Source organism: Thermoanaerobacterium sp. R66, assembly GCF_028895185.1.
Taxonomy (GTDB): Bacteria; Bacillota; Thermoanaerobacteria; order Thermoanaerobacterales; family Thermoanaerobacteraceae; genus Thermoanaerobacterium.
In genome coordinates this window covers 2,442,501-2,500,171 of the sequence record NZ_JAEUWW010000001.1, presented here as the reverse complement: position 1 = coordinate 2,500,171, position 57,671 = coordinate 2,442,501, and the positions used below count along the sequence as shown (strand labels likewise).

The following is a 57,671-nucleotide window of genomic DNA, read 5'->3' as shown; positions in this document are numbered from 1 at the left end:
TTCTCTCTTTAATGTATAATTTCATGGCTTCTCTTATAAATTCACTGCGGTTTCTATTTTCCATAGCTGCAAGTACATCAACTTCCTCCAGTAAGCTTTCCGGCAAACTGACGAGTATTCTTTTTGTCTCGCCCACAATTATGACCTCCTAACACACTTATATAATTTATTATATACTGCTATATATATTAATGTCAATCTTTATTATTTTTATACATAATATTTAACATTTTAAATAATTTTCTACTTTTGTTATCTCTCCATTAAATATATATATTCTTGGTACCCGTCTGGATATTCCACAATATACTTCATAAGAAATAGTTTTTAATTTATTTGCAATTTCATCAGCGCTTATGAATTTGCCATCTGCTTCTCCCATAATAGTAGCAATATCTCCTTCCTTAACATCTTCAATCTCTGTCACATCAACCATACATTGATCCATGCATATTTTACCAACTATAGGAGCATATTTGCCATTTATTATGACATTGTGATTATTTGATAAAAGCCTATTTAAGCCATCTGCATACCCTATAGGCAAAGTAGCTATGCGGCTTTTTCTGTTTGTCCTATACGTTCTGTTGTAGCTTATATATTCTCCTTCACCCACATCTTTAACATAGACGACTTTCGATCTTAATGATATAGTGGGACGTAAATCAATTTTTTTATTGACTTCAGTTGAAGGAAAACTTCCATAAAGTATAATCCCCGGTCTTACCATGTCAAGGTGTGTTTCAGGCATGTCTAATATTGCAGCACTGTTTGCTATGTGCCTAATAGGAATGTATATACCAGACATTTTAAGCCTTTCTATAAGACTTAAAAAAATTTCAAGCTGCCTTAACGTGTACTCCTTGTCTTTTTCGTCTGATGACGAAAAATGGCTAAATATGCCTTCAATGTTGATTCCAGCAAGATTTGACATGGATAAAATCTCCTCATAAGCTTTATTCATGTCATTGTAGCCGATGCGACCCATCCCTGTATCTATCTTAACATGAATCTTAGCATCTTTGCCAAGCTTTTGAGCCACCTTTGCTACCTCTTTTACGTAACTTAGCTCAAATGCTGTCTGAGTAATATCGTGCTTTACAATCACATCAGCAAACTTTGCTGGAGTATATCCTAAAATAAGTATTGGCTTTGATATACCCTGCTCTCTTAGTTCCAGAGCCTCGTCTATTGTTGCAACAGCCAGATAATCTACACCACAATTTATCAATTCCTTCGACACTTCATACGAACCATGCCCATAGGCATTCGCCTTGACTACTGCCATTATGCCAGCATTTTTATCAGTGATTTTTCTTATCTCTTTGTAGTTGTGAATTATATTATCCAAATTAACTTCTGCCCATGTTGGTCTATACAAATTAAGCATAATTACCTCCAAATCAAATTAAAGAATTTAAAATCATCAGTGCTTCGTCAGAACTTATTTTTTCATTAATCATCAAATCAACAATGAGACCATTTCTATCTAAAATATATCTATTCCCTCTTTTATAATAAATAGTATTTCCAATGCGCCCTTTATCAAAGCCTTTCCCATCAAAAGCGCTAACACTTTCAACAATTTTTATTATATCATTACCGTTTAAATATGTTAAATTAATTGAATTATTATTTGACAAATCTACACTTATATTTTCAAGAGTATACCCTTTAGGAATGTATCCAGGAAATACTGGGTTTATGCCTGAGTATTTATATACATCTTTTATATCTACAGACATGTTAATATCAGTGCGGAAGTACCTGCTGAATGTAGAAATATCTTTTTCGGCAAAAAGGCCATCATCTAACTCTGGATTATACACGAAATTTGCGTACTTCATCTCAGCAAAAACCTTCCCATTTATGTCATAAATCTTCATAGATACCGGTTTATAATCTTTTTTCGAAAATTCAACCGATTCACTGTACATAAAAGTATTCCCGTTTAAAATAGGAACATCGATTTGGTAAAATTCGCCGTCTTCACTTTCTTTTATCTCGCCGGCTTTTTTAAAATTATCTATAAATGATGAAAACATGGAATATGCAGGTATGTTTTCGCTATCATCCTCTATAAATGTCTGATTTATTTTTGAAAAATACACGTAACTCCTATTGCCGTCGTACACGATGACTTTATCAGGTTTATTAGACTCATCGTATATTTCCATGCGGTACTTTCCATTTTTATAAAACTGCTTCATGGTATATCTCTTTATATTTTTATTATTATTAAGCTGAACTTCAACATCTGAAGTATAACTTTTTAAACTTTGAATTGTTTTTTTTACATTTGAAGGCACATCTAAGTGAGACTTTTTTATGCATCCTGACAAAAAAATAGTCAATATAAGCAATAGCACAAACAAAAGTCTCCTCAATCACATCACCTCTTTACATTTTCATTGCATATGGAATATATTCAAGTATGTTTGTCGCAGTAAGTCCGTATTCTCCATACTTTTCTGAAGCCATATCACCTGCTTTTCCATGGTAGTAAACTCCGTAAATGGCCGCTTTTACCCCTTTTAATCCCTGAACCAAAAATGACGATATCATGCCGGTCAAGACATCTCCAGAGCCTGCCGTAGCCATACCCGGATTCCCTGTACAATTAATATATATGCCTTCAGTATCGTTTCCTATTACTGTTCTTGAACTTTTAAGAACAAGTGTCGCTTTATACTTTGAAATGAACTTTTCAACAGTTGCGTATATATTATTATTTATATCATCAACAGAAACTCCTAATAATCTCGACATCTCGCCCATATGTGGTGTCAAAATTACATCTTTGCCGATTATCATATCCACTGAATCAGATATAGCATTCAATGCATCAGCATCAAGAACTAATGGTTTTTCAAGCTTTAATATGACTTCTTTTACAAACTCTTTTACATTGGAGCTATTTGTAAGCCCAGGTCCTATCGCCACAGCATCGACAGTATTCGCCAACTCTAACACTTCGCCAACTGAACCTAAATAAAATGCTCCATCTTTGTCATCCAATCCATACGTTATGATTTCTTTCAAACTGCTTTGCATAATTCCTTGTATAGCCTTTGGCACAGCTAATTTAACTATGCCACATCCTGTCTTTATTGCGCTCATAGCGCACAAAGCTGCTGCACCAGTCATGTCTTTTGAACCAGCTACAATCAAAAGCTTGCCATAATCTCCTTTATGGGTATTCTTATATCTTTTAGGCAATACAACATCGTCCTGTGAAATCATATTGTATCTGCACTTAATATTGTCGACTAAATTATTCGGTATGCCTATGTCGGCCACAACCACTTTCCCAGCATAATCTACACCCGGATATACAGCAATCCCCTTTTTCATAAACTGCATAGTTACCGTAGCATTTGCTTTTACCGCACAGCCTTCTACCTTACCATTGTCACCATTTATTCCTGATGGTATATCGACAGATATGACGTATTTGCCAGATCCATTCACAATGTCTATGATGTCTTTGCTTATACCTGACACTTCTCTGTCGAGACCTGTTCCATATAGCGCATCTATGACTAAATCAGATTCTTTGATGCTCTTTTCAAGAAATTTTAGTTGCTCTTTTTGAAGGATTTCTGCCACGTAAATCCCCATATTGATTATTATGTCGAGGTTTTTCTTTGCATCACCAGAAATCAATCCTATACTTGATACTACAAAGACCTTCACATCAAAACCTCTGTTGAAAAGGTATCTTGCAGCAACAAAGCCATCTCCGCCATTATTTCCTTTACCGCACATAATCACCACATTATTTCTATTGCAACTAATCAGGTATTCTGCTGCATGTTCTGCCACAACGCGGCCGGCATTTTCCATAAGGCACACAGATGGTATTCCAAGAGAATTTATGGCTATAGATTCTATTTCTCTCATTTCTCCATTTGATACGATCTTCATAAACATCATCTCCGTTATCGTTCTATTAATGTTATTATAAACTTAAAACTGCAATAAAAAAAGAAGGCTTTAAGCCCTCATATTGCAATTTTGCATTCTTTTGCGTATTCATCGTAATCATCTATGTATTGATAATATAAATCATCCATTATGTCTGACAAATGCAGCGGTGACAAGTCATCGATGCAAAATCTCTTTGCCATATCTTCCACTTTGTCTTTGTATGGACTTACATGAACTACTACATCACCAAGCTCTTCCTTCACTATACCCTTCTCAGTTATCTGCTCCGCAATTTCGATTCCATACGACGGCACATCAACATTTTCGCCGCCATTAAATACTTTTACCTCTGATTTTACTACAGCGTATTTCCTCACTATCATCTTGTCACCATAGTTTATTGTCGATACGTACTCGCTTACTCTTTTGTAATACATAATTTTACCCCCTTAATTCGTTCTAAGCTTTGAATTTTTATCAAAAATTTACTATTAAAGTAAAAATTCTATTATAATATTCTATTTATCCCTCAAAAATCCTTCTTTTTTTTAGAATATTTTTTATCGACAGAAAATGATATAATATTCCATGTGTAAACATTTAACGCCATGCAAATAGCCGATTACATGGTTTTGCATCATAAAACCAGGTTTGTTTTTATTGAATAAGGACGAATTATGTCGAAAATTTTTTTTGCAAAAAAATAAAAAAATAAAGGGATTTTGAAATCCCATCAGCAAGTTCTCAAATGATCGATAAATTGTCTGGCGGTTCTTGGTGACATGCCATTATGCCAAGAGCTCCATCTCATCGATTCTCTTATCAATGTATCTCTGTCTAAATCAATATGATATTTTTGAGCTAAAGATTCGACTATCTTTAAATATTCTTCTTTGCCAGGTGATTGGAAAGTAACAGTTATTCCGAACCTATCTGCCAATGAAAGTTTTTCTTGCTTTGTATCTAATGAATGAATTTCACTTTGCACATTATCAGTTAAATACTCTTTTATCATGTGCCTTCTATTTGAAGTAGCATATATTAAAACATTGGTAGGAAGCTTCTCTATACCGCCTTCAAGTGTTGATTTTAGAATTTTATATTCAGTCTCATTTTCTTCAAACGATAAATCATCCAAAAACAGAATAAACCTAAGGCCTCTTTTGCTTATGACACTTATAATTTTGTTTAAATCCAAAAGATCTTGGCGACTTACCTCAATAAGCCTAAGACCTCTTTTATAGTACATATTCAATACAGCCTTTACAGTTGAGGATTTGCCAGTTCCTCTATCTCCATAAAGCAAAATGTTTGAGGCTGGCAAACCTCTCAGAAACCTATCTGTGTTATCTATGACGATTCTATGCTCATCTTCATATCCTACCAAATCTTCAAATTCAATAGGATCGGGATTTTCTACACCAACAATCTTCCCATCAAGCCATCTAAATGCTCTATACACGCCATATATGCCACAGCCATTTTCTCTATAGTATTTTGCTACATCATCAGCGTTATTGCAGTCTACCAAATATTGTCTATGCCTTTCAGATGATTCTAAAAGATGTTCCCACGAAATCACATTAAATTTCAAACACTTTCTAAGGCAATCCGCAAAATCCACTTCCGAAAATCTTTTTAAGTATTCAAGCTCTCTTTTTGCAGCCATCTTCAATGTTTCATCAATGGAATCTTGTTCAAATTTCTCAGTTAACATGCTAAATATGTTTTCATCAACTCTTGCTAATTCATCTATTTTCGATTTCCAAACCTCAGAATACACATTATTTTCCACAGCATAATTCGATAAATCCGAAAATAAATCGCTGTACAGCTCATAGACTTTGCCTTCATCCACTTTTTCACTGACAAGTAAATTTAAAATTTTTATGGCTTTGTCTACTGTAGCATCTTTCATTATATTTTTGTATATAATGATATTCTTTAAATCTTCTGTCAACTTAGATATATGCTCTTTGGTCACAACAATTATCCCCCTTATCCTTACACTATTTTAACGTACACTTTTCTATGCCTTGGACCATCAAATTCACAGAAGTATACGCCTTGCCATGTACCTAACTGTATATCCCCATTTTCTATCATCAAATTAATGCTTGTCCCTACCAAGACAGATTTTATGTGAGCATCTGAATTGCCTTCTAAGTGCTTAAATCTCATTTGAGGAATGATTTCATTAAGACCTCTCAATATGTCCTCTTTCACATCGGGATCAGCATTTTCGTTTATCGTCACACCTGCAGTAGTGTGTGGCACATGGATGAAGCAAATGCCATCTTTTATGTTGCTCGCTTTTACGATTTTTCTCACTTCATCAGTTATATCGATAATAGCCTCTCTTGCGGGCGTATCAATTCTAATAACTTCCATAGAACCACCTGCCTTCCGAATTATTTTATAAAATTATAACAAATTTATTTATGAAAATAAAATTCATCCTATAAACTTACAGAAATCTCCCAAAGAATATATTATAAGCCTATGCAACGCTCGCGTACATGCAATGTACAAAAGATTTCTGTCGTATTCGGTTTTGTAATTTTCACTTGATGCATTAAAGACAAACGCAACGTCGAATTCTATACCTTTAGCCTCATAAGGCGTAATTATGTTTACACCTTCTATCACTTCGTCGTCTTTTGAGTTCAAAAGTTTCACATTGATAAAATTCTTCATTGTGCCGTAGACTTTATTCGCTTCATCTTTTGTCTTTGCAATGACGCCAATCGTCTTATACCCATCTGCAAAAAGTTCCGAAGCATTATTTGCTATATTTATGCATATTTCTTCAAAACTATATTTGCGGACCAATTGCGGTTTATCGCCATGCCTTTCAAATGGCATTATTTTCGGAGGATGTTTAAGCAATCCAATAGAAAATTCATTTATCTCATAAGTAGATCTGTAACTATTTTCTATGAAAAACTTTTTTATTTTCCTTTTGGCAAAAACTTCATCAATAAGATCGTAAAAAGCCTCATTTATTCCTCTGTCAAGTGTTTGGTTCACATCTCCCAATACAGTGAATTTAGCATCATAAAACATCAAATTAAATATTTTATAAAAAATCTGTGAATAGTCTTGTGCTTCATCTATCACAACGTGTTTTATTTTTTTGCGAGACTTAAATCCCTCCACCTTGTACTTCAAATATAATAACGGCCCGATATCTTCGTAATATACTTTTCCATCATCTATGTTTTTACAAGTCAATTCAGCTATCTTAAAAAAATTTTCAGATAAATCTATGTTTAGTCCGTATGAAAGCCTTTTAAACAAATCTTTATCAGAAAACAGCAATCTATAAATATCTAAGAAATTGACATCTGTGAAACTATTTACTTGTTTTTTAATCCTCCTCATTTCTTTTATGGACAAAAGACGGCTGTATGCCTTTATCTCAAATTCATGGCCCTTACGATCTTCAACAAACCTCTCAATTTTGGAAAGCCTTCCTTTTCTAAGATAATGGATTTTATCAAATATCTTCATCTCTATTCTTTCAAGTCTTTTTTTCATTGGTCGGTTCATCTTGTCATTTAAAAATTCATTCTTTAAATCATGCCTGCTGTACACTACTTTGCCATCGTAATACACATCTTTAAACTCTATCACATTCCTCTCATAATATGATAAAAGTCTGTCTAAAACCGCAATAAATTCCGAAGAATTTTTAAGCCTTGCAGAATCCAACATGACTTTGTCTTCACACGACGAAAGCCTTTCTACATAATCGGACCTTTCCTCAACATGTACTACATCTCCTATGGCATTTTTTACAAAGTCCTCAAAGATAATTTCATTTACATTTTCTTCACCTAATTCTGGCAGCACATTTTTTATGTATTGACTAAAAATTTTATTGGGCGAAATTATGAGTATGTCATCTTTCTTTAAATTTTTATCTCTTTCAAAATAAAGCAAATAGGCTATCCTATGCAGTGCTATGGATGTCTTCCCACTTCCTGCAACACCTTGAACTACTAAAACATCTCCATCTACATCTCTTATTATCTTATCTTGTTCTTTTTGAATAGTTTCAACAATTGTCCTCATCTTTGCTGTAGAATTACGCCCTAAGGCTTCTCTCAAAATTTCGTCATCTATTACTATATTGCAGTCAAAGTAATATTTTAACTTCTTATCTTCAATCTTGTACTGCCGCTTTAGCACTACATCTCCTTCTATAATTCCGTCTGGAGCTTCGTAAAAGGCTCTGCCCTTTTCAAACCTGTAAAACACACTTGATATAGGCGCTCTCCAATCGTATACGATAATATCGAATGTATTCGGATCTCTCAAAGTTTTAAGCCCTATATATATTTTTTCCAATAAATCTGAACCGCTTTCTATAAAATCAAATCTACCGAAATAAGGAGAACTAGCCATTTTATTCAATGATTTAAGATTTCTTAAAATCTCATTGTAGTACACAATATGTCTTTTAAGCTCATTTATATATGGATTCACCTCTACTAATCTATCAAAATTGTCAGGTGTATTAGGCGCATATTGCAAAACATCTTCTCTCAACTGCTTTATATTTGTGCCCTCTATCATGAGCATTTGTTTCAATCTGTATATTTCATTCTCGATAAAACCGATAGTCCTATTAAGGTATTCAAACTCCAATTGATAATCATTGGTTCGCATTTTACCACTCCCTTTTAAGACTTCGATTATTAATGTTAATGTTGATATATTTTCTGTGGATATTGTGGATAAGTTTGTTAATAACTGAAATTCAATTGTTGTCAATGTGAATTACATGTTAGCATATAAAATATCTTTCCTTAATGATTGATGTTTAAAATCTTGTACAAAAAGTATATAGACATTGCATTTGTAAATACCGCCAAGGGTACTAAAACCTTGAAGCTTATGTGCTTTGTCTTATGGTGAAATATGTACATACCACAAAAAACGCCTATACCTCCCAACAAAAATGACAAAAGAAAAAGAGTTCTTTCTTTAATCCTCCACTTTCCATGAGTGGCTTTGTACTTGTCTACACCCATAGTGGCAAACGTAATGATATTCCACACAAAGATAATTAACCAAAATACTTTCACAATATTCATCCGCCTTTTTTTAAGTTTAATTTTATTTTAAAACAAAACTACAAAAAAATAAAATGAATAAAAATTTTATTCCTATCAAAATACTGTGATTTAAATCACAGTATTTTGATGTAGTCTTTTGTATACTGGAAATAGAAAAAGGAGGATGTATATCATGGAAAATAGAGTTGATAAACTAGCTGACGTACTTAAAAGGCTTAACAATAGCGAAGATCCTGAGACGGTAAAAAGCGAAGCAAGAGAATTGATAGAAGACCTTACTGCCGAAGAATTATCTTTAGCAGAGCAAAAATTAGTTGATGAAGGAATGCAAGCAGAAGAGTTAAGAGGGCTTTGTTCGGTTCACATGGAGATGCTGGAAGGACAGTTAAACGGATTGAAAGAGTCTTTGCCTGACGATCACGTGTTGCAAACACTTATATTAGAACACGATGAAATACTAAAGCTACTTGACAAATTAGAGCTTTTAAACATAAAGATACAGAAAATGTCGTCACCACAGGAAGACAGAGCCTTGTTATCAGATTTAAAAGAAACTGCAGAAGGCATTTTAAGCGCCGAAAAGCACCACAAAAGAGAAGAAGACGTATTGTTCCCTGAACTGGAAAAACTGGGTATAACAGGTCCAACAAGGATAATGCGTCTTGAGCATGACGAGATACGATTGAGAAAAAGAAGTTTGGTAGAGCTTGCAAGCAACATCGACTACATCGATTTTGCAGATTTTAAAGACAGAGTGAAAGAACTATCAAGCTACATCGTATTCAACATGAGAGATCATATCTTTAAAGAAAATTACATCCTATATCCCACGGCCTATGAGGCAATTGAAGATGATAAACTATGGGCTGACATGAAAAATAGATGCGATGAAATAGGATACTGCCCATTTACACCATTAAAGTAATTTACAAGGTGGCATTACCACGCCACCTTGTTTTTTTATTGCTTTTCTGCATATAACCTATCGTCTTTCAATATGTGCTTTTCAATCCAATCCACCAAAAAGTTTAAAATATCTTTTATGTACTCGTCTTGATTTTGATCTATCTTATCTAAATCTATGTTGTTAATCTTCTCTTTAAAGTCATCGTGCAGCACTTTATGTGAAAGCAACTTTTTAAAGCCTATGCTTTTCATGTAGCCTTCTTCATAGTCAAAATGGTAAATCGTATAGTCCTTCAACTCTTTTATTATGTCTACAATGTGATCGTATTTATCAATGGCAAATTCATTCTTCAATAAATCGTACGCTTCATTTGCAATATCAAAAAGTCGCTTATGCTGCTTGTCTATCTCGTCAATGCCAAGCCTAAAATCTTCTTTCCAAGTTATCATTCAATCTCCTCCCCATAATTTTTTTATAATTTTAACATATATACGATTTGCGAACAATATCTCATAAAAAATTTTTCAGTAGTCTTAAAATCAAAAAAATTGTATAATAGATACGGTGTAAATATTATTTGGGGTGATCATATGAAATACAAAATGGTTGTAGCAGACGCAGATGGGACTTTGTTAGACGACAAAAAAAAGATCTCTGAAGTCACGAAAAATAGTGTAAAAAAGTTTCGCAATATGGGAGGTATTTTCACATTGGCAACAGGTAGAGGCATCATATCAGCGACTCCATACATAAAAGAACTTGATATTGATGTGCCTGTCATACTTTTTAACGGATGTGTAATATACGATCACATAAATAAAAAAATACTGCATGAAAATTATCTCTCTGACGATTTATACAAGCTTATAGCGAAAAAATGGCAAGAAGGAAAATACGATGTAGACATTCTTGTATACAGTATAGACGGCATATACATAAATAAGATATCCGATTTCATCAAATCATACATGGAAACAGAGCACGTAAAATGCGATTTAATCGAAGATCTCCGCAAACTTGATAAAATTATAAAGGTGCTTTTCAGAGGAAATAGGGACACATCTTTAGAGCTTGTAGACGAAATAAGGCAATCATCAAACGAGCCTTTTACGTGCGTACAGTCAGACGAATATTTTATAGAAATTCTCCCTTATGGCACTACAAAAGGATCCGCACTCATAAAATTATGTGATATTCTCAACGTAGACATTAATCAGGTTGTAGCAATAGGCGATCAAGACAATGACAAAGAAATGATAATCAAAGCAGGATTTGGCGTTGCCATGGGAAACGCTGATGACGCCATAAAAAGAAACGCCAACTATGTAGCAAAATCCAATTTAGAAGATGGTGTCAGCGATGTAATAGAAAAAATCATACGCGATGAGTTTTAAAAAAGCCGGTAATCCCGGCTTTTTTAATGACTGACCTGGAAGTCATATACCATCTTCGATATTTCCCTTATTACAGTATAGGCATCCGAATTATCAGATCCATCTACATTGTTGCCCATGATGGTCAAAATATACGGTTTTTGCGTATAAAAAACAATAGCTGTATCATTTACTACATTTGATAGATTTCCAATTTTATGAGCAACAGTTATATTGCTTGGCAAAGGATATGAGATCCTATCGTTATAAATAGTATTTTCAAGATAACTTAGAAGCTCTCCTGCCGTGCTGCTGTGCGCATTTGCATAATTTAATATATCCTCCATGTAGATGCTTAAATCCCTTGGAGATGTGACATTATCTGAATATGGCACAACATAAGCACCTAAACTTTCTATGAAATTCAAATAATTGTCATATCCTACAACTCTCATCAACATATTTGATGCTATATTGTCGCTTTCTTCTATAGATTTTTTTGAAAGTTCCCTAATTGTATAATAAGTTCCAACAGGATCATATTGTATAGAGCCAGACCCGCCTTCATAATCTTGTGATATATACTGTACTTCCATATTTGGATCTAATTTCCCTTCGGTTATAAGTGTATACACATAAAAATTTAGAGGAACTTTATATGTGCTGGCGGCAATAAAGGATCCATAACCATTTATATCAAAAGTCTCGCCAGAGTTTAAGTCTATGAAGTATACTCCGTAATTTCCCGTATGCTGGCTAAGCAGTGTCTCAATATTTTCTTTAAGTTCCTGATAATTAGAAGCATTGTCAAGCTGTTGCGGTACTGTCACTGGCGGATGTGGTATAAGCAGCTTCTCGCCAACATATAAAGATGCGTTGTCACTCAATCCGTTTTCATCCAGAATATCTTGAACAGATGTCCCGTATTTCTTCGCTATAAAATAGATATTGTCATTTGGTTGTACATAATAGACAACTGGATTTTCCCACGAAGCATTTTGAATAGCATTGTAAGTATTAGGTCCTACAATCCCGTCTGCAACCAAGTTTTCTGCTTTTTGAAAATCTAATACTCCATTTAATGTGTTATTGCCAAAAACACCATCAATAGCACCCGTGCTAAATCCAATGCTATTTAATATGCTTTGTAGCTCCGATACATCAGTACCGTAAGTCCCTGTGCATAAAAGCCTTGAGCCAAATTGAAATTGTGGAAGTCCGCTATCACCGTATGATATGACAGGCACAAAGACCATGCTCAACATTAATAGATATAAAAATAACATTTTAATCTTGCGCAAACTGCATTCCCCCTTTCCGGTATATTATATAATATATATATTTATATGTCATTAGTATATACGAACCTTGATTTCCATAATATATCATTAATAAAAACTTTATCGCTTGAAAATCAAAAGCCTCAGATACATATTCCAAACATATATCTAAGGCTTTTTAATATCATACATTGTCGTTTAATAAAACCATGTGTACATGGTCTTCCCATTTACCATTAATTTTCAGATACTTATATGCTATTCCTTCATTGTAAAATCCCAATTTTTCGACTACTTTTAATGATGGCTTATTCCTCGGCATGATGTTTGCCTCAATTCTGTGCAGCTTAAAATCGTCAAAAATTATATCAATTCCTCTTTTAACCGCTTCAGTCATATAACCATTATTGATTTCATCTTTGTCTAATTTGTACCCCAAATGACATGATAAGAATGCGCCTTTTACGATGTTGTTAAAACATACTGTACCGATTATTTTTCTGTCATCATTCTTTTTAAATATCCACATTCTAAGCAAATCATTATTTTCGATGCCTGTCAATTCCTTTTCCAGATTTTCCTGCTGATACTCCTTTGTGTAAAACTTCTCATCTCTTAAAGGTTCCCACTTCTGTAAAAAAGTCCTATTTCTCAAATAGTAGTCTAATACTAATTCTGCATACGTTTTATCCAGTACTTTTAATATTAATCTTTCCGTTTCGTAGACTTTTTGCATGCATAACTCCTCCCTTCTTTTTTATTATTTTTTGCTTAAATTCATTTCAAACTCAATCTCATGTTTAATTGGTATGCCATAATTGCCTAATAATGGTATAGACGGCTTTAATTTTCTCGCAGCATCCACAGCATTGAGATGTATTTTCACCATATCAAATCCACGTTTTTGGTAAAAACGAATTGCATTTATATTATCATTTGTCGTAACCAATTTTATTTTTGTACATTTTTTATTGATTGCCTCTTGGATGATTTTATTTAAAAGAGCAGTTCCAATACCCTGATTTTCCTTCAAACTGTCTAAAGACACGATTTCACATTCACTATCCTTAATTCTATATGTCACTAACCCAATAATTTCATCTTTTTCATGTGCAATAAAGCCTTCTAATTTTGTCATATCGACTATTTCACCACCTACAACCATTTCAGTTGAAAACCAGCGAGATCTTATAAAATGATTTACGCGTTGACGATCATCAATCGATATTGGTTTAATGTGCATATTCATTACACCCTTTCTGTGCTCTATTAATCATTTTGTATATTTATTTCAATTAATCCTCTATAAAATTAAATCTACACTTCTAATATCATTACATCATAAGCAAATTCAATTTCTTTGTATTCTTTTATAATTCTAAATAATCGTCATATGACTTTTATTGGGTGTTGCATTTAATATTGCAATTTAAGATCAAAAATGTCTTTTTTGAAATTCATGAAACACCACCCTAATTTAATTTTATCCAATGTACCCTCCTATCCTTTCTAAATCCTGCTTTTAATGCCAGGTTCATAGACTTTACATTATCTTCTTCAATATGTACAAATGGAAATTCGCCAAGTTCCAGAAGCCTCTTTATCATTGCAACAGTTACATCCATGCCATATCCTTTCCTTCTGTAATCTTCCAATACATTCAAAAAACCTATTGCTCCATCATCATGTGTAATTGCCCACGCCACCAGCTTTTCATTTTCATAAATGCCAAGACCAATGCCATTTTTTATCCTATCTTCAATATATTCAATTGATATATACTCTTTATACTTGGAATTCTCGAATATATATGGAGCATCTGCAATTGATAAGTCAACAACATGTGATTTTACGGTCGGCAGTGGTACATTAGAATCATAGACTAATTTCATACTGGTAAGTTGAGACTTTATTTTCCTGTTTTTCACAATATATGAGAGCATCCAGTCCTCAATGACTGCAAAACATTTATCCTCCTCATCCAACCCCTCAATAAGTTGAAAGAACTCATCATAGGATTTGCTGCTAATATAAACCCAATCTTCATCGCTTATTCCTCTAACAAGTACTGAATCTCCAACTGATTCAATGTTATAAATAGGATAATTTCTAATAAAGTTGATGATATTAATGTTCCTTGTTTTGTCTTTTTCAAGCAGTTTTAATACCTTGCCACTTAAAAAATCTAATACCTTTCTTAGAAGTATCGGCTGTACATCCGCATAAGTAAGATTATCAGGCATCATTTTAAAAAAGCTTACTTCGCATATCTCGCTATCTGGCAAAGGCCCCATTTCATTTACTTTTGCATAAAGCAATCTCCCAGATGTAGTTATCTCATCTATGGTAACAGAGTAATCACATATGGGCTCAATTTTGTATTTTAACGCCCCTGTTTCCTCAAACAGCTCCCTTGAAGCAGTTACATTAATATCTTCATTCTTTTCTCTGTGACCGCCAGGCACTTCCCATGTATTTTTGTCCTCATGCCTTACAAATATCCATTTTCCTTTATAAGTAGCAAATATAACAGCAAAATTAAACTGACTATTGCTTAATCCACCTATCCTGTAAAACTTTATCTCCATAGTTATACCCCAATCTCATTTACTTTTCTTAAAATTTTTATATAGACCCTTAAATAAAATTGATACCTATATTTTCACTTTTAACACAATTTCTTGAGTCAATTTTCACAAAATTTTTTCGCGTAAATTTAATTATGGAATTAGTTTGAATTGATTTTTTCATCTATATCATTATACTTAAAATGATTATCACTGAACAAAAATTTACCTTTATTTACTGCCTTGCCTTTCCTGTCAAATGCTCAATATTAATTTTAATGACTTTTGCCTTAATACCACTCTTTCGTATGTATTCCATCCCTTTCTCCATAAACTCGCCAGAGTATTTTTGAATTAGCGCAACCAATGCATCCTCCTTTTCCTTATCATATACTTCCACCGCACGTCCAAACACTATTACACTCTCATACCTATAACTAAACTTATCAGGTATTGGTTCAGTATTGCCAACCACACAAAAAGAAACTTTATTGTTATGAACAATATTGTCCAACTTGCTTCCTTCAGCAGCACAATGAAAATAAATGTTTCCTTCATGGTATATGTAGTTTAGAGGAACTCCATAGGCATATCCATTTTCACATACTGTAGATAACACTCCATATTGTCCTTTTCTTAACAGTTCAATAGCCTGTTCGTCATCAATAGATCTATCTTTTCTTCTCATTTCCTTAAACATTTTCTGCTTTCCCCCATAATTAAATAGTATTCTTTTATCATTATACACTAAACTTTATTATAAAAAATTTAAATAAAAAAATTAAAGAGAATGAAATTATAGCTTATTTTTTACATTCTCTTTGAAAAATAATTTGAAAAGAAGATAACCAATGCAAGTTCTATTAAAAGTAGTGAAGCAACCATGATTAAAACCATTTTATTAACATTCATAAATCCTAATGCCATAACCAAAACTAAAATCACATAATTCATAATTTTGCTTGTCATATAACCAACCTTTTCTCTGATTCTTGTATTGCGTTCATCATTTACCTCTATCTCTATCAATCTCTTTATTCTTTCTTCTTCCGTTGCTGATATTGTAAAAGAACGCAACAAATTGCCAACCCCAAACACCAATATTACAGAACCTAAGCCAATACATAAACCTGAAACCATTTTTAACTCTTCTTTTGTAAATACAAAACCTCCTAAAAATAATAGTACCAATCCTACTACCGCGGTAGATAAATACGACAATTTTCTATCCATTATTCTTCCTCCTCATAAATAAAAATATCTTCAATCTGCATATCAAAATATCGGGCTATCCTAAATGCCAATATGATTGAAGGATTATATCGCCCATTCTCAAGAGAACTTATCGTCTGTCTTGACACTTTTAACGCTTCTGCAAGTTCTTCTTGTTTAATGCCACGCTGTCTTCGTATTTCTTCCAGCCTGTTTTTCACAAATTATCACTTCCTTTTATGGAAAGTTCACTTTACATTTTTATTTTATCGCTTCATTTGCCGAATGTCAAGCTGACTTTACATCCTTAAATAAAAAATAACTTCTTGATGTTTTATTCCCATGTACAAACAAAAAAGCAGTCCCATCGTATTTCTCACGATTTCCCTGCTCTTTAAAAACTTATTGACGAAGACAATATTCCCAACTAAAACGCATCACAAATTTTAATTTAATCATCAAAGCTTTTTGCCAAATCAGCCAAGGTTTTGTCATTTACTCTATACACAGTCCACTCATCCATTGGAACTGCCCCTAACCGTTTATAAAATTTAATAGATGGTTCATTCCAATCAAGGCAGCTCCATTCAAGTCTGCCACAATTTCTTTCTACAGCAAGCTTTGCCAAAAATGACAGCATTATTTTACCAAGTCCTTTACCTCTCATCTCAGGCTTTATATACAGATCTTCTAAGTATATCCCCGGCCGCCCTAAAAAAGTGGAAAAATTATAAAAGAATAATGCAAATCCTACAGGTTTATCCTCATACTCACCGATAATAACTTCTGCGACTTTACGGTCAAACAATGATTCTTTCAATAATTTCTCCGTCGCCACAACCTCATGCAACATATTTTCATATTCAGCCAGCTCTTTGATAAAGCTTAAAACTAATGCCACATCTTTTTTCCTCGCAAATCTTAATTTAAACTTTTCAAGCTTTGTATCGATTAATTCACTCATTCTTTAGGCCCTCCTACAGCATAGTATTGTCAAAAGTTTTGTCACTAAATTCGACTCATACCCTTGATTTTTATTCAACAGATATCGTTTTTTGCTTCAACTTTCCTGCTTTTTCATTGCAGGAGTTTTTAACGATATCATCTAGATTTTCATGCTTAATATTTCTCCAGGCAATCCATCCATTTCGCATATCATATGTGTGGTAAATCCATTCTTAATTAATATTTTCCTGGAAGCAATGTTATTGGGGTCTATAATCGCTATAATTTTATTTATTTGCTTACTTTCCTTTGCTTTATCAATTAATAACTTAGCAATTTCACTACCAATCCCTTTACCCCAATAATCAGGCAATAACATATAACCAAGTTCTGCTTCTGTAGAACTCCGTTCTTTTACTTTTAGCAAAGCAGACCCAATAAATTTATTAGTTGAAATTTCCATTACTTTAAAATTGCCAAATAAATTATGCAATTTATTATTACTCAAAACTGAATTATACCTTTTTACTGCTTCATCTAAAGAAATAGCCCTTCCCGTAATCATAGCCATTACTCTTTCATTACTAACCAACTTAAAATATTTATCAAAATCCATAGATGTAAATTTTTCTAAATATATTCCTTTATTCATAAACTCACCCCTATTTTATTTGTAATAATTATTTGAGAAAATCGCGCAATTAATCTTTTAATTAAAGTATATTGCTTCATTTCCATCAAACTCAGCTATATCTCCATGCCATGAACATTTATAAACATACTTATCCTGTTCAAATAAAGAAGGTCCTCTAAATGGGTTTTCAACAAGCACTGCCTTTAACGCACTTTTCAAGCATTTGCTGAATCCTGACGGGATTTCGTCAACAAGCATCTTCCCGTAGTAATTCATCCCCCATATGGGCTTCTGGTTTTCAAATACCACTTCTTCATCAATAAAATCATCACTTCCAAAGTAAGAGTCTATGTACAGTAAATTACCTTCACCATAATGTAAATCCTTTGAGTTCGGTCTCGAAGATACAGAAATAGCCCCATCTCCAGCATATGTATTCTTTTTTGCTCTGACCAGAAATCCTTTCAAAGCCAATTCTGTACAGTTCAATATACCACCCTTCCTATTTATTCTCGCTCTATTTCTTTACTCTTTTTATAATCACTGTAATAATACTCAATGCTGCTAAAACTATAAATATTATAAGTAAGCTCCAGATTAATTGTTAATTACACAGAAAAACCATAAATAATCTAATATTTAATGGCATTGCATTAATTTTTTTATAACTTAATTATGATACGCTTTTGTTAAATCCAAACTTCTTGTTTTTACCTCAAAAATACATGTTAATCATATTATACCATATGTCAACGATTTAACCATGTTTAATCATAACCTAGAACATTCATCTATCTTATGTTAAAATATTTTTAAAAAAAGTATCGAAAGACAAGGTGGGAATATAATAAATGAATATTGAGATTAAAAAAGCTACAATTGAAGAAAAATCTATACTCCGAAATTTATTGGAATTATACCAATATGACTTTAGCGAATTTGACGGTAGTGATATTAATGAGCACGGATTATTCGGGTATAAATATCTGGATCACTACTGGACTGAAAATAACCGTTATCCTTTCATAATAAGAGTTAATGGCAAATTGGCTGGCTTTGTCCTTGTAAGGGATCTTATAAACACCGATAATACTATTACTCACTGCATTTCGGAGTTTTTTATTATGAGAAAATACAGAAGACAAGGAATCGGCAAAACAGTTGCTCAAAAAGTTTTTGATATGTTTCCAGGCTATTGGAGTGTAGCCCAAATTGAACAAAACATTCCTGCACAAAACTTCTGGAGAAAAGTCATCTCTGAATACACAAAAGGCAATTATCGTGAAATTTATCAAAATGATGATAATTGGGTAGGCCCTATACAATTGTTTATATCAAAAGGTGCACCTATTATAAACAACAATTTTAATTGCGCGAATAATGATAAAATCGATTAAGGTCAACAAAAAAATCATGGCACCAGCAAGAGTTTTTACCACATTTCCGCCATGATTTTTTACTAACTCCATTTTTATCACATATACCCGTCATCGTATGCTTATTATATATCTTCATCAATCATTTTTTAAATCTTATAAAAGTCTTATTGTTAAAACTACCATACTATTTTATTTCAACTCTCGCTGTTTCTAACCACTTATCTAATGCACTTTTGCTAAATATATAATCATTACCTATTTTGATATATGGTATACCTGAATCTTTTTCGTTAACAATGTCTAATAATTTACTTTCCTCAATTCCTAAATATGAAGATGCTGTAGATAAGTCATAAGTATTTCTTGTGTAAGCAACATTAGCATTGTTATTGTACATATTATTTACGATATTACTTAATCCTTGAGACATATCAGACAAACCAGTACCAACATAATCTCCATTGCTTCTCATTCCATTTGCAATGATAACAGCACTTATAATAATAGATATTGACAAGCAAATAATAGAAAATGGCAATGCCTTATCTTTTAACATGGTATAATCACTCTCCCTTTTATAGTTCAATATAACATTATTATACATTAAATAAATTTATTAACACAAATTATATTAAAATAAACTTCATCTACACAGCCCTCAACACCTTATACTTTATTCCTGATAAAAAGTAAACCCCGCAGTAAGACAAATGTTACCCTATGTCCACTGCGAGGTTTTGGAATAAACTTTATTATCATGGAGAAAATTTATTTTTATTCAACTGTCACGCTCTTTGCGAGATTTCTTGGTTTGTCGACATCACAGCCTTTTTCTACTGCCATGTAGTATGCTAAAAGCTGCAGCGGTATTACCGTTATTATTGGTGCGACTTCTTCCATAGTCTTTGGTATATAAAGGACTTTTTCGACTATGCCCTCTAATTGGTTGTTGCCTTCCATCGCAAAAGCAAGGACGTATCCGCCTCTCGTTGTAACTTCTCTTATATTGCTTAACATCTTTTCAAAAAGGTGTTCTTGAGTTGCTAACGCTATGACTAATGTGCCATCTTCAATAAGAGCCAATGTGCCATGCTTCAACTCGCCTGCCGCATAAGCTTCTGAGTGTATATATGATATTTCTTTTAGCTTTAGTGATCCTTCCATTGCGACAGCATAGTCAAGACCTCTTCCTAAATAGAAGACATCTTTTGAATTAAAATGATTTGACGCAAATTCTTGAAGCTCATCTTTATAATCCAGTATGTGTTTTGCTTTATCTGGTAGCTGCTTTAATTCATCGCATATAGCTTTAGCGTATTCTTTATCTATTGTTCCTTTTTTGAGTGCTAAATCCAATGCGATCAGATACAATGCTACAAGCTGTGTCGTATAAGCTTTTGTAGACGCAACGGCAATTTCAGGTCCCGCCCAAGTGTATATGACATCATCAGCTTCTCTTGATATGGAGCTACCTACAACATTTGTAATTGCTATAACTCTTGAGCCATTTCTTTTGGCTTCTTTTAAAGCAGCAATAGTATCTGCAGTTTCACCTGATTGACTGACTACTATAGTCAATGTCTTTTCGTTTATAATAGGTTCTCTGTACCTGAATTCTGATGCTATGTCGACTTCTACTGGTATCCTGGCAAACTTTTCAATCACATATTTACCTACTACACCAGCATGGTATGCCGTTCCACAAGCGACTATGAATATCTTATCGATTTTATCTATTTCATCTTTTGTTATATTTACCTTATCCAAAACTATTTCGTTGTCGTTGACTATACGTCCTCTTAATGTGTCTTTTATAGCGTTTGGCTGTTCGTGGATTTCTTTCAACATGAAATGCTCATAGCCGCCTTTTTCTGCTGATTCTACATCCCATTTTACCTCAAACACAGATTTTTCAACATCTTTTCCAAATGCATCTATGACTTTGATGCTGTCCTTTTTTATTATCGCAATTTCTTTATCATCAAGGAAGTAAACTTTTCTGGTGTATTTCAGTATTGCTGGTATATCTGATGCAATATAATTTTCTCCATCGCCAAGTCCTACGATAAGTGGAGCGTCTTTCTTGGCTGCCACAATCATGTCTGGATGATCCTTTGACAACACTCCAAGTGCATACGAACCATCAATCCTGTCAAGAACTTTCATGACAGCTTCCACAATATCTCCATTGTAATAGTACTCGAGAAGATTTGCCACCACTTCTGTATCTGTTTCTGACTTAAATGTGTAACCTTCTTCTATAAGTCTCTTTTTAAGCGGCAGATAATTCTCGATTATGCCATTGTGAACGACAGCTATTATACCCGATTGTGACAGGTGTGGATGTGAATTTATATCAGATGGTTCTCCATGTGTTGCCCATCTGGTATGGCCAATTCCAATAGAACCAAAAAGATTCTCTTTTTTCAACGATTCTTCAAGCTGGCTTATTCTACCTTTTGCCTTTTTTATATTTATATTGCCATCATTTATCACAGCTATTCCTGCTGAGTCATATCCTCTGTACTCCAACTTTTTAAGTCCTTCTACTAATATTGGTGTCGCCTGTTCATCACCAATATATCCAACAATTCCACACATAGTAAATGTCTCCTCTCAGTATTTTTATTAAGTTACCCTGCTCAAACCGCTCTATGCCAATGGTCACCCATGGTTTTCCCGGTTTTTTATCGACCGCAGGAAGCCGCAGGGCATCCGCCGATAACTCGATTAACCCTGTCCTCGTCAACTTAGAGTTTCCCCTAAGTCCAGGCGCTTTTATTCAGTTGTGTGTTTCATGGGCATTCCCCCTTTCAAAGTATTTAATAATATTAATAAGGAAGTAATAATACCTCCTTTATTAATCATGCATTATCCTAACTTCTTTTCAATCAAATTTGCCAATTCTCTGGCCATTGATTCTATCTTCTCTTGATCTTTGCCTTCTACCATCACTCTTACTAATGGTTCTGTCCCTGAAGGTCTTATAAGGACTCGACCTTCTCCTTTCATCTCTTCTTCAAGTTTTTCTATCTCTCTTGCTATGTCTTCATCGTCCATGTATTTATATTTCAGCTCATTTTTTACTTTTGCATTTATCAAAACTTGCGGATATGAAACCATGACATTGGCCAATTGTGACATCTTTTTGCCGCTTTTAACGAGCAATTCAGCCACTTTTAAAGCGGTTATCTCGCCATCGCCTGTTGTGTTGTGATCGAGGAAAATTATGTGTCCCGACTGTTCACCGCCTATTGAGTATCCATTTTTCACCATTTCCTCTAAGACATATCTATCTCCAACTTTTGTCTTTACCACATCTATGCCATTTTGCTTTAATGCTATGTCTAATCCTATATTGCTCATAACCGTGACGACAACTGTGTTTTTATTTAGTTTCCCTGTATTTTTAAGATGTATACCACACATAGCCATTATGTGGTCTCCGTCTACAACATCGCCATTTTCATCAACTGCAATAAGCCTGTCTGCATCGCCATCGAAAGCAAACCCTACATCAGCACCCGTTCCAGCTACAATCTCCTGAAGCACTTTCGGATTTGTAGATCCACATTTGACATTTATTTTTTCTCCGTTTGGATGTGAACCGTATAATATCACGTCTGCCCCTAATTCGTGAAAAAGTATAGGTGCAACTGTGCTGCTTGCTCCATACGCACAATCTAAAACCACTCTAAGTCCCTTTAAATCACAATCTATAGTAGATTTCAAAAATTCAATGTAATCCCTCTGTGCGCTCTCACTTTCCACTACATTTCCAACATCCAATCCTGTAGGTGTTGGCAACTGGCTTTTTTCATTTGTTATCTTCTCTATTTTGTCTTCTACTTCATCAGGAAGCTTATATCCATCTTTATTAAAAAATTTGATGCCATTGTATTCAACAGGATTATGTGACGCTGAAATGACGACACCAGCATCTAATTTATAATGTCTTGTCAAATATGCAACAGCAGGTGTAGGTATGATACCAGCATCTATGACTTCTGCTCCAACAGACGTAAGTCCTGCCGTCAATGCGCTTTTTAGCATATCTCCAGATACTCTGCTGTCACGCCCTATTAAAATTTTTGGCCTTCTTGAACATTCCGTCAAAACATACGCACCAGCTCTTCCAAGCTCAAACGCAAGTTGTGGCGTAAGATCTTTGTTGGCAATCCCTCTTACACCATCTGTGCCAAATAATCTAGCCATAAAATCCATTCCTTTCAGTATCAAAAAATCATACGATAATATTTTATCACACTAATAGATCCAATGCAATTTACCGTAGGTATGCTTAATTCTATGAATAATTTAGCACAATCCCTCACAGCTATTTTAAATTCCGATTATTTATAAGGCTATTTAATGAATTTAACACTTCATGAGCCATTTTATCCAAGCAATCGCCTTTATCCATCAATACATCTGGGTATATGCTTTTACCTATCGTTACAGAAATCCTTCCTGCATGTGGAAGATACTCTCCCATAGGCAATACAACATCAGTTCCGCTTATACCTACAGGCACAATTGGGTATCCTGTTTTGCATGAGATATACATGGCACCTTTGTAAATTTTTATTACGCTTTTGTCAAGTGATATTCCTCCCTCTGGAAACAAAGCGATAGATCTCCCATCATCAAGCATCTTGATGGCTTTCTTTATTGCGTTTACATCTGCAGAATTTTTTTTGATAGGAATTGCTTCTAAGGCGTTTAAAATCAAATTCAAAATAGGTATCTTATACAAATCCTTGCTGGCTATGAAAAAAACTCTCCTATCGATGGCGTCCATAAGGACTACAGGATCTAATATGCTTTTGTGATTAGCCACAAATATACATGGTCCATCCGGCAAATCGCCTAACAAATCTACGCTGAGTCCAAAAAATAGGGATATAATCGCTAAAGTAATGACCTTAATAAAATAGTACAGAATCATTCATACCACCTATAATTATAATAGATAAAACAGAAAAAAAAGTTCTTTAAAAATGAAACCTCCACAATGGGAGGTTTTTATCTTACCACAAGCTGAGAAGCTATAAATTCTTTGCCTCTTTCGTATGCTTTTATATTTAAAGGTATGAGATTTTCTTTGCCTTCAAAAACCTTGCCAAACGCAGTTTTAATAGCAGCCTCACTGATCATGTTTTTTAAACCAATCAAAGCCCCAATCATGATTGAATTAGCCACTTTGAGATTTCCCAGTTGATTTGCAATATCATTTGTGGGAATTCTGTATACTTCAATATCCCTTCTTTTGTGTTCTATAGTAATCAATGAGCTATTTATAAGCAGCAATCCACCTTTTACAATATCTTGCTCATACTTTTCTAAAGAAGGCCTATTCATAGCAACAACTACAGTTGCCTCGTTTATTATGGGAGAACCTACTGGTTCATCAGATATGGTAACATGGCAGTTGGCTGTGCCTCCTCTCATCTCTGGTCCATACGACGGCAGCCACGATACGTTTTTTCCATCCATCATTCCTGCGTATGACATTATAAGCCCCATCGACATGATGCCCTGTCCGCCAAATCCTGCAAATATTATCTTTTCATTCATTTTATTTTTCCTCCTCTAAGGTGTTTTTGTATACACCTAATGGATAGTATTGCTCCATCTTGTCTTTTATCCATTTTAATGCTTCGTTTGGTGACATGCCCCAATTTGTTGGACAGCTTGACAGGACTTCTATCATTGAAAATCCTTTTTTGTCTATTTGGGCTTTAAATGCGTTTTTGATTGCTTTTTTGGCATTTAATACGTGTTTTACGTCATACACTGATACTCTTTCGATGTATGCTGCTCCTTCTAATGTTGATAGCATTTCACACATTTTTATTGGGTATCCGTTTGTTTCTGGTTTTCTTCCGTATGGGGTTGTGAGGGTTTCTTGCCCTATCAGTGATGTTGGTGCCATTTGGCCTCCTGTCATGCCGTATATGGCGTTGTTTATGAATATTACTGTTATGTTTTCTCCTCTTGCTGCTGCATGTACTGTTTCTGCTGTTCCTATTGCTGCTAAGTCTCCATCTCCTTGGTATGTGAATACTATTTTGTCGGGGTGTACTCTTTTTATGCCTGTTGCTACTGCTGGTGCTCTTCCATGGGCTGCTTCTTGCATGTCGCAGTTGAAGTATTCGTAAGCGAATACGGCGCATCCTACTGGTGCTACGCCTATTGCTTTGTCTAATACTCCTAATTCTTCCATTGCTTCTGCTACAAGTCTATGGACTATGCCGTGTGTGCAGCCTGGACAGTAGTGAAATGGCGCGTCTGTTAGTCCTTTTGTTTTTTGAAATACTACTGCCATTATTTTTTCCCCCTTATTTTCTTGATTTCTTCTAATATGGCCATGGGTTCCGGTACCATTCCTCCTACTCTTCCGTAGAAGTGGACTTCTTTTTGTCCGTTGACTGCTAATTTTACGTCTTCTACCATCTGTCCCATGCTCATTTCTATGGTTAGGTAGGCTTTTACGTGGTCTTTCGTTTTTTTGAATGGTTCTTCTGGAAATGGCCATAGTGATATGGGCCTTATTAAGCCTACTTTGATGTTTTCTCTTTTTGCTAATTCGATTACGTTTTTGGCGACTCTTGCTATTGTGCCGTATGCTACAAGTATTATTTCTGCTTCTTCGCAGTTTGTCATTTCGTATCGTACTTCTTCTTTTGCTGCTTTTTCGTATTTTTTGAATATTTCTATGTTGTGTTTTTCTAATACTTGTGGGTCTAATTCTAATGAGTTTATGATGTTTCTTTTGTTTCTTGTTCCCATGCCTGTTGTGGCCCATGGTTTTTCTTCTATTTTGTTTTCTTCTTTTTTTAGGATGTCAAAGTCTACTGGTTCCATCATTTGGCCTAACATGCCGTCTCCTAATATCATTACAGGGTTTCTGTATTTGTCAGCTATGTGGAATGCTTGTTGTACTAGTTCTGCCATTTCTTGTATTGTTGATGGTGCCAAGACTATGAGTTTGTAGTCTCCATGTCCTCCGCCTTTTGTGGCTTGAAAGTAGTCTGATTGGGACGGCTGTATTCCTCCTAATCCTGGTCCCCCTCTCATTATGTTGGCTATTACGCATGGTACTTCTGCTCCTGCTATATATGATATTCCTTCTTGCATCAGGCTTATTCCCGGGCTTGATGATGTTATAAGGACTCTTGCTCCTGCTCCTCCTGCTCCATATACCATGTTTATTGCTGATACTTCGCTTTCTGCTTGTAAGAATACTCCTCCTACTTCTGGCATTCTTTTTGCCATGTACGCTGTTACTTCGTTTTGTGGTGTTATTGGATATCCGAAATAATGCCTGCAGCCGGCTTGTATTGCAGCTTCAGCCAGTGCTTCGTTTCCTTTCATGAGTACTTTTGCCATATCTATCCCCCTCTTATTTTATAACTGTTATGACTGTGTCTGGACACATTATTGCGCAGAATCCGCAGCTTATGCATTTTTCTATATTTTCTTCTTTTATCATGGCAGGGTGGTACCCTTTTACGTTTAATTTGTCTTTGTCCATTTCTATTATGTGTTTTGGACATGCTTCAACGCATAGTTCGCAGCTTTTGCACAAGTTTTCGTTAAATATGACTTGCTTCAATTTCATCATCTCCATCATATTTTATTCCAAGGTGTTTTCATGTAAAGATCTATAGGAAAAACGTCATATCCCATATTTTTAAGCTTTTCAGCTACATCTTTCTTGGCTGCTGTCATCTTTATAGGAATGCCTGTCCTCCTTGATACGTCTTCCATTACTTCAATCCCTCTTATTACATCGTCTGCCGTCGTCTCGTACGACAGATGTGTGTTATTTACAAGATGCGTCACTTTTATTCTTGCCGCATTTTCTACAAGAGTCATGTACTTTATTGCAGATTCCGCATCTTTTGTAAACGGTCTGTTTATATTTATTACAAAAAGCACATCTACATCTTTCTCGGCTAATATATTGTGATATTGCCCAAATGCGATTGCTCCTGCATCATCGCCACCAATATCAAATACAGCATATTTTTCCTCGTCTTGTATAACGCTGTATATATCTCTTGATAATGCCGGCATATCTGCATTCATGTATTTTTCATCCACACCAATTACTCTTATGCCCCATCTATCTAAAAGCTCTTTTCTAACTTCTCTTGACCGAAAATATGGATTTACTATATCAAGATCTACTATGTCTACATCATATCCACATGTCTTTATATACCTTGCGTAATTTATGGCTATTTCTGTTTTACCTGTGCCATAATGCCCAAGAACTACGGTCAGTCGTTTAAAATCCATTTTGATCATCCTTTTATTATAAAATAAAGATCATTGAACATTGACGTCCACAGATTGTGGATTTACCTTGACTATTTTAAGATTCAAATTCGTCGTCACATTTACTGGCAATGTCTGTGTACCTGTAGTTGCATTTGTAGCATCTACATAAGCGCTAAAATCGCTGGAAGTAGCCGAATCTACTACATTTTCTGGGCCAGTGACAGTTACTACGATATTTGGATTTAAAATAGTGACATTTTTGTTGTCGCCACCTTTAACGTCTATGCTGCTTATAGTAATGTTATTTGTAACTATCTTTTCAATATCTATAAAAACTTTTGCGGTGCTATCGCTTTTCACAAGGCTAACGCCATTTGGAAGATCAAAAGGCACGCTTTCGGTGACAGACACATTCTTGCCCGATATGTCTATCTGCTTAGTGTCAACGCTTTTGATGGTGTTTAATACAGCATCATCTCCCGTCACATAAACGTACTCAGGCAAGACACTTACTTGTGCAACATCATATCCATCCATAGGTTTGCCAAATATCTTTGCATTCACAGGTACTCTTATGGCCTTGTTCACATCTATATCCACTTTAATATATCCGGGATTCACATCTACGCCTTTGACTTCGTTGCCATTTCTGTCCACCGGTTCAACAGGTACAGATATGCTTACATCCTTTGATTTATTAGCCATATCGACTTGTGCTACTACATCTTTTATCAAATTCACTTTGCTTTCAGGACCAGTAATCACTACTTCACCAGGAGTCGCCACAGCAGGCTTCATAGCAAAGCCATCCATTACAGCTCCATTGACCTTTACGTGCACCGGCATCTGCACCCTTGAAACTTTGTCTACATCAAGCTTTATCTCCGAAGGATTTGCAGAAACAAATGTCACATTCTTAGGAAGTGAACTTACTTCAACAGGCACGACATTTATCCCCTTTGTTATTATCCTGCTGACATCTGCTTCAACCTGTATGTCTGAAGGTCTTACATTCATCACATCACTTCTTCGACCTTTAATCCTGACTGTCACCGAGAAATTTTTATCTCCTATAATTGTCAATCCTTTCTTGTCAAGCGTATTGACATTCACTATATTTACAGGAATATTGCCTACATCATAAGATATCTCTGGGTTCTTCTCACCCATCACATAAAGCCACAATAAAAATGCTATTAAAACTGAAAGTATCTTTATAGGTAGATTTTTACTCAGCATGTTTATTCCCCCACTTGAACCAGTTAGAGCCTTTGCTGTCCTTAACTTTGAACATACTTAAAAGAACTTCTTTTAAAGTCTTTATATCCAAATGCCTTGATATTCTTCCGTTTTGAGCAAGTGATATAGTACCAGTTTCTTCTGAAACTATGACTGATACAGCATCTGACACTTCAGTCACACCTATGGCAGCTCTGTGCCTCGTGCCGAGCTCAGTGCTTAAATTTTGATTGTCAGTAAGTGGCAAAAAACATCCAGCGGCCATTATCCTATCGCCTCTTATTATAACCGCTCCGTCGTGAAGGGGGGTATTTGGTATAAATGTATTTATTAGAAGCTCACTGGATATTTTGGAGTCTAAAGATATGCCAGTTTCTATGAGTTCATTTAAACCAGTATTTCTCTCCAAAACAATCAAAGCACCTATTTTAGATCTGGACAAAAATTGGACAGCATCGCATATCTCGCTTATGACATCGGCTATATCCTGGACTTCATCGTTTATTATGAAAAAGTTTCTCTTAATAAACTCGCTTCTTCCGAGGGATTCTAAGGCTCTCCTCAGTTCTGGCTGAAATACTATTAAAAGTGCTATAACGCCAACAGTCATTGCATTGCTTAAAATATAATTGACTGTCCTAAGCTGCAGCCACTCGCTTAATTTTGTAAGTATTAAAAGAATTATAATTCCTTTAAATAGTTGCTCAGCTCTGGTTTTTCGTATGACTAATATAAGGCGGTACGTTACATAAGCTATTATCGCTATATCTACGATGTCATTTATCTTCATCGTCTTTATTATTTCTATAAGGCCATTGAACAAAAAGCTCACCTCTTGAGGCAAAATTGTAAACTAATATAATTTTAGTACTTGCTCATAATAATTATACACTAATAATTCCGAAAATCCTATAAACTTAGTATATTAAATAAAGAAAAAAGTCATAGAATGACTATTATTCTATGACTTCAACGATTATATTCTTCTCCTCAACCCGCTTTATGAGAGGATTTATCACATCTCCATGAATCAATACGTCAAAGGCAGATCTCAATGATTTACCTACTATTATCTCTGTAATATCGTTTTCAGCAGCAAATTCAGCTAAAGCATCTGAAATCTTCTTTCCAACCAATATGGATACTCTGCCACCTAATTTCTGAGCCATCTCAAAGAGTTCGACTAAGATCTTGTGTTCCTTCAAATCTTTATATATATCATTGTTTTTATTCACATACACAACACAAAATTCCCCATTTGTCTCTTTCGCCCTCTCTGCTCCTCTTTCAACAAGCCTTTGGCAGCTCTTTTGCGGAGTAACGCAAACCATAATTCTGCTTTTTACTCCGGGCTCGTAACTTAAAACCATCAGCAAGCCTCCTATCAGGAGAAATAATAACAACTCCAAATATATTATATATTCGATAACATATTAATGTCAATTAATCAAATCACCCGGTTTACTACCACTAAACTTTTTATGACCCATATTTTTCTTAAGATACTCCTTTATATATACGATATCTTCTTCTGACGGTTCTATGTTGCCATACACTAAATCATTATAAATTTTTGTAATCTTGTCGAAGTCGGAAAAGCCCATATCCAATATTCTATTTTGAAACTCTACAGTGGTTTCACTGTCATATCTTTTAAATCCTCTCCTTTTAAGCCTTTTTAAAATTTTATTGTAGTAGTATAAAAAGGCACTTCTCCTTGAACTATGATGTCTTTTTAATAAAACATATCTGATAGCTGCAAATATGGCTAATAAAAGAAGCAAAGCAACAAATAGTACCATTCTATGCGTATTTTTGTTGGATGTGTTGTTTTTTGACAAACTCCCTACAGGTTTATTTTGTACCGAATTTTGGTTGGCATTTGACTTGGTAATAGGAGCAGTGCTACTATCATTATTTTGCTGTACTGTTGACACATCGCTATTATTAACTGAAGATGCACCTGCATAAGTTTCTTGATAAATTGCCGTCGGCTCAAATGTCACCCATCCGCTGTTTTGAAAAGGCACCTCCACCCATGCATGTGCATAAGATTCTTTTATGTCATATTCACTGCCTAATACAGGTTGTGAAGGCATCTTAAATCCCACAACATATCTGGCAGGTATCCCTATTGTCCTAAGCATTATAACCATTGATGTTGCAAAGTATGTGCAATATCCTTGTTTTAAGTCAAAAAGGAAGTAATCAACAAAATCTCTTCCCTGTGGTGTATCAGGTACATCCAGATTGTATTTATAAGTATTTCTCAGGTACTGCTCGATAGCCTTTACTTTGTCATAATCGGTTTTCTTATCCTTTGTGATGTTTAATGCAAGCTCTTTCACCCTCTCTGGAAGATTAGAAGGATACTGCAGGTACATGCTCATGTCACTGCTATTTACTACCTTGTCCTTCTCCAGAAAGCTTGCACTTATTTCCGTCTTGTAATACTGTACTGTGTACCCGCTTTTCACATGTCTACCTGCTGTCGTCATGGCTAACGTACTTCTATCGTATATATTGCTGATATTTACATGGTAAGGCTGCCAAGGCGAAAAAATAATATTCGTATTCATTGCAACAGGGTAAATCTCCACGCTTTTTATCGTGTATTTAATATTTTTATCAAATTCCGGTTGGAAGTAATTATCCCTCCCAAAACTGTGCTGAACTACTGAATTAGTCCATTTATTGTTTTCATACGTATCAAACACTTCGCCTCTTAAGTACAGACTCTCATCAGCTTTTACCCTCATTACCACCTGATCGCTTACAGTTTCCGGTCCGCCTAAGTTTTGAGAAAATGAACTAAAATCTGTTGTAAAGCTATTTGCACCACTTGTACTCCCTATTCCATTTCTCCATGTCTTTGTAAATGGAAATGCATCGTAAAATTTATCATTTAATGTTTGCCACACAACAGGGTGGAAATTTTTCGGCACTGTGTATGCTATAGCCGTGCTTATAGATGAAAATAAAATTGCAATAGCCAAAAGGCTTGCGATGGAAGCCTTTCCATTTCCCGCTTTTTGATAGTTGATTACTGACATGTTTATAAAACTTGCTGCTACATAGAATACTAAAAAAGCGTATGCTTTGTCTACGTAATTGTACCACTGAAAAACTAATACAAATATGCCAAACAGCATAGTCAAAAAATAACTTTTTAAAATCCTGTTTAAAAAAGTAATAACAAGCGAAATCAAAAAAACACTCAATAAGACTGTTGTAAAAAAGTATCTGTTTGTCAACTGATTAAATCCTTCAGGCCAGCTTGACTCACTCATGTATATATAAAGCCAATTGACGTATTTATCAATTTCTAATACGACTTTTGTAAGCACATCTTTTCTCATGTAAAAATAATACAAATCAACTAATATAAAAGTAGACAAAAAAGTGACTACAAGCTGAGGTCTTTTTAAGAAAATAGTCAAAAGCGCCACAAACGCCAAAGTCAAAGAAACTACTTCTACAATGTCCACTTTAAAATTCAAACCAACAAATACCGAGAGAGACAGAATTACTGTCAACAAAGACGTCATAATATACTCAATTATGTTGAACTTCCATGTGTACACTTTCATACATATCTCTCCAAGATGTTATTTTTATCCCTGAATTTCCCAGTCTATTTTTCGTTTTTTCATCCAATCTATCTTTGTTGGTATAAAAGATTGCGATGTTTTGATTAATATTGATTTGAGACAAAGCCGCCAATAATTTTTCATCGATAGATGGAGTAACAATAGCCATCGTAAAATCTCGCGGAAGTCCACTTACGTACTCAAGCAATTTTCTGTCAAAATCTATTTCATAAATAGGAAATAATTTTAAAGTCCAAAATTTAATTATACTAAAATCCTTTACTCTGCTACACTGTGCTAACGGCTTATTCGTCTCATAATCAACAAGTCGTACAGGGATCCCGTTTGTAAGACAATATTTTGCCAGTGAAAGCACACACTCTGCCGTCATCTCATCTATATTTCCGTCATCTGCCTTATAGTGATTTTTGTATAAATCCCACAAAATATTAACTTCACTTAAAGCTGTGTATTGGTACTCTTTTACATATAATTTTTGTAATTTTGCTGATATTCGCCAATGAATCTTTTTAAGACTATCTCCATCCACATATTCTCTTAAATTCGCCAAATTTGTGTAGTCTTCAAACTGCTTAGCCCGGCTCGCAAATCCACCCACATCTGAAGCTAAGGGTAAATCAAATGGGATATCGTATGCCTTAGGATACACCACTATATTATATTGTCTATTGACCGTCTTCTTCATTTGAAATATGCTGAAAGGATCCTTTACTTTTATTACAATCGGGCCAACAGTATATATCCCTCTTTTTTTAAACAAAACGTTTCTTTTAATAACTTTTTTCTGAAATGAATTCAAATTTGTAGCAATAGGAAAAAATTTTCTATTATTTTCATCAATTGATACAAATGCCAGCGGCAAAAAAAATTTATTTTTGATCTTAATACTGTACTTGATTTTATCGTCAACATTGATTTCAGTACTGTCAATATCGATTTCTATTGATATTGATAAAATGGCTATCGCGGCATATAAAAAACTTAGCGACAACAAAGCCACATTTACAAAGAAAATATAATACAGTATTTCACCGCTGGTAAAAATCGCAAAAAGAAAAGAAATAATGGTAAATGACAATAATAAAATGAAATTACGCATACTTTTTTACCACCGGAACTTTAGCCGTATTTAAAATGTCTTTTATGACGCTTTTTTCATCTATGTTATTAAATCTCATCTCGTTTTTTAATATTATCCTGTGAGACAAAACTGGCACACATAAATATTTTACATCATCAGGCAATACGTAAGTGCGCCCTTCTATAAACGCCTTTGCTTGGGCCGCTTTCATCAAATTTAAAGCCGCTCTCGGACTTGCACCTAAAAGTACCATATCTGAATTTCTCGTCTTGTTTACTATGTCTATAATATAATTCAATATGTTGTCATCAACATATACAGATTTTACTTCATCTTGCATCTTCAAAATCTCTCTAATTGATACTACTGATTTCAAATCTTCCAGTGGATCTAAAGCTTCAAACATCTTAAGCATGTTTATTTCGTGCTTCATATCTGGATACCCTAAGCTTATTCTAATCATAAATCTGTCTAACTGTGCTTCTGGTAATCTGTATGTCCCATCGTACTCAATCGGATTTTGCGTGGCGATTACCATAAATGGCCGAGGTAAATGGTAAGTATTCCCGTCAACAGTAATCTGCCTTTCTTCCATAGCTTCTAAAAGACTTGATTGCGTCTTGGGAGATGTTCTGTTTATTTCGTCTGCCAGAAGAATTTGGCTCATTATAGGTCCTTGTTTAAATTCAAAGACACCTTTTTCAGGATTATATATAGAAACTCCAATAACATCTGACGGCAATAAATCCGGCGTAAATTGAATCCTCTTAAAATCCGCACTTATGGATTTAGCCAATGCCTTTACTAATGATGTCTTCCCAACTCCAGGAACATCCTCTATAAGAACATGTCCACCAGATAAGAGCGCTATAAGGACAAGCTTTACTTCTTCAGCTTTGCCTACTATAACTTTATTTACGTTATCAATAATTTTATTTATGATCTCCATAATTCCTCCATCGTTTCAAATAAATGTAATACATAAATATTTTGCCCAATTTATATGATTTCTTTACTTTAAGTATACAAAAAAAAGATCCCTTAAACAAGGACTCAAGATTTTTCTTTAAAATATCTATTTACACCTTTGTATATGGCCCATGCAATCTTATATTGATAGTTTTCATCATTTAAAAGCCTCTCTTCCTCAGGGTTAGACATAAAACCACACTCTATTATCACAGCAGGCATTTTTGCATGCCTCAAAATATAAAATGTACTTGTCTCTTTGGCCATTCGGTCATTGTTGGGATCTAACGTCTTTCTAAGCTCATCTTGTATCAGTTCCGCCAGAAGTTTGCCTTCTTTTGAATTTTTTTGATAAAAGACCTGCGCCCCTTTATACCTTGGATCGGGAAAACTATTTAGATGAATACTTAACATAATATCGCCTTTTACATCATTGCCAGCATGTACTCTATTTTTTAAATCCTTCATTATGTCCTTATCCGACAATGTATCATCTTCTCTCGTCATAAGCGTTATCCCACCGCTTTCTTCTATTAAGTCTTTAAGCTTTGACGCTATTTTAAGGTTTAGTTTATCTTCGTCTTCTCCATATTTGCCGGGCTTACCCGGATCACTTCCTCCGTGACCAGCATCGATTATAACGATCTTATTCATCAAAGGAATTTGATTTACTGTCTCAACAGTTTTGCTTAAAAAACTCAATAGAGCAATAAACATTAAAGCTATGACGATAAAGAAAAAATATCTATACCGTTTCATCTGAATTTCTCCTCCACTTTTATTAAAAAGCCACAATATAAAATATTCAAATATAGGTGCAACTATGTCACCATAAACTTCAAAATACATATTATGAATAGGGAAAGGAGGAGTATAAATATGGTTACATTGGAATTTACGTATGTCGTAAAGTCCGGAGATACTTTATTCTCAATTGCAAAAAAGTTTAATACTTCTGTAGAAGCCATTATTTCGAGAAACAACATCGTCAATCCATCGCTTATATATCCTGGCCAAACATTGATAGTGCCAGTTACCGGAGTCTATTATACGGTCATGCCTGGAAATACAATTTATCTAATAGGCCAGAAATTTGGCGTTCCTTATGAATCGATTATATATGTAAATAACATACTTTACCCATACACAATTTATCCAGGACAAATGCTTTTTATACCAAATGGAAACATTCCTATGCAGTCAGCACCTGAAACGTCTTATGCTTATAACACTTATACGGGATCATTCGGTGAAATGCACAACATACCGGCAGCGCCAATGTACAACATGCCATGTCCAACAAATTACATCGTTCAGCCTGGCGACACATTATGGAGCATAGCAAACAAATTCGGCGTTTCTCTTGATGAAATATTAAGAGTCAACTATTTTATGGACCCTAATATGATTTATCCAGGTCAGACTGTCGTCATACCGTGTCTATCCAAGACATCTCCTACTATGCCTTATAATCCACCGTTTGAACATCATAAAGAAGGCAGAATGGTGTACGTTGTAAAGCCTGGCGATACACTTTACAATATTGCTGCAAGATTCAATACTACAGTCGATGCAATATTAAGAGCTAACCCTGACATTCAAAATCCTTCCCTCATATACCCTGGACAGAGAATAATAATACCTACCTTGAAAGAGTCTGAAATCAGCAACGACACCAAAACGCAAAGCGATAACGATGAAACCAAAGAAAGTGAAAAGAAAGACGATAAAAAAGAAGACGACAGTCAAGAATAGAAAAAGCCATCCATTAATGGATGGCTTTTTTTAAAGGCTATCTATATACTTTTCAGCTACATAAGCAGCAATAGCACCATCTGCCGTTGCTGTCACTACCTGCCTCAATGTCTTTTTCCTAACATCTCCTGCAGCAAAAACACCTGGAATATTCGTCTTCATATCTTCATCGGTTATTATGTAACCATACTCATCTGTATCAACAATACCTTTTACTAATTCTGAATTTGGGCTTAATCCTATAGCTATAAATACACCATCAACTTTTAGTGTGGTTTCTTCATTCGTCTTCACATTTTTTAAGACTAATCCTTCGACACCATATTCTCCTTGTATGTCTTTTACAACAGTGTCCCAGATAAATTCTATCTTAGGATTTGCAAAAGCTCTATCTTGAAGAGTCTTAGAAGCCCTTAATTTATCTCTCCTGTGAATTACATATACCTTCTTGGCAAATTTTGTAAGGTAGTTTGAATCCTCCATTGCTGTATCGCCACCACCTACAACGGCAACCACTTGATCCTTATAAAATGCCCCATCACATGTAGCACAATATGAAACACCTGAGCCTCTGAATTTTCTCTCTTTATCAAATCCTAACTCTTTAGGTGTAGCACCTGTTGCTATTATAATCGCTTTTGCCTCATAAGTCTTCTTGTTGGTGGTGACTTTTTTTACGCTGCCTGTGATGTCTAACCCGACGACTTCCTCATTGTAAATCTGCAGTCCATATCTTTTTGCTTGTGATTCCATTTTGTTTATAAGATCAGGACCGCTAATTCCGTCAAATCCCGGGTAATTCTCTATTTCGTATGTGGTCACTATCTGCCCTCCCACATACATTTGCTCTATCATTACAGTATCTAATTTAGATCTGCAAGCATAGAGACCTGCTGCAAGTCCCGCTGGGCCACCACCCAGTATAATCAGATCGTACATACAATAATCACTCCTTTAAACAATACAATAATGGAAGTAGTATTTCACTACTTCCATTATTGTACCACATTTTTTTTCTTTTTACATAACACCCGCTGGTTGTCTAAATTTATTTTTTGCTTCTTGTATGTCTTGCATCTGTGCTGGTTTTCCCTAGTTTTGCAGCAAAATTTTATGTAGCGTAACCCGGAACCAGCAATTTTACTAACGATTCCGGGTAAAATTTTTTTAAATTTTTGTCATATTTTGGTTGCGGATTATTATGAATTGTGGTATAATATAGTTATATTGAATTTTATCAGAGATTTCGCATCTAATAATTTTTAGAACCATAAATCAACTGATTTATATAGTTTAACGAAGTGTAACTAGAAATATGATATTTTCCGTTTTTTACTGGAAATTGAAAGAAAAAAATTGCAAAATAAAAGCATCCTTTCTATAATATGTTTTGTCACAAACCAAATAGAAAGGATGCTGATAAAATGAACAAAAGTTGTTTTAAACAAATGCTTATCTACTTCTCTAAGATATACCATCTTGGAGAAAAAATCAATACCCTAAAAGATAAAAGAGCAAAATCTTCAGTAAAAATTTCAACAATTACCTTTGTAGTATTATTTGGATTTATGCTTCAAATAAGGAGTTTTAATAGGTTGGAACATTGGCTTAAAAAAGGTAAATTTAAAAAAGTATTACCTAAAAAGACTAAAATTCCTCGTATTGACACTATTAGGCGTGTTTTAAGTAATTTTGATTTAGATGGCTTAAATGAACTTAATAATAGTATAATCAAGACAAGTACAAAAAATAAGGTTTTTAGAAAAGGAACTATAGATGGACTAAAAGTTGTTGCAATAGATGGTGTAGAGTTATTTGAAAGCACTAATAAGTGCTGTGATAATTGTCTTACACGAGTCCAAAAGGACGGGATTACTCATTACTTTCATAGGTCAGTAATATGTGCAACTGTAGGTTCTGATCCACATCTTATCATAGGTCAGGAAATGCTTGAACCTAAAAGAGATGCTTCAGATAAAGACGAAGGAGAAATTACAGCAGGCAAGCGTTTAATTAAGAAATTGCATAAAGAATTTCATCATTTTGCAGACATCATAGTAGCTGATGCATTATATTGTAAATCTACTTGGATTAAAGAAGTTTTATCAATAGGGATGGATGCAGTAGTAAGAGTTAAAGACGAAAGATTAAATATAGTTAAAGATGCTCTTGGTTTATTCAAGTGTCGAAAAGCAGATAAAGAATGGAGTGTTAAGAAAAAAAGTAACAATTATATTAAAATTAAAGCCTGGGACGAAGACAATTTTCAAATGCCTAATTCCGACATAGAAGTAAGGTTTATAAAATTTATAGAAGAGATACATAGCTCAGGCAAAGTAGAAATAAAAGAATCATGGATAGAAACTCTATGGAAAATAATACATAAAAGATGGGAAATTGAAAACAATGCTTTTCATCAATTAAAAACAGAATGGCATTTAAATCACTGTTTTCTGCACAGTCCTGAAGGTGTAGAAACCGTGTTAATGTTTATAATAATAGCATTTAATTTAATGCAATTATATTTTTTCAGATGTATAAGAAATTTTAGGGAAAAGCATATGCTTCAGATAGATATTATTGAAGATATAAAAGATGAGATATTTATCATAGAAACTGGATGGAGTAATCCACTGTTTGTGAAGACATAATTTGAAACAAAACTGGAAATTCATTATTAAGATTTGTGGGGTAAGGGGGAGGTGCAACTATTTTTAGCATCCAAATGAATTTGTTATTGCCATATATTCAACTAGATGTAAAAAATAAAAATTATTGTAAAAACAATTTTTTTACTGGAATTTTAATGCAAAATCTCTGGAATTTTATTGAGGGAGTTTAATGTGTATTTAAAGAAAAGCAAACGTAGTTCCGGAAGAATATACTTATCTATTGCAGATGGATATCGCGATAAAGAAAGAGGGCATACAAGGACTGTTACTATTAAATCCCTTGGATACCTCGATGAACTTCAAAAACAATACGATGATCCTATCGCTTTTTTTGAACAAAAGGTTAAAGAATTGAATGAACAAAAAGCCATGAAAAAGACTCCAATTGTCCTTAGTTTTTCTCCTGATGAAAAACTATTAATTAATACGAATAATCGTAAAAACTTTGGCTATGCTGCATTTAGTAAAGTTTATCATGAGCTTGAATTGGATAAGTTTTTAAAAAACAGGCAACGTCATTCAAAAGAAGAGTATGATGCTAATGCTATTATGAAGCTTCTCGTATTTTCACGCTTATTGTATCCTGCTTCAAAGAAAAAGACTTATGAGAATAGAGATATATTCTTTGAGAAATTCGATTTTTCTTTGGATGATATCTACAGGTGTTTATCTTTTTTCAACAAGCATAGTGATGCTTTGCAACTTTGGATTCATGAGCACATTAAATCTTTATATGAACGAAATACTAATCTGGTTTATTATGATGTTACTAACTATTATTTTGAAATTGATGAACAAGATGAATTGCGCAGAAAAGGCGTTTCTAAAGAACACAGGCCAGATCCAATTGTGCAGATGGGACTATTTATGGACACCAATGGTATACCTATTACATATAAACTTTTTCCTGGCAATGCTCTAGATAAAACTACACTTATGCCTATGTTAAGGAAAATACAACATGATTATTCTTTAGGAAGAATTATAGTTGTTGCTGATAAAGGTATCATTACTGGCGATAACATTTGGTATACTTTATCTGCGGGTAATGGTTATGTATTTAGCTATTCTGTTCGTTGTGCTGATAAGGAATTTAAGAAATATGTCCTTGACGAAAATGGATATACATACAGAGGAGATAGCTTCAAGATAAAATCCAGACTTTATCCAAGAGAAATATTAGTAACCACCACTAAAGGCAAAAAAATGAAAAAGGCAGTTGATGAAAAACAGGTTATTTTCTATAGTGAAGAGTATGCCTTAAAAGCAAAATATGAACGAGCTGCTACAATAGAGAAAGCAAAAGACCTAATTAAAAATCCAGCAAAATACAATAGAGCTACATCATACGGTGCTTCAAAATATGTAAAGAATCTCATTTTTGATGAAGAGACTGGTGAAATATTAGAAAGTGCTCGTCAGCATTTAACATTTGATGAAGAAAGGCTAAAAGAAGAAGAAAAATTTGATGGATACTATGCAATAGTTACAAGCGAATACAAAGAATCTGATGACAAAATTATTGAAATGTACCGTGGCCTTTGGAAAATAGAAGAATCTTTTAAAATAACTAAAAGTGATATCGAAAGCAGACCGGTGTATTTATCACTAAAAGAGCATATTGATGCTCATTTTCTGATATGCTTTATATCACTTGTAATTGTAAGAATACTTGAAAATAGATTAAAGGGGAAATATTCTGTTTCAGCTATACTTGAAAGTTTAGCAAAGTCATCCTGCAGTTACATACAAGAAAATTATTATCTATTTGATTTTAATAATGATGTTCTTGAAGATATAGGTAAAGAATTAGGTATTGATTTTGGGAAAAAGATTATGACATTAGGAGAGATTAAAAAAATTTTAGGGAAAGTAAAAAAATGACATTTCCACTACAACTTTTAGACAAAAACAGAAAGCCCGAAAGCCTTCATTTTAAAGGGCTTATGGGCTTTTTTTATCCTTTTTTGCTGCAAAAGTCAGGATACAATAATCACTCCTTTAAACAATACAATAATGGAAGTAGTATTTCACTACTTCCATTATTGTACCACATTTTTTTCTTTTTACATAACACCCGCTAGTTGTCTAAATTTATTTTTTGCTTCTTGTATGTCTTGCATCTGTGCTGGTTTTACTGAATACCAGCCTCTCTGGCTTATGGCGTTCCACACTTGCTTTTGTTCTTCAAACGTAGAATTTAATGCATTGATAAAATCCCTCTTGAGGTTTTCATTGGCTGCTTCTGTCGCAGCATGTGAAAGCACCTCTATGGCAAGTTTGTAATCTCCTAAGACGCCCATCATTATATCTTTATCCGTCATGCCTGTATTACCCATCATATGTATCCCTCCTTATCCTAAATTTCTTGCTATAGAATTAAAACTATTTTGACACCTGTCGGCCAAATTTTGACACAATGCCTTTAACTGTTGATCTTTAAGCCTTGAAGCGCTGTCATTTAAGCATTTAACCATGTGTTCTTGAAGCGAAAGCACATCATCAATGTACATCAACTCTTTACTGGAAATTTGTTGCAACTTGATTCCTCCTTTCATGATCGTTCAAATTTAATATGTGCACATGAAAAAAAAATATACGGCATTGCCGTATAATATTACTTTATATATCCTTTTTTCTTCAATTTTTCAATGTGTTCTTTAAGCTTCTCATCTATGTTTATGTTGTACTGGTCTTCTAAGACAAACATCATCGATACTGCCACTTGTGCCACATCCAAAAGCTCTTCAGATATTTTCTCAGCCACATCCTTGTTTGACATTTTTACTCTTTCCCCATTAAGACCCCTAAACTTTCCTATAGCTTGTGCCAGCTCTCCTGCCTCCTCCATAAGTTTCAAAGCCGTCGACTCCAAAGAAGGTTTTAAATTATTTAACTTAGGCAAACTAATTGCTTTGTATTCGGTCTCCATTTAACCACCTCACGACTGTTTTCTTCGCGCCAGAAATTCTACCACTTCCGGTGTCGCTTCTTTTATTAAATCAAGCATTTTAAATGAAATGTTCCTTATATCCCATTGAGCCTCGTGCGTGCATCTTAAATTAGCATAGTGATCAAAAGCCCACAAATCTGTATCCATCAAAACAATCCGCCTATGAGCATTTGTAACCACATATGAGCTTGTTTCTGGTAATTTTTCATGTAGCTCCAAATATAATTTTTCAGCTTCATCAATCGCTCTCTTTAATACATCTGTACACCCAGCTTTTTCAATATTTGGAGGCACTGTATACCCGTTCTCTATAGTTGGCTTATAAGCATTAAAATTAATCATCCTATGCCTCAATAGTTGATGCCACGCAGCTTCACTTAATCTTAACTGAAATTTGTACCTTACAGATCTAAAAGGCTCTATAAGATGATCAAACTGATCTATCTTAGAAGAAGCTGATTTCACAATGTTTGCTTTCTCTTCCTTTCCCAACTTCATAACCAAATTTTTAATGCTTTCCACTGGTTTCCCTGTGTAAGAGAAAATAATATGCATAGTCAATATATCAAGAAAAGTCATATCACCGCTTTTGCCTGTGTAATCAATCAACTCAACATCTGAATCCACGGAAACATCCTCTAAATCATACCCATTGACTAAATATTCCATCTCTTTATTTACAGTCAATTGGTATTTAGATGGGCTCAAATGCCTCATCATGCTCGGAGCAATTTTTTCTGCTTCGTCAATTATATTTCTTGCCAATATTTCTGCTTCTTTTGTGCCATGGGATTGCAATTTTCTGACTATATCTTGCAAATCAAGGGCATTTAACGCCACAGCAAAGCTGGTCTTTGCGGACAGCAGCAAAGCATATCTTGCATCCTCAAAAGCTATCTTACTTATCCTTCCAATATACGCTTTATCGCTTTCATGTTTATTTTTCTCAACAGTTAACTTCAAATAATCAGTGAGTTTACTTATTAGCATCTCATATACGTCAAAAGATACATTCCATACTTTTATAAATTTCTCTTTTAACTCCGGATAATTTTCAAGCTCCGGAGGTATTACAAATCTATCCCTATTCGGCCTTTGATATCTCTGGCTCCACTCTATGTAAGACGGTCTTTTATTCATCAATTCTATATCGCCAGACAAAAATCTTGAAGTGTCTTCTATACACAAGTGCATCAAATTCTGCTCTGCTATAGACGAATGGCCGAACTTTTCCACCCATTTTTCATGAAAAGCTTTTGCCTTCTGCATTGCCTCATCAAGTGGAATATCTGGTGTCGTTAAAAAATCACTTATATCAAGATCTCCTGATGTCAATGATTCTAATATGTTTAGCCTCCAACTGGTGTCTTTTCTGCTTACTTTTGAATTAATAGGAGGTATTATAAATTCTGGCAGTGAATGTATAAAATAAACAGGCCCATATAAATTCGTAACGAACTTTTTTAATAAGTTTTCTTCAGCCTCAGTCAACTTTCTCATTAACATTTTAAAACTCCTCTCGAACTTTATCATATATAAATTATATCGTAAAATAGTGAAATTTGTAACACTAAAAATAAAATAAAGGAGCTTCAAAGCTCCTCTCATCCCATATCTTCTTAAAAATAAAAATGGTGACCCATCCGCGATTCGAACGCGGGACACCCTGCTTAAAAGGCAGGTGCTCTGCCGACTGAGCTAATGGGTCACAATGGTGGAGGGAGATGGATTCGAACCATCGAAGGCAATGCCAACAGATTTACAGTCTGCCCCCTTTAGCCACTTGGGTATCCCTCCATGATTATCTGCTAATTTCAGCAGCGACTTTTTTATTTTATAATAAATACAACATATTGTCAAGTATAGATAGGAAATTATCTCTTTAATAAGAGCAAAAAGCCGCTTATCACTCTAAACGGCTTTTCACCATTATTTAGAAACAATTTTTGTATATGGATACTACCTCATCTAACGATAGCTTGTATGGATCCACATTAAACAAGCCGCCCATTGTATCCATAGCATTTTTCCCTAATTTTGTAGCTTCATCCTTAGTTACTCCAAAGCTTGACAGATTTAGATCTTCCATTCCTATATTTCTAATCAATTTTTTAAGACCATTTATAAAACACATGGCTTGTTCTTCTATAGTACCTCCAACTATCTCCTCACCCATTGCTTTTGCTATATCTACAAACCTTTCAGGGGCTTTTGAAGCCATGAAGCTAAAATAAGACACCGAAAGCATTATAAGTCCAGCACCATGCGGTATCTCTGGATGGTATGCACTTAAAGCGTGTTCTAACGAATGATGTGAAATACATGATGACAATGATTCTACTATACCTGCGGCAGTACTTGCCCATGCCAATGCAGTACGAGCCTCCATATTATTGCCATCTTCCACAGCTTTCGGAAGATTCTCGGTAATAAGGCTTATGGATTGAAGCGCTAAAACATCGCTTCCTGGCTGATTGACAGTCGCCAAATATCCTTCTACAGAGTGGAAAAATGCATCCATACCTTGATAAGCAGTAAATTTCGGTGGAATTGATACCATCAATTCAGGATCAACGATGGAAAGTGTAGGATATGTATACTTACATCCAAATCCAATCTTCTCATTTGTCTCTGTCTTTGTCACAACAGCCCACGGATCAGACTCTGTGCCAGTACCTGCCGTCGTAGGAATAGCAACTATAGGCAATGCACCATATTTAACTTCCATGCCTTTTCCGCTGCCACCAGAAACATAATCCCAATAATCACCCGGATTCTTAGCCATTACAGCTATTGCTTTTGATGAATCTATTGTGCTACCGCCTCCTAATCCTATGACAAAATCGCATCCATTGTCCTTTGCTACTTTTGCCCCTTCCGCAACATGCTCTGCAATTGGATTAGGTAATATCTTATCATAGACGATGTAATCGACCCCATTTTGTTTTAAGTAATTAACAACTCTATCCAAATAACCATGCCTTCTCATAGAATTGCCGCTGCCTATAACCAGCAAAGCTTTCTTACCTGGCAATTTAACAGTAGCCAGCTTTTCCAGTGTACCCGGTCCAAAAATAATTTCTGTTGGCATAAAATAAGTAAAATTAGTTTTCATATATATAGACCCCCTCTGACTTTTAATTCATTTATAATTATCCTAACTTCTATTATGATACTTTAAATTTTAAAAGTCAAGAAATTAGACATTTTTTATTAGCCAATAATAATTATTTATTTTATATCAATATCCATTCATTAGACTTTAATTTTGATGGTTACCCAATCTATATTTCCATTTATCAAAATAGATACTTGATAAAAATCAATTTTCATGATATATTATATTAGTGTGGTGCTGGCATAGCTCAGTCGGTAGAGCAGTTGATTCGTAATCAACAGGTCAAGGGTTCAAGTCCCTTTGCCAGCTCTGGATTTTAGGATTTTAAAATAAAAAAAGTGCTTAAAAAGTGCTTAAAAAAATAAAAATGTAAAAGTGCTAATGCAAAAATAAGGGGGTATCCGCTAAAAGACGGATACCATTTTTATTTCTGTTCTTTAAATGGTATGCTTAAAATAGTATATCTTTTAATTTTTTTGTTGCACTTTCTTGCATGTCTGGCAGTACATGTGAATAAATATCTAGCGTTATTGCAACATTAGCATGTCCTAATCTTTCGCTTACTACTTTTGGATTTTCGCCTGCCATTAATAGTAATGTTGCACATGTATGCCTTAAGTCATAAAGCCTTATATCTGGCAATCCTGCTTCTTTTAGAAGTGGCTTAAAATATCTGTGGTTGATATTTGCAAGGTCAAGCGGTTTTCCCGTCTCTGTTGCAAATACTAATCCATAATCGATATATACTTCTGGATTGTTTAATTTTTCTTCCCATTCTTCAGGTTCAAATTTATTTTTGTCCTCGTCATAATTTAATGTTTCTTTCGCCATAAGCTTTTCTTCTAACTGGTTTTTCCTATGTTCTTTAAGGTCTTTCATAATTTCAGGCGGTAACGGGATCGTTCTTCTTCCGTGTTTTGTCTTTGGCTCTTTTAATTCCCATGTCTTTCCTACACGGGATAATGTTCTTTGAATTATAATTCTGTTACCTTTCCAATCTATATCATCCCATTTAAGTCCTAATGCTTCGCTTGGTCTCATGCCACTTGTGAGTAATAATTCAAACAACACGCCAAATCGATTATAAACGCATGCTTCTAAAAACTTTTTGGCTTGTTCTGGCGTCAGCACTTTCATTTCTTCTTGTGTACGCTTTGGTAAAGTTAAGCCATCGCATGGATTACGATTTAACATTTGCCACTTAATCGCTTGATCTAAAGCCTGTTTTAAAATTGTATGGGCATAAATTACTATGCGGGATTTTAAACCATTTTCGGTCATTTTATTGTACATGTCTTGAATAATCATAGGCGTTAATTTCGATATTACATAGTTGCCAATATAAGGCTTAATGTATATTTCTATTACTTTCTTATAACTATCATATGTTTTTAATGCTATTGAAGGCTTCTTTATTTCGATCCACTTATCAAGATAATCTTTAAGCAATATTTTATCTTCTTTTATAAATTCGCCAGTATCTAACTCACGCAATTTTTGCGTTAAATATTTTTGTGCATCTCCTTTTTTCCCATGTATAGTCTTATTATGATATTGCGGTATTCCTCTATCATTTACACCTATGCAAACTCTAACCAAATAAGTACCATTCCCTTTATCAATTATTTGACCTCTTTGCCCTTTTTGTCTTGCCATAATAAAATCCTCCTTTAAGCATTTTTTAAGCATTTTAATAATTTTATTGGCTAAATATAAGCCTTTAAGGCACTTTTTTATTGATATTTTGTCAATTTTGCTAGTCCTTAAAAAGAATAGGGATTTATAATCCCATTAGAAGACTAATCGCTTTTAAAACTGTAGTTTTCTGTAGCTTTATCTTGGATTGTGGTCGAATATCATCACCTTTCCCGTTACTGGACTATCATAATATAGGCTTCTTGCCAATCCGTGCAAAGTATGTGCCACCTTAAGATATAGCCATACAGGTGCTTGTCCTGTTAATGTTACATCTTCGGCATATGGCGTGCTTTCACCTGTTACCATTTCTACAACTTTACTGCAATAGTTATCTAATTCATCAAGCTTTGCAGTCTCTTCATAAAGATCCTTAAGATTAATTGTTATCATTCTTCTTCCTCCATTTCATCAATCTTTTCTGCTTCTTCAGGGAAATATTTTTCTAAAAGTTCATCATTTCTTGCCTGTAGGATCTGTTGCAATGCTTCTTCGTCTGATATTATCTCTGCATAATCTCTTTCGCCTTGCCAGTCTGACCCATGTATTAATACAAACCTTCCATCCTTAAGCCTTGTTAGTCCTAAATGCCTTCCTGTTCCTCTGCACCAATTGTGCCCATCCCATAGGTCAAGATTGTTATTGTACTTTACCCTCGCCACTATGCTTTCACCGTCATAAACTGGTACTTTCATTTTAAACATCTCCTTTTGATATATTTATTACTTCAATGTCTTTGGCATATATAACATTGAAGTTATTATATTTATGGCTTGCCTTAATGTAAGCCATTATTGGCTCTTTTACTTCTTCTAATGCGCCATTACCAACAACCAAAATATCATTTTTGTGTGTAAAGATATAAACCATTTCGCCATCATCTGTATATAATGTCTTCATCTTATACCCTCCAATCTATGTTCTAATGCCCATTTCCCTTTAAAGCCTGTCATGTCTAAAATCTGTTTCAATGCTTTATAAATTTCATCAAGCTTTGCTACATCATCTATGCAATTAATTTTTTCCTGTATTCCTAGCAAACTGTATCGTATCAACTGCTTATAAACTTGTTCTTTACTCATTGTTTCACCTCCTAACATGTATAACATTTGATGTGCATTTGCCATTTTTTATATTTTGCAATATCTGTAATGCCTGCTTATGAATTTCTCTATCCTTTTCGCTTGTGTCATGGTCTAATTGCCATTTTAAGGCTTCAATTTGCCTATCTATTTTATTCATTCATAACATCTCCTTGAATATGTAATAATATATATTTATGTATAATAAAATATATTTATCTATAAACAAATATAATCGTGTATTATTGAAATGTCAATAGGTATTTTGAATTTTTGTATTAAATATCTTTGTAAATAGTTATATCCTGTGGTATTATAATATACATGGAGGGATATTCATGGATAAATTCTATACTGTTCAAGAAGTCGCTGAAATGTTTAAGGTTAATATCCATACTGTTTACCGCTGGATAAAAGAAGGTCGTCTTAATGCTGTTAAAGTAGGTGATCTAGTTCGCATTACTGAAAGCGAATTGAATAAATTCATTGATAGTTATAAAAAGTAATATATTTTTATGTATATCATTATATTTTATTATATATTATTATACAAAATGATTATTTCGTATAATTAGACTTTCATTTCCCTGTAAGGCTGATATGTCAAGGCTTTACAGGTTTTTAAATGTCTAGTTTTGTCTAGTAGGATAATAATACTTTGTTAAATTTTTAACCGCATATATAATTCAACCAACGGATTTTCACGTTAGTTATCGCCCTTTAGAGGGAATAAACCTCAACTTTCCTCAAGTTGATGATAATTGAAAACTTGCTTGCTTTAATGTAGGTTTTTGTAGGTTTTTCCGATAAACCTAATCTTTAATATCGATTCTAATGCTAAAAGTATATAGCTAGAAGGCATATAAACGCCATTAAAATCTTCAAAGGTATATTTATATGTCCTGCTGTTTATATGCCCCTTCTAGGTCGTCTAAAACCGCCTTTTTGTCTAAAAGTACTCGCAAAATACTAGTTTTGATCTTAGCATTTCTTAGCATTTTGCCCCGAAAAAATACTCGTTCCAATTGATGTTAGCATTTGTTAGCATTAGCACTACACCGTCGCATATAATTCATTCTGGGGTATTTGAAGCCCTGCTCGCCGGTCTCAAATGTTATGCGTTCTATGTTATGACGGGGGGTATTGCATTTTATTTCGGGAATTTTTTTAAAGCGAAACTGCGCTCGCCGGTCGCTATGTGTCATCTCAAACTTTTTGATATGCCTATATGGTATGATCTTTGCTTTGTATGCAACATTATTGTCTTCCTAGCAAATAATTTTGCTCTGTTTCTGCTCTTGCTTTGTTCTCTTTGCATGAAACATTATTGCCTTTGTAATTAGCTTCTAATCGTTGAAATAATAGGCTTTCATTGCTTTTAAAAGATCGTTATTTTGTTTCATTTTGTTGCATCAAAAATGTTACTGTATTGTGACTATTTTGTTACTCTTGTTACGCTTCGATCCCTTTTAGGCTGTTAGTATTTTTATACTAGCAGTTAAAACACAAGTTTTCACAAGTTTTAGGCATTGCAAATATGCAATACCTTTTTTACCGTCAGAAAAGTCAGATTACACACTTTATAACCGCTAATAAGCCTTAAAGCCTTGTATATCAAGCTTTTCAGCATTTTAAAAAGTCTCTGCTTTGTGAAATTTTGTGAAGTTTTGTCTAGTTTTTGTCTCCCTTTTGTCTCCTTTTTGTCTCTTTTAGGACTCCGAAATCTATGGATAAATGTTAATCTAGATGTTCAACTTTAGTCACTGTGGTTAAAGTTGAACAACTTTTAAATAGCAAAATGCCTTGAAGGCTTGATACATCTATGTTTCAAGACTTATCAAACCTCAATTTTTTCTGCATTTTTTGACTTTTTTAGGCGTCAGAAAAGTCAGATATTTTAATCTGTCTTACTTTTGTCTCTTTTTTTAGCATCTAAAAAGTCAATATCTGCGTTAAACTCGTCCATTAGCTTTTTAAATTCTTCTTCATCAAATTTAAAGTGTTCATCAAACCACTTTTCATCAACCATGTCTTTTAAAACATCAAAATCATCATCTGATAGTTTTTCAATCTCTTCAAATATCCTTTTTACTTCTTCGCTTGGTACTGCCTTTTTCTTTTTTGCCATACTTTTACCTCACTTTCACATTATCGTTTTTAATGATCTTAAATGGCTTTTGCTCTTTAATCGGCATTGTTTTTCCTGTTTCACCATCATATAAAAACTTCTTGCCTTTATCGTCTGTATAAACTTTATAGGTCTTAATTCCCATCATGTCAGCAAATTCTTCCGCAATTGAAGGCTGTCCTTCCATCTGTCTTAAATGGCTCATAGTTAATAACATCTTTACAACAAATTCGTGAATATCGTCATTTACATATTCCCATAAGAAGTCCAACATCTTATCCCCTATAGGTGTATCAAGGTCAAGTGTTTTTAAATAATCCGTTGTATAGAAGTAATCTTTCATACCAAATTTATATCCTTTATAGTCTTTTTTTATCGGGAATATATTAATAAACTCCTTTGGCGTTATTGTCGACATCATATCAATTATTGAATTTATCAGCTTAAAGTTATATATTAAATCTTCATCTAGGTTCTCATCTCTCATTGCATTAATCATCTTAACGCCATAAAATATAGCCTTTTTTATAATAGGTAATGTGTCTTGACCTATTTGATATGCCTTTAAGGTATTAACATAAGCTTTTTTATATATTGCAAAACTTGCATTCATTATAAATCACTCCTTCTTTACTACATAGGCGTTTAATTCTTGATCCCAATAGATAGAATTTATATCTACTTCATACTTTTCCGATAGCTTCTTTGCTTCTCTATAGCTTTCTACGATCTCATCTATCACATTTTCAAATTCTGCCATGCCATCATAAAGAAGTGTCATGTCTTTAGTTTTAAAGGATCGATTTACCTTATCCATAGCTTCATCATGCTTTTTATTAAGTGGCTTATTGTGATCTTCTATCCATGTAATGCCATAAGTACCAACACCTTTATGCTTTTCTTCTATCTCGTGTAACTTATCTTGAATATATTTAAAAGCCTTTTCTTCGTCCCATTGGTTTAGCTCTTTGTATTTTTTCTTTATCTTGTCTACTATGCTGTCATGTTCCCAATAACTTTTATGTTGTTCCACTATCATAGCCCCCTTTTAATTTTTATAAAAATATATCTGCGAAATTAGGGAAAAAAGCGAAATAATAGATATATAGCGGTTTTCAAGTCTGTTTTATATTGTGAATTAAGTGCGAAAAAATGATTAAAAGATAAAAGGCAATTTAATTAAAGCATGTAAATATTCAACAAAAAATAATTCAAAAACTTTTTTTCGCATATATTGCGCAATTTTTTAATCGCTTCAAATCCGCTTGTAAACTGCTTTTTCGCCTAATTCGCTTTTTTCACAACTATACTCCATATTTTTTTTGCTCTGCCTTTTGTAGCCTGTTTATCACAAATTATCTTATGTTCTTTTGATAATTCCCCTAATGCCTTTGAAATTATTTCTGCATTTACATGCCTTTGAAATATTTCGCTGTTTATTTCTGTCTGTGACATTGGTCTTTTTTTAAGACCTTCCAATATCTTTATCTTAATAGGATCTTCTTCTTCATCATCTCCAAAAAAATATTCTACTGATTGCTTACATCTTTCCCATATAGCCAACGCCGATATAATATGCTCTGGTCGTATCTCTTTTGATTTATCTAATACCGCATATAGCATTGATAGCCTTAAAGTCTGTGCTTCTGCACGTCCTAAAACTTTGCCGATTATTCCCTTTTTAGCCTGTCTTAAATCTTTATATGCTTCCGCCCATATAGCTTCAGCTTCATTATTACGTTTAAATTTCCGCTCTTCTTGTTTTAAATGCCTTACCCAATCCAAAACATCATTCACTTTTAAAACTAGATCGTTATATATTGCATCTGGTATTTCTGGACCTTCTGGTAAAAGCTTATTGCTCTGGATACAAACAAATAAAAATCGATTTGCAAACCCGTTAAATAGGTCTACATCTGCAAGGTATCTATCTAATTCTTCAGGCGTTATATGCCCAATAATGCTAATATGTGGTTCTGTAGCTTTTATAGCATTATTTTTTTGAAGTCCTTGAAGGTTTTTCCCATCCCATGCTTGCCTTATAGCTGGTGATAGTGTGTTACCTTCTCTTTGCATTACACGTAAAACACTTGCAAATTCGCCTTCAACCACCATTAGCCTTTTATCTTCTACTCCTTCATCTACCAATACTGTTTCTATTTCATGTGTTTTTTTATTCATTTCTTTTTTATATATTGGATCTCTGACATGGTATGCTAAACCTTCACCGCTTACTAATCCGCTTTTATTGCAGTTTTTTGCCCATTGAGGATCAATTCTATTAAATAATTCAAATATTGGATCCCATGATGTACCTTTACGACCTGTAGAAGTATCCCCGATTAACAGTGCATCAAAGTTTAAGCAATGCTTTGTTTTATTTACCATAGTATAAACTTGACGTCCTACTACATTTCCAAATGCTATTAAAAAATTCACCAATAATGCGCTTTTGTCTGCTTCTGTATATGGTTCAATGGCTCTTACTACTTCACCCGCTATTCCTCTATATGCTTCTTCTTTAAAATCGTCAGGCCATGGTACTGCTTCCTTCTGTAATTCTTCTTGCGTATCATTTTCTTCTTGCTTGTCTTTTTCTTTCTTTAGATCGTCTGATAATATGCCATCTTTTTCAGCTTCTTCTAATAATGCCATCATCTCATTTTCTTTTTCTTCTCTTGTCGCCATTTTTTAACCTCCTTGATAACGTCAAGCTGTTCCTTTAATGATCCATTCCTTAATGTGTCAATCCAATATTCAATCAGGTCTTGATATTTGCAAGCTTCAACAAATGCTTCTAAATTCATATCGTCAGGTTCTTCAACTAATGATTTTATCTTCGTATATGCTTGAAATAGCTTGCAAAGATAATCATACGTTTCGTCATATTTGCTCTTAAAATTCTTAAGTAGCCTATTAAATTTTTGCCTTTTAATAGTATTCTTCTGGATCTCCTTATTAGACTTAATCCCCGATAGGTGTATACCAAAGTCATAAGATAGCTTTTCAACTGCTTCTAATGGTGTGATATTAAAATACCTTGCTGTAAAATCTATTACATCACCATGTGCTTGGCAACCATAGCAATGATAGGCTTCATCATAAATTGCCATAGAAGGATTTTTGTCGGCATGAAACGGACATAATATCCAATAACGTGAGCCTTTCTTTATAGGATTAAGCCCATAGTATTCAATCGCCTGTAGAAGTGAAATCTCTGCTTTGACTGTTTTGAATTTGTCGGCTACAATGTTATTAGAATAATTATATCCGTCCTTTGCCATAGATTTTTCTATGGCTTTATTATTACCCATCATTAACACCTTCGCTTAAAAAATCGTTAGCTAGCTTATGACTTTTGGCATTAGAATTGATTTTTGAAGGTCTGTGACCTAGCCTATAAGGATATAAAGGACATGTCGTTATCGGACATTCCTTTACCTCTTTAGGCTGGTCGTTACTGCATTGTAGGCATTTCTTCCTAATAGCCTTAATAGGTGTTAGCATTTTTAAGCCTCCTTCTTCCAACCGCCATCAAATGCTTTGCCGCCATTGTCAATCCATTCTTGTAATTTGTCGGGATCTACTCTTAATTGGCGTCCTATACGGACTATTGGAATAATGCCTTCTCTTGCCAATGCGTATACTCTGTCCTCCTTTAAGTCAAGTATTCTTGCTACCTCTGGCAATCTTAATAGTTTTTTATCCATAATAAAAACACCTCCTATGCTCATAATAAAACATAGAAGGTGTTCAAAAAACGCAAATTCTTTAATTCATATACAATTTACCGGTAAATTCTATATGTTTTATAAAATTTACCCCTTTTTAGGTCTTCCTCCTTTGCTTGTTGGTCTTGGTTTTAATCCTACTAAATCACCAATTCCCTCAATTGCATTAGTAACACTTTGTCTTGTAACGTGATATTCTCTAGCTATTTTTTCTTTCGACCAACCTTGCACTTGGTATCTAACAAACCATTCAAAATGACTATCCTCATCTTTTTCTTTGCCGGGAACAAAGTCATTATCTTTAAAAAAATCTTCTATTTCTTTTTTATATATTTCTTTATATTGTGTATATAATTCATCAATCTTTTCTTCAAATTTATCCCATGTTTCTTTTCTTGGATCCCAAGCCATCTGTGGTTTCATTGCTACATTTAATTTTTTCTTTGTTTTATCATTATCTTTTATAAAATCTTGTAATATTTTACTAAAATAAGTTTCCATTGTCTGGCTTTGCGTAACATATTTTTTTAATCTATTTATTAAAAAATCATACCTGTTTGATATATAAAAAAGTTTATAAAAGTTTGTATTATCTTTAAAAGAAATATCCGGTATAAATACAAATGGATATATTTCATCCATATCAACTAATCCTAGTTTTTTATAATCTGAATAACAGTCATCAAACACTAACCCTCTTGACAAGCTTATATAGTTTGTATTTTCTCTCTTTTTAATAATTTCAATGGGAATATTTATTTCATAACAAACTTCATCAATAATTCTATAACCATATTTAACGCCAATAGTTTTTAATATAGCTAATATGGCTACATCTGCATAAAAACTATTAACATTATTTAAATTATATTTTTCTACCCAATGATATAAACTTTCAGCAAATTTATACATTGCCGGTCTAGTCGTATCATTCATAAGTAAAATATAATACATGCTATATACGGTGTAATCATTAAATATTTTTTTACTAGATAATATTTTCTTTTCAAGCAAAACCTCTTTATTATGTATTGAATTATCAAAAAACTTTTTAAAATCTTCTTCGTTTAATTGTTGCAATCTCTTTAAATGTTTAAATAATTTTTTTTTGTTTTTTACTTTTTCTAATATAGCTTCCTTATTTTTTGCAACCTCTTCATCAAGTAATTTGGCAATTGGGTATAAATCATCAATTGCTTCTGGTGCTAATATTTCAATATTATATAAAAATTGCAATATAGCTTTGTATCTGTAATAAGATGTAACTGTGGGAGTATTTTTCTCTACATCATCATTTCTCCTATAAAGTGGCTCTATCATAATATATTATCCCCCTTGCTTCCCCTGCAAGGTTAGGATATAATGTTTATGGTGTTTAGACATGATCCTTGACCTTGCAAGGATTATTTTTTTTTATATCTTAAACTATTTCAATACATATTATAGCATATATTTACATTTCAAGGTTATAAAACATTATTAAATAGTTTAAAAACCTTAAGTTTTACTAACTTCAATATGCTCTGTGAATTTTTGTACACATAGCTAGATCAAACATCTATTTTTCGTATACCTAATACGGGTACAATCAATTTTTAGTGCTTAAAAAGTGCTTAAACTTAAAAAAACTTAATAAATTTCAAGTAATTTAACAAAATATTACAAGTGCTTAAAATCCAGTTGTAATACGTCTTGAAGACACTTAAGTAATATCAAAAACAATCGCAAAATATGACAATTTTCGGATTCGTAATCAACAGGTCAAGGGTTCAAGTCCCTTTGCCAGCTCTGGATTTTGTAGGATTTAAGGGTATCGAGATTTTATCGATGCCCTTTTTGTATGCGAAATATTTGCGAAACTAAGAAATCATTAGCAACAAGCTTCATAAATGAATTTGTAACTCAAAGAAAGAAATAAGAAAATGCGAATAAAAATAATCTGTATTTGATATAAAAGATTGAAAAAACAAAAAATCCTTTATAAAGAATTTCATTCTTTAAATATGCTAATGTTAGTTGCAAAAAAAAGAGCTTCAGTATTTATGCTGAAACTCTTTTTTTACTAATGCCTCGAAGTGGAATCGAACCACTGACACAGGGATTTTCAGTCCCTTGCTCTACCGACTGAGCTATCGAGGCGTATTAAAATTATGTATAATAATGACGACCCAAAAGGGGCTCGAACCCTCGACCTCCAGCGTGACAGGCTGGCGCTCTAACCAACTGAGCTATTGGGCCGCAATATCTATTAACTTATGGTGGGCCTTCAGGGACTCGAACCCCGGACCAATCGGTTATGAGCCGACCGCTCTACCAACTGAGCTAAAGGCCCTCAATTTATGGTGACCCCGACGGGATTCGAACCCATGTTACCGCCGTGAAAGGGCGATGTCTTAACCACTTGACCACGGGGCCACGTATTGGCTCCTCAGGTAGGGCTCGAACCTACAACCTACCGGTTAACAGCCGGTTGCTCCACCATTGAGCTACTGAGGAATATATTATCCGGCAGCGACCTACTCTCCCGAGTAATCAGTACCATCGGCGCTGGAGGGCTTCACTTCCGTGTTCGGTATGGGAACGGGTTTTTAACCTCCGCTATTGCCACCGGAAATCTTTCGTTCATTTTCTTCTAAATGAACTTTGAATACTGCACAATGCTTCTTTTGGTCAAGTCCTCGACTTATTAGTACCGGTCAGCTTAAAGTATTTCTACTCTTACACCTCCGGCCTATCTACCTCGTCTTCTTCAAGGTGTCTTACTCTGGCACTCAACTCTACCTACTGTAATCTTTTCTTCTTTCAGCAAGTATAGTTGAGTGCCAGATGGGAAATCTTATCTTGAGGTGGGTTTCACGCTTAGATGCTTTCAGCGTTTATCCCTTCCAAACTTGGCTACCCAGCTGTGCGTACGGCTACGCAACTGGTACACCATCGGTTTGTCCACCCCGGTCCTCTCGTACTAAGGGCAGATCCTCTCAAATTTCCTGCGCCCGCGACGGATAGGGACCGAACTGTCTCACGACGTTCTGAACCCAGCTCGCGTACCGCTTTAATGGGCGAACAGCCCAACCCTTGGGACCTACTTCAGCCCCAGGATGCGATGAGCCGACATCGAGGTGCCAAACCTCCCCGTCGATGTGGACTCTTGGGGGAGATCAGCCTGTTATCCCCAGGGTAGCTTTTATCCGTTGAGCGACGGCAATCCCATTCTCTACCGCCGGATCACTAAGCCCGACTTTCGTCCCTGCTCGAATTGTCTTTCTCGCAGTTAGGCTACCTTCTGCCTTTGCACTCTTTCGCGCGATTTCCTTCCGCGCTGAGGTAACCTTTGGACGCCTCCGTTACTTTTTAGGAGGCGACCGCCCCAGTCAAACTGCCCGCCTGTCAGTGTCCATATGCCGGTTTACGGCTCCTATGTTAGAATTTCGGTAATATCAGGGTGGTATCCCAACGTCGGCTCCATATAGGCTGGCGCCCATATTTCTCCGCCTCCCACCTATCCTGTACAGATATTACTAAAATTCAGTGACAAGCTGCAGTAAAGCTCCATGGGGTCTTTCTGTCCTGTCGCGGGTAACTCGCATCTTCACGAGTACTACAATTTCACCGGGTCCCCCTTCAAGACAGCGCCCAAGTCGTTACGCCTTTCGTGCAGGTCGGAACTTACCCGACAAGGAATTTCGCTACCTTAGGACCGTTATAGTTACGGCCGCCGTTTACTGGGGCTTAAGTTCAGAGCTTTGGATTTTCTCCTGACCCTTCCCCTTAACCTTCCAGCACCGGGCAGGCGTCAGCTCCTATACTTCGTCTTTCGACTTAGCAGAAACCTGTGTTTTTGGTAAACAGTCGCTTGGGCCTCTTCTCTGCGGCCTTTCGGCACTCCTTCTCCCGAAGTTACGGAGTCTTTTTGCCGAGTTCCTTAATGAGGGTTCTCCCGCTCGTCTTTGGATTCTCTCCTCGCCTACCTGTGTCGGTTTGTGGTACGGGCACCTCATCCTCGATAGCAACTTTTCTTGGCAGCCCCTTCGAAACTT

62 protein-coding genes, 8 tRNA genes and 2 rRNA genes (2 of these 72 cut by a window edge) are annotated in these 57,671 nt (G+C 34.5%); 8 read left to right on the top strand and 64 right to left on the bottom strand.

Going from position 1 to position 57,671, the window contains the following annotated elements; genetic code table 11:
• The 9 genes from JJQ93_RS12645 to JJQ93_RS12605 all read right to left on the bottom strand — a co-directional run.
• Positions 1-136 carry the 5' portion of a CopG family ribbon-helix-helix protein gene (locus JJQ93_RS12645; protein WP_013297076.1) on the bottom strand. Its footprint begins 140 nt before the window's first position, so the window shows 136 of its 276 coding nt (coding positions 1-136); its start codon is at positions 134-136; the stop codon falls past the left edge of the window.
• Positions 137-223: 87 nt separating this feature from the next.
• Positions 224-1,390, bottom strand: coding sequence for an alanine racemase (gene alr, locus JJQ93_RS12640; RefSeq protein ID WP_085113575.1), 1,167 nt, complete (start codon positions 1,388-1,390; stop codon positions 224-226).
• A gap of 13 nt (positions 1,391-1,403) precedes the next feature.
• On the bottom strand, positions 1,404-2,387 hold the full coding sequence (locus JJQ93_RS12635) for a LolA family protein (RefSeq protein ID WP_274894001.1): 984 nt from the start codon (positions 2,385-2,387) through the stop codon (positions 1,404-1,406).
• Positions 2,388-2,400: 13 nt separating this feature from the next.
• Positions 2,401-3,927: an NAD(P)H-hydrate dehydratase gene (locus JJQ93_RS12630; RefSeq protein WP_274893999.1), complete on the bottom strand. Its 1,527-nt coding sequence runs from the start codon at positions 3,925-3,927 to the stop codon at positions 2,401-2,403.
• Positions 3,928-4,004: 77 nt separating this feature from the next.
• The gene (locus JJQ93_RS12625) at positions 4,005-4,367 is read right to left on the bottom strand and encodes a DUF6514 family protein (protein ID WP_274893998.1); all 363 of its coding nucleotides are present in this window, start codon (positions 4,365-4,367) and stop codon (positions 4,005-4,007) included.
• Between the two features lie 296 nt (positions 4,368-4,663).
• Positions 4,664-5,914 (bottom strand): ATP-binding protein, encoded by a 1,251-nt coding sequence (locus tag JJQ93_RS12620; RefSeq protein ID WP_274893997.1) that lies wholly within the window; start codon positions 5,912-5,914, stop codon positions 4,664-4,666.
• 20 nt (positions 5,915-5,934) lie between these two features.
• The gene (locus tag JJQ93_RS12615) at positions 5,935-6,321 is read right to left on the bottom strand and encodes a secondary thiamine-phosphate synthase enzyme YjbQ (protein ID WP_274893996.1); all 387 of its coding nucleotides are present in this window, start codon (positions 6,319-6,321) and stop codon (positions 5,935-5,937) included.
• A 63-nt stretch (positions 6,322-6,384) separates the two neighbouring features.
• Complete coding sequence (locus tag JJQ93_RS12610; RefSeq protein ID WP_274893995.1) at positions 6,385-8,583, bottom strand: HelD family protein; 2,199 nt, start codon at positions 8,581-8,583, stop codon at positions 6,385-6,387.
• Positions 8,584-8,744: 161 nt separating this feature from the next.
• Positions 8,745-8,996 carry a DUF1294 domain-containing protein gene (locus JJQ93_RS12605; protein ID WP_274893994.1) on the bottom strand — a complete coding sequence of 84 codons (252 nt, stop codon included), beginning with the start codon at positions 8,994-8,996 and terminating at the stop codon, positions 8,745-8,747.
• A gap of 190 nt (positions 8,997-9,186) precedes the next feature.
• Here JJQ93_RS12605 and JJQ93_RS12600 point away from each other — a divergent pair, with 190 nt between their 5' ends.
• A complete protein-coding gene (locus tag JJQ93_RS12600) occupies positions 9,187-9,939 on the top strand; it encodes a DUF438 domain-containing protein (RefSeq protein ID WP_274893993.1) in 753 nt (250 codons plus the stop codon).
• Between the two features lie 35 nt (positions 9,940-9,974).
• Here JJQ93_RS12600 and JJQ93_RS12595 read toward each other — a convergent pair whose 3' ends face one another.
• The gene (locus tag JJQ93_RS12595; RefSeq protein ID WP_085113584.1) at positions 9,975-10,370 is read right to left on the bottom strand and encodes a bacteriohemerythrin; all 396 of its coding nucleotides are present in this window, start codon (positions 10,368-10,370) and stop codon (positions 9,975-9,977) included.
• 141 nt (positions 10,371-10,511) lie between these two features.
• Between JJQ93_RS12595 and JJQ93_RS12590 the strand changes: the two genes are divergently transcribed.
• Positions 10,512-11,315 (top strand): Cof-type HAD-IIB family hydrolase, encoded by an 804-nt coding sequence (locus tag JJQ93_RS12590; RefSeq protein WP_274893992.1) that lies wholly within the window; start codon positions 10,512-10,514, stop codon positions 11,313-11,315.
• Positions 11,316-11,338: 23 nt separating this feature from the next.
• Here the strand turns inward: JJQ93_RS12590 and JJQ93_RS12585 are convergent, their stop codons facing one another.
• The 10 genes from JJQ93_RS12585 to JJQ93_RS12540 all read right to left on the bottom strand — a co-directional run bounded on the left by JJQ93_RS12585 (position 11,339) and on the right by JJQ93_RS12540 (position 18,400).
• Positions 11,339-12,559, bottom strand: coding sequence for a serine hydrolase (locus JJQ93_RS12585; protein ID WP_503010263.1), 1,221 nt, complete (start codon positions 12,557-12,559; stop codon positions 11,339-11,341).
• A 199-nt stretch (positions 12,560-12,758) separates the two neighbouring features.
• The gene (locus JJQ93_RS12580; RefSeq protein ID WP_274893990.1) at positions 12,759-13,310 is read right to left on the bottom strand and encodes a GNAT family N-acetyltransferase; all 552 of its coding nucleotides are present in this window, start codon (positions 13,308-13,310) and stop codon (positions 12,759-12,761) included.
• 24 nt (positions 13,311-13,334) lie between these two features.
• Complete coding sequence (locus tag JJQ93_RS12575; RefSeq protein ID WP_350494230.1) at positions 13,335-13,823, bottom strand: GNAT family N-acetyltransferase; 489 nt, start codon at positions 13,821-13,823, stop codon at positions 13,335-13,337.
• Between the two features lie 223 nt (positions 13,824-14,046).
• Positions 14,047-15,162 carry a GNAT family N-acetyltransferase gene (locus tag JJQ93_RS12570; RefSeq protein WP_274893988.1) on the bottom strand — a complete coding sequence of 372 codons (1,116 nt, stop codon included), beginning with the start codon at positions 15,160-15,162 and terminating at the stop codon, positions 14,047-14,049.
• Between the two features lie 214 nt (positions 15,163-15,376).
• On the bottom strand, positions 15,377-15,841 hold the full coding sequence (locus tag JJQ93_RS12565) for a pyridoxamine 5'-phosphate oxidase family protein (RefSeq protein WP_274893987.1): 465 nt from the start codon (positions 15,839-15,841) through the stop codon (positions 15,377-15,379).
• 110 nt (positions 15,842-15,951) lie between these two features.
• On the bottom strand, positions 15,952-16,374 hold the full coding sequence (locus tag JJQ93_RS12560; RefSeq protein WP_274893986.1) for a hypothetical protein: 423 nt from the start codon (positions 16,372-16,374) through the stop codon (positions 15,952-15,954).
• Entirely contained in the window at positions 16,374-16,574 is a 201-nt protein-coding gene (locus JJQ93_RS12555) for a helix-turn-helix transcriptional regulator (RefSeq protein WP_274893985.1), read from the bottom strand. The genes JJQ93_RS12560 and JJQ93_RS12555 overlap by 1 nt, the downstream gene beginning before the upstream one ends.
• Positions 16,575-16,804: 230 nt before the next feature.
• Complete coding sequence (locus JJQ93_RS12550; protein ID WP_274893984.1) at positions 16,805-17,317, bottom strand: GNAT family N-acetyltransferase; 513 nt, start codon at positions 17,315-17,317, stop codon at positions 16,805-16,807.
• Between the two features lie 141 nt (positions 17,318-17,458).
• A complete protein-coding gene (locus JJQ93_RS12545) occupies positions 17,459-17,950 on the bottom strand; it encodes a GNAT family N-acetyltransferase (RefSeq protein WP_085113594.1) in 492 nt (163 codons plus the stop codon).
• Between the two features lie 57 nt (positions 17,951-18,007).
• A complete protein-coding gene (locus JJQ93_RS12540) occupies positions 18,008-18,400 on the bottom strand; it encodes a DUF5680 domain-containing protein (RefSeq protein ID WP_274893983.1) in 393 nt (130 codons plus the stop codon).
• A 383-nt stretch (positions 18,401-18,783) separates the two neighbouring features.
• On the opposite strand from JJQ93_RS12540, the gene JJQ93_RS12535 reads away from it, so the two are divergent.
• Complete coding sequence (locus JJQ93_RS12535; protein ID WP_085113595.1) at positions 18,784-19,329, top strand: GNAT family N-acetyltransferase; 546 nt, start codon at positions 18,784-18,786, stop codon at positions 19,327-19,329.
• A gap of 166 nt (positions 19,330-19,495) precedes the next feature.
• Here JJQ93_RS12535 and JJQ93_RS12530 read toward each other — a convergent pair whose 3' ends face one another.
• The 16 genes from JJQ93_RS12530 to cwlD all read right to left on the bottom strand — a co-directional run bounded on the left by JJQ93_RS12530 (position 19,496) and on the right by cwlD (position 35,259).
• Positions 19,496-19,897 (bottom strand): helix-turn-helix domain-containing protein, encoded by a 402-nt coding sequence (locus JJQ93_RS12530; RefSeq protein ID WP_274893982.1) that lies wholly within the window; start codon positions 19,895-19,897, stop codon positions 19,496-19,498.
• 188 nt (positions 19,898-20,085) lie between these two features.
• Complete coding sequence (gene glmS, locus JJQ93_RS12525) at positions 20,086-21,912, bottom strand: glutamine--fructose-6-phosphate transaminase (isomerizing) (protein WP_085113597.1); 1,827 nt, start codon at positions 21,910-21,912, stop codon at positions 20,086-20,088.
• 270 nt (positions 21,913-22,182) lie between these two features.
• Positions 22,183-23,526, bottom strand: coding sequence for a phosphoglucosamine mutase (gene glmM / locus JJQ93_RS12520; RefSeq protein ID WP_274894106.1), 1,344 nt, complete (start codon positions 23,524-23,526; stop codon positions 22,183-22,185).
• A gap of 121 nt (positions 23,527-23,647) precedes the next feature.
• On the bottom strand, positions 23,648-24,259 hold the full coding sequence (locus tag JJQ93_RS12515) for a lysophospholipid acyltransferase family protein (protein WP_274893981.1): 612 nt from the start codon (positions 24,257-24,259) through the stop codon (positions 23,648-23,650).
• A gap of 77 nt (positions 24,260-24,336) precedes the next feature.
• Positions 24,337-24,888 (bottom strand): 2-oxoacid:ferredoxin oxidoreductase subunit gamma family protein, encoded by a 552-nt coding sequence (locus JJQ93_RS12510; protein ID WP_085113600.1) that lies wholly within the window; start codon positions 24,886-24,888, stop codon positions 24,337-24,339.
• A 1-nt stretch (position 24,889) separates the two neighbouring features.
• Positions 24,890-25,639 (bottom strand): thiamine pyrophosphate-dependent enzyme, encoded by a 750-nt coding sequence (locus tag JJQ93_RS12505; RefSeq protein WP_085113601.1) that lies wholly within the window; start codon positions 25,637-25,639, stop codon positions 24,890-24,892.
• A complete protein-coding gene (locus JJQ93_RS12500; RefSeq protein WP_274892590.1) occupies positions 25,639-26,703 on the bottom strand; it encodes a 3-methyl-2-oxobutanoate dehydrogenase subunit VorB in 1,065 nt (354 codons plus the stop codon). The genes JJQ93_RS12505 and JJQ93_RS12500 overlap by 1 nt, the downstream gene beginning before the upstream one ends.
• Before the next feature lie 13 nt (positions 26,704-26,716).
• A complete protein-coding gene (locus JJQ93_RS12495; RefSeq protein ID WP_350494237.1) occupies positions 26,717-26,929 on the bottom strand; it encodes a 4Fe-4S binding protein in 213 nt (70 codons plus the stop codon).
• 14 nt (positions 26,930-26,943) lie between these two features.
• Positions 26,944-27,618 (bottom strand): hypothetical protein, encoded by a 675-nt coding sequence (locus JJQ93_RS12490; protein ID WP_274893976.1) that lies wholly within the window; start codon positions 27,616-27,618, stop codon positions 26,944-26,946.
• A gap of 30 nt (positions 27,619-27,648) precedes the next feature.
• Positions 27,649-28,839, bottom strand: a complete 1,191-nt coding sequence (locus JJQ93_RS12485; RefSeq protein WP_274893975.1) for a CdaR family protein — start codon at positions 28,837-28,839, stop codon at positions 27,649-27,651.
• The gene (gene cdaA, locus JJQ93_RS12480) at positions 28,829-29,662 is read right to left on the bottom strand and encodes a diadenylate cyclase CdaA (protein ID WP_085113721.1); all 834 of its coding nucleotides are present in this window, start codon (positions 29,660-29,662) and stop codon (positions 28,829-28,831) included. Before cdaA ends, JJQ93_RS12485 begins: the two co-directional genes overlap by 11 nt.
• A gap of 133 nt (positions 29,663-29,795) precedes the next feature.
• Positions 29,796-30,209, bottom strand: a complete 414-nt coding sequence (locus tag JJQ93_RS12475; protein WP_013787192.1) for a universal stress protein — start codon at positions 30,207-30,209, stop codon at positions 29,796-29,798.
• Between the two features lie 69 nt (positions 30,210-30,278).
• Positions 30,279-32,429: a transglutaminase TgpA family protein gene (locus JJQ93_RS12470; RefSeq protein ID WP_274893974.1), complete on the bottom strand. Its 2,151-nt coding sequence runs from the start codon at positions 32,427-32,429 to the stop codon at positions 30,279-30,281.
• Complete coding sequence (locus JJQ93_RS12465; RefSeq protein WP_274893973.1) at positions 32,395-33,549, bottom strand: DUF58 domain-containing protein; 1,155 nt, start codon at positions 33,547-33,549, stop codon at positions 32,395-32,397. The genes JJQ93_RS12470 and JJQ93_RS12465 overlap by 35 nt, the downstream gene beginning before the upstream one ends.
• Entirely contained in the window at positions 33,542-34,480 is a 939-nt protein-coding gene (locus JJQ93_RS12460) for an AAA family ATPase (protein ID WP_274893972.1), read from the bottom strand. The genes JJQ93_RS12465 and JJQ93_RS12460 overlap by 8 nt, the downstream gene beginning before the upstream one ends.
• A 104-nt stretch (positions 34,481-34,584) precedes the next feature.
• On the bottom strand, positions 34,585-35,259 hold the full coding sequence (gene cwlD / locus JJQ93_RS12455) for an N-acetylmuramoyl-L-alanine amidase CwlD (protein ID WP_085113717.1): 675 nt from the start codon (positions 35,257-35,259) through the stop codon (positions 34,585-34,587).
• A 120-nt stretch (positions 35,260-35,379) separates the two neighbouring features.
• On the opposite strand from cwlD, the gene JJQ93_RS12450 reads away from it, so the two are divergent.
• Positions 35,380-36,255 carry a LysM peptidoglycan-binding domain-containing protein gene (locus tag JJQ93_RS12450; protein ID WP_274893970.1) on the top strand — a complete coding sequence of 292 codons (876 nt, stop codon included), beginning with the start codon at positions 35,380-35,382 and terminating at the stop codon, positions 36,253-36,255.
• Positions 36,256-36,285: 30 nt separating this feature from the next.
• Here the strand turns inward: JJQ93_RS12450 and trxB are convergent, their stop codons facing one another.
• A complete protein-coding gene (trxB, locus tag JJQ93_RS12445; protein ID WP_085113715.1) occupies positions 36,286-37,194 on the bottom strand; it encodes a thioredoxin-disulfide reductase in 909 nt (302 codons plus the stop codon).
• A gap of 485 nt (positions 37,195-37,679) precedes the next feature.
• On the opposite strand from trxB, the gene JJQ93_RS12440 reads away from it, so the two are divergent.
• Positions 37,680-38,906, top strand: a complete 1,227-nt coding sequence (locus JJQ93_RS12440; protein ID WP_274893969.1) for a transposase — start codon at positions 37,680-37,682, stop codon at positions 38,904-38,906.
• A 192-nt stretch (positions 38,907-39,098) separates the two neighbouring features.
• Positions 39,099-40,811 (top strand): IS1634 family transposase, encoded by a 1,713-nt coding sequence (locus JJQ93_RS12435; protein ID WP_274893968.1) that lies wholly within the window; start codon positions 39,099-39,101, stop codon positions 40,809-40,811.
• 182 nt (positions 40,812-40,993) lie between these two features.
• On the opposite strand, the gene JJQ93_RS12430 is transcribed toward JJQ93_RS12435, so the two are convergent.
• From JJQ93_RS12430 to JJQ93_RS12400, 7 genes are all read right to left on the bottom strand, one after another.
• The gene (locus JJQ93_RS12430) at positions 40,994-41,269 is read right to left on the bottom strand and encodes a spore coat protein (protein WP_274893967.1); all 276 of its coding nucleotides are present in this window, start codon (positions 41,267-41,269) and stop codon (positions 40,994-40,996) included.
• 12 nt (positions 41,270-41,281) lie between these two features.
• Positions 41,282-41,485, bottom strand: coding sequence for a spore coat protein (locus JJQ93_RS12425; RefSeq protein ID WP_206199063.1), 204 nt, complete (start codon positions 41,483-41,485; stop codon positions 41,282-41,284).
• A gap of 59 nt (positions 41,486-41,544) precedes the next feature.
• Complete coding sequence (locus JJQ93_RS12420; protein ID WP_085113712.1) at positions 41,545-41,859, bottom strand: MazG-like family protein; 315 nt, start codon at positions 41,857-41,859, stop codon at positions 41,545-41,547.
• A 9-nt stretch (positions 41,860-41,868) separates the two neighbouring features.
• The gene (locus JJQ93_RS12415; protein WP_350494264.1) at positions 41,869-43,386 is read right to left on the bottom strand and encodes an FAD-dependent thymidylate synthase; all 1,518 of its coding nucleotides are present in this window, start codon (positions 43,384-43,386) and stop codon (positions 41,869-41,871) included.
• 126 nt (positions 43,387-43,512) lie between these two features.
• Positions 43,513-43,588: transfer RNA gene (locus JJQ93_RS12410), tRNA-Lys, on the bottom strand.
• A gap of 4 nt (positions 43,589-43,592) precedes the next feature.
• Positions 43,593-43,677: transfer RNA gene (locus JJQ93_RS12405), tRNA-Tyr, on the bottom strand.
• 136 nt (positions 43,678-43,813) lie between these two features.
• The gene (locus tag JJQ93_RS12400) at positions 43,814-44,995 is read right to left on the bottom strand and encodes an iron-containing alcohol dehydrogenase (protein WP_274893964.1); all 1,182 of its coding nucleotides are present in this window, start codon (positions 44,993-44,995) and stop codon (positions 43,814-43,816) included.
• 239 nt (positions 44,996-45,234) lie between these two features.
• Here JJQ93_RS12400 and JJQ93_RS12395 point away from each other — a divergent pair.
• Positions 45,235-45,307, top strand: a tRNA-Thr gene (locus JJQ93_RS12395).
• Positions 45,308-45,448: 141 nt separating this feature from the next.
• On the opposite strand, the gene JJQ93_RS12390 is transcribed toward JJQ93_RS12395, so the two are convergent.
• The 6 genes from JJQ93_RS12390 to JJQ93_RS12365 form a co-directional block, all read right to left on the bottom strand.
• Complete coding sequence (locus tag JJQ93_RS12390) at positions 45,449-46,654, bottom strand: tyrosine-type recombinase/integrase (RefSeq protein WP_274893963.1); 1,206 nt, start codon at positions 46,652-46,654, stop codon at positions 45,449-45,451.
• A gap of 177 nt (positions 46,655-46,831) precedes the next feature.
• On the bottom strand, positions 46,832-47,086 hold the full coding sequence (locus JJQ93_RS12385; RefSeq protein ID WP_150201277.1) for a CRISPR-associated protein Csx3: 255 nt from the start codon (positions 47,084-47,086) through the stop codon (positions 46,832-46,834).
• Positions 47,083-47,388: a hypothetical protein gene (locus JJQ93_RS12380; protein WP_274893962.1), complete on the bottom strand. Its 306-nt coding sequence runs from the start codon at positions 47,386-47,388 to the stop codon at positions 47,083-47,085. Before JJQ93_RS12380 ends, JJQ93_RS12385 begins: the two co-directional genes overlap by 4 nt.
• A 1-nt stretch (position 47,389) precedes the next feature.
• Complete coding sequence (locus JJQ93_RS12375; RefSeq protein WP_094397469.1) at positions 47,390-47,593, bottom strand: hypothetical protein; 204 nt, start codon at positions 47,591-47,593, stop codon at positions 47,390-47,392.
• Positions 47,590-47,775 (bottom strand): hypothetical protein, encoded by a 186-nt coding sequence (locus JJQ93_RS12370; RefSeq protein ID WP_274893961.1) that lies wholly within the window; start codon positions 47,773-47,775, stop codon positions 47,590-47,592. The genes JJQ93_RS12375 and JJQ93_RS12370 overlap by 4 nt, the downstream gene beginning before the upstream one ends.
• A gap of 4 nt (positions 47,776-47,779) precedes the next feature.
• Positions 47,780-47,935 (bottom strand): hypothetical protein, encoded by a 156-nt coding sequence (locus JJQ93_RS12365; RefSeq protein ID WP_274893960.1) that lies wholly within the window; start codon positions 47,933-47,935, stop codon positions 47,780-47,782.
• A 178-nt stretch (positions 47,936-48,113) separates the two neighbouring features.
• On the opposite strand from JJQ93_RS12365, the gene JJQ93_RS12360 reads away from it, so the two are divergent.
• Entirely contained in the window at positions 48,114-48,281 is a 168-nt protein-coding gene (locus JJQ93_RS12360; protein ID WP_150201281.1) for a helix-turn-helix domain-containing protein, read from the top strand.
• A gap of 1,391 nt (positions 48,282-49,672) precedes the next feature.
• Here the strand turns inward: JJQ93_RS12360 and JJQ93_RS12355 are convergent.
• The 14 genes from JJQ93_RS12355 to JJQ93_RS12290 all read right to left on the bottom strand — a co-directional run.
• The gene (locus JJQ93_RS12355; RefSeq protein ID WP_274893959.1) at positions 49,673-49,903 is read right to left on the bottom strand and encodes a hypothetical protein; all 231 of its coding nucleotides are present in this window, start codon (positions 49,901-49,903) and stop codon (positions 49,673-49,675) included.
• Between the two features lie 4 nt (positions 49,904-49,907).
• Entirely contained in the window at positions 49,908-50,516 is a 609-nt protein-coding gene (locus JJQ93_RS12350; RefSeq protein ID WP_274893958.1) for a hypothetical protein, read from the bottom strand.
• 6 nt (positions 50,517-50,522) lie between these two features.
• A complete protein-coding gene (locus JJQ93_RS12345; RefSeq protein WP_274893957.1) occupies positions 50,523-50,936 on the bottom strand; it encodes a hypothetical protein in 414 nt (137 codons plus the stop codon).
• Between the two features lie 251 nt (positions 50,937-51,187).
• The gene (locus JJQ93_RS12340; protein WP_274893956.1) at positions 51,188-52,591 is read right to left on the bottom strand and encodes a DUF3987 domain-containing protein; all 1,404 of its coding nucleotides are present in this window, start codon (positions 52,589-52,591) and stop codon (positions 51,188-51,190) included.
• Complete coding sequence (locus JJQ93_RS12335) at positions 52,558-53,217, bottom strand: CHC2 zinc finger domain-containing protein (protein WP_274893955.1); 660 nt, start codon at positions 53,215-53,217, stop codon at positions 52,558-52,560. The genes JJQ93_RS12340 and JJQ93_RS12335 overlap by 34 nt, the downstream gene beginning before the upstream one ends.
• A gap of 195 nt (positions 53,218-53,412) precedes the next feature.
• The gene (locus JJQ93_RS12330) at positions 53,413-53,613 is read right to left on the bottom strand and encodes a helix-turn-helix domain-containing protein (protein ID WP_099253525.1); all 201 of its coding nucleotides are present in this window, start codon (positions 53,611-53,613) and stop codon (positions 53,413-53,415) included.
• 108 nt (positions 53,614-53,721) lie between these two features.
• A complete protein-coding gene (locus JJQ93_RS12325; protein ID WP_274893954.1) occupies positions 53,722-54,954 on the bottom strand; it encodes a hypothetical protein in 1,233 nt (410 codons plus the stop codon).
• Positions 54,955-55,700: 746 nt separating this feature from the next.
• A tRNA-Phe gene (locus JJQ93_RS12320) sits at positions 55,701-55,773 on the bottom strand.
• A 25-nt stretch (positions 55,774-55,798) separates the two neighbouring features.
• Positions 55,799-55,872, bottom strand: a tRNA-Asp gene (locus JJQ93_RS12315).
• An 18-nt stretch (positions 55,873-55,890) separates the two neighbouring features.
• Positions 55,891-55,966: transfer RNA gene (locus JJQ93_RS12310), tRNA-Ile, on the bottom strand.
• A gap of 8 nt (positions 55,967-55,974) precedes the next feature.
• A tRNA-Glu gene (locus JJQ93_RS12305) sits at positions 55,975-56,049 on the bottom strand.
• A 6-nt stretch (positions 56,050-56,055) separates the two neighbouring features.
• A tRNA-Asn gene (locus JJQ93_RS12300) sits at positions 56,056-56,130 on the bottom strand.
• A gap of 7 nt (positions 56,131-56,137) precedes the next feature.
• A 5S ribosomal RNA gene (rrf, locus tag JJQ93_RS12295) occupies positions 56,138-56,246 on the bottom strand.
• Positions 56,247-56,300: 54 nt separating this feature from the next.
• Positions 56,301-57,671 (bottom strand): 23S ribosomal RNA (locus JJQ93_RS12290); it runs 1,609 nt beyond the window's last position.

Excerpts from the sequence above, each read along its gene's own strand:
- JJQ93_RS12350 (WP_274893958.1), bottom strand. The coding sequence starts at position 50,516 with ATGAATGCAAGTTTTGCAATATATAAAAAAGCTTATGTTAATACCTTA.
- JJQ93_RS12535 (WP_085113595.1), top strand. The coding sequence starts at position 18,784 with ATGAATATTGAGATTAAAAAAGCTACAATTGAAGAAAAATCTATACTC.
- alr (WP_085113575.1), bottom strand. The coding sequence starts at position 1,390 with ATGCTTAATTTGTATAGACCAACATGGGCAGAAGTTAATTTGGATAAT.
- JJQ93_RS12380 (WP_274893962.1), bottom strand. The coding sequence starts at position 47,388 with ATGAAAGTACCAGTTTATGACGGTGAAAGCATAGTGGCGAGGGTAAAG.
- cwlD (WP_085113717.1), bottom strand. The coding sequence starts at position 35,259 with ATGAAACGGTATAGATATTTTTTCTTTATCGTCATAGCTTTAATGTTT.
- JJQ93_RS12385 (WP_150201277.1), bottom strand. The coding sequence starts at position 47,086 with ATGATAACAATTAATCTTAAGGATCTTTATGAAGAGACTGCAAAGCTT.
- JJQ93_RS12625 (WP_274893998.1), bottom strand. The coding sequence starts at position 4,367 with ATGTATTACAAAAGAGTAAGCGAGTACGTATCGACAATAAACTATGGT.
- JJQ93_RS12460 (WP_274893972.1), bottom strand. The coding sequence starts at position 34,480 with ATGGAGATCATAAATAAAATTATTGATAACGTAAATAAAGTTATAGTA.
- trxB (WP_085113715.1), bottom strand. The coding sequence starts at position 37,194 with ATGTACGATCTGATTATACTGGGTGGTGGCCCAGCGGGACTTGCAGCA.
- JJQ93_RS12340 (WP_274893956.1), bottom strand. The coding sequence starts at position 52,591 with ATGGCGACAAGAGAAGAAAAAGAAAATGAGATGATGGCATTATTAGAA.
- JJQ93_RS12615 (WP_274893996.1), bottom strand. The coding sequence starts at position 6,321 with ATGGAAGTTATTAGAATTGATACGCCCGCAAGAGAGGCTATTATCGAT.
- JJQ93_RS12360 (WP_150201281.1), top strand. The coding sequence starts at position 48,114 with ATGGATAAATTCTATACTGTTCAAGAAGTCGCTGAAATGTTTAAGGTT.
- JJQ93_RS12485 (WP_274893975.1), bottom strand. The coding sequence starts at position 28,839 with ATGCTGAGTAAAAATCTACCTATAAAGATACTTTCAGTTTTAATAGCA.
- glmS (WP_085113597.1), bottom strand. The coding sequence starts at position 21,912 with ATGTGTGGAATTGTTGGATATATTGGTGATGAACAGGCGACACCAATA.
- JJQ93_RS12420 (WP_085113712.1), bottom strand. The coding sequence starts at position 41,859 with ATGGAGACCGAATACAAAGCAATTAGTTTGCCTAAGTTAAATAATTTA.
- JJQ93_RS12550 (WP_274893984.1), bottom strand. The coding sequence starts at position 17,317 with ATGAGTGAATTAATCGATACAAAGCTTGAAAAGTTTAAATTAAGATTT.
- JJQ93_RS12560 (WP_274893986.1), bottom strand. The coding sequence starts at position 16,374 with ATGGATAGAAAATTGTCGTATTTATCTACCGCGGTAGTAGGATTGGTA.
- JJQ93_RS12565 (WP_274893987.1), bottom strand. The coding sequence starts at position 15,841 with ATGTTTAAGGAAATGAGAAGAAAAGATAGATCTATTGATGACGAACAG.
- JJQ93_RS12370 (WP_274893961.1), bottom strand. The coding sequence starts at position 47,775 with ATGAGTAAAGAACAAGTTTATAAGCAGTTGATACGATACAGTTTGCTA.
- JJQ93_RS12375 (WP_094397469.1), bottom strand. The coding sequence starts at position 47,593 with ATGAAGACATTATATACAGATGATGGCGAAATGGTTTATATCTTTACA.
- JJQ93_RS12585 (WP_503010263.1), bottom strand. The coding sequence starts at position 12,559 with ATGTTGAGCATGGTCTTTGTGCCTGTCATATCATACGGTGATAGCGGA.
- JJQ93_RS12355 (WP_274893959.1), bottom strand. The coding sequence starts at position 49,903 with ATGGCAAAAAAGAAAAAGGCAGTACCAAGCGAAGAAGTAAAAAGGATA.
- JJQ93_RS12415 (WP_350494264.1), bottom strand. The coding sequence starts at position 43,386 with ATGTTAATGAGAAAGTTGACTGAGGCTGAAGAAAACTTATTAAAAAAG.
- JJQ93_RS12590 (WP_274893992.1), top strand. The coding sequence starts at position 10,512 with ATGAAATACAAAATGGTTGTAGCAGACGCAGATGGGACTTTGTTAGAC.
- JJQ93_RS12600 (WP_274893993.1), top strand. The coding sequence starts at position 9,187 with ATGGAAAATAGAGTTGATAAACTAGCTGACGTACTTAAAAGGCTTAAC.
- JJQ93_RS12580 (WP_274893990.1), bottom strand. The coding sequence starts at position 13,310 with ATGCAAAAAGTCTACGAAACGGAAAGATTAATATTAAAAGTACTGGAT.
- JJQ93_RS12545 (WP_085113594.1), bottom strand. The coding sequence starts at position 17,950 with ATGAATAAAGGAATATATTTAGAAAAATTTACATCTATGGATTTTGAT.
- JJQ93_RS12595 (WP_085113584.1), bottom strand. The coding sequence starts at position 10,370 with ATGATAACTTGGAAAGAAGATTTTAGGCTTGGCATTGACGAGATAGAC.
- JJQ93_RS12570 (WP_274893988.1), bottom strand. The coding sequence starts at position 15,162 with ATGGAGATAAAGTTTTACAGGATAGGTGGATTAAGCAATAGTCAGTTT.
- JJQ93_RS12505 (WP_085113601.1), bottom strand. The coding sequence starts at position 25,639 with ATGGCAGTAGTATTTCAAAAAACAAAAGGACTAACAGACGCGCCATTT.
- JJQ93_RS12390 (WP_274893963.1), bottom strand. The coding sequence starts at position 46,654 with ATGGCAAGACAAAAAGGGCAAAGAGGTCAAATAATTGATAAAGGGAAT.
- JJQ93_RS12490 (WP_274893976.1), bottom strand. The coding sequence starts at position 27,618 with ATGGATTTTAAACGACTGACCGTAGTTCTTGGGCATTATGGCACAGGT.
- JJQ93_RS12430 (WP_274893967.1), bottom strand. The coding sequence starts at position 41,269 with ATGATGGGTAATACAGGCATGACGGATAAAGATATAATGATGGGCGTC.
- JJQ93_RS12325 (WP_274893954.1), bottom strand. The coding sequence starts at position 54,954 with ATGATAGAGCCACTTTATAGGAGAAATGATGATGTAGAGAAAAATACT.
- glmM (WP_274894106.1), bottom strand. The coding sequence starts at position 23,526 with ATGGCTAGATTATTTGGCACAGATGGTGTAAGAGGGATTGCCAACAAA.
- JJQ93_RS12465 (WP_274893973.1), bottom strand. The coding sequence starts at position 33,549 with ATGCGTAATTTCATTTTATTATTGTCATTTACCATTATTTCTTTTCTT.
- JJQ93_RS12450 (WP_274893970.1), top strand. The coding sequence starts at position 35,380 with ATGGTTACATTGGAATTTACGTATGTCGTAAAGTCCGGAGATACTTTA.
- JJQ93_RS12630 (WP_274893999.1), bottom strand. The coding sequence starts at position 3,927 with ATGAAGATCGTATCAAATGGAGAAATGAGAGAAATAGAATCTATAGCC.
- JJQ93_RS12400 (WP_274893964.1), bottom strand. The coding sequence starts at position 44,995 with ATGAAAACTAATTTTACTTATTTTATGCCAACAGAAATTATTTTTGGA.
- JJQ93_RS12470 (WP_274893974.1), bottom strand. The coding sequence starts at position 32,429 with ATGAAAGTGTACACATGGAAGTTCAACATAATTGAGTATATTATGACG.
- JJQ93_RS12515 (WP_274893981.1), bottom strand. The coding sequence starts at position 24,259 with ATGATTCTGTACTATTTTATTAAGGTCATTACTTTAGCGATTATATCC.
- JJQ93_RS12330 (WP_099253525.1), bottom strand. The coding sequence starts at position 53,613 with ATGGATAAAAAACTATTAAGATTGCCAGAGGTAGCAAGAATACTTGAC.
- JJQ93_RS12365 (WP_274893960.1), bottom strand. The coding sequence starts at position 47,935 with ATGAATAAAATAGATAGGCAAATTGAAGCCTTAAAATGGCAATTAGAC.
- JJQ93_RS12475 (WP_013787192.1), bottom strand. The coding sequence starts at position 30,209 with ATGGTTTTAAGTTACGAGCCCGGAGTAAAAAGCAGAATTATGGTTTGC.
- JJQ93_RS12425 (WP_206199063.1), bottom strand. The coding sequence starts at position 41,485 with ATGAAAGGAGGAATCAAGTTGCAACAAATTTCCAGTAAAGAGTTGATG.
- JJQ93_RS12575 (WP_350494230.1), bottom strand. The coding sequence starts at position 13,823 with ATGAATATGCACATTAAACCAATATCGATTGATGATCGTCAACGCGTA.
- JJQ93_RS12510 (WP_085113600.1), bottom strand. The coding sequence starts at position 24,888 with ATGAATGAAAAGATAATATTTGCAGGATTTGGCGGACAGGGCATCATG.
- JJQ93_RS12500 (WP_274892590.1), bottom strand. The coding sequence starts at position 26,703 with ATGGCAAAAGTACTCATGAAAGGAAACGAAGCACTGGCTGAAGCTGCA.
- JJQ93_RS12335 (WP_274893955.1), bottom strand. The coding sequence starts at position 53,217 with ATGGGTAATAATAAAGCCATAGAAAAATCTATGGCAAAGGACGGATAT.
- JJQ93_RS12440 (WP_274893969.1), top strand. The coding sequence starts at position 37,680 with ATGAACAAAAGTTGTTTTAAACAAATGCTTATCTACTTCTCTAAGATA.